General features: G+C 23.1%; 49 protein-coding genes and 3 pseudogenes. 23 read left to right on the forward strand and 29 right to left on the reverse strand.

Going from position 1 to position 57671, the window contains the following annotated elements:
- Positions 1 to 115 precede the first annotated feature (115 nt).
- On the reverse strand, positions 116 to 1243 hold a 1128-nt coding region (locus tag SPIRDC1_RS03720), incomplete at its 5' end, for a terminase large subunit domain-containing protein (RefSeq protein ID WP_233214975.1).
- A gap of 385 nt (positions 1244 to 1628) precedes the next feature.
- Positions 1629 to 2597, reverse strand: a complete 969-nt coding sequence (locus SPIRDC1_RS03725; RefSeq protein WP_174480609.1) for an NUDIX domain-containing protein — start codon at positions 2595 to 2597, stop codon at positions 1629 to 1631.
- A gap of 301 nt (positions 2598 to 2898) precedes the next feature.
- Between SPIRDC1_RS03725 and SPIRDC1_RS03730 the strand changes: the two genes are divergently transcribed.
- Complete coding sequence (locus SPIRDC1_RS03730; RefSeq protein WP_174480610.1) at positions 2899 to 4029, forward strand: Mbov_0401 family ICE element transposase-like protein; 1131 nt, start codon at positions 2899 to 2901, stop codon at positions 4027 to 4029.
- Between the two features lie 400 nt (positions 4030 to 4429).
- On the opposite strand, the gene era is transcribed toward SPIRDC1_RS03730, so the two are convergent.
- From era to SPIRDC1_RS03780, 10 genes are all read right to left on the reverse strand, one after another.
- The gene (gene era / locus SPIRDC1_RS03735) at positions 4430 to 5326 is read right to left on the reverse strand and encodes a GTPase Era (protein WP_174480611.1); all 897 of its coding nucleotides are present in this window, start codon (positions 5324 to 5326) and stop codon (positions 4430 to 4432) included.
- A 3-nt stretch (positions 5327 to 5329) separates the two neighbouring features.
- On the reverse strand, positions 5330 to 5764 hold the full coding sequence (gene cdd / locus SPIRDC1_RS03740; RefSeq protein WP_174480612.1) for a cytidine deaminase: 435 nt from the start codon (positions 5762 to 5764) through the stop codon (positions 5330 to 5332).
- Between the two features lie 11 nt (positions 5765 to 5775).
- Positions 5776 to 6246, reverse strand: a complete 471-nt coding sequence (gene ybeY / locus SPIRDC1_RS03745) for an rRNA maturation RNase YbeY (RefSeq protein ID WP_174480613.1) — start codon at positions 6244 to 6246, stop codon at positions 5776 to 5778.
- A gap of 46 nt (positions 6247 to 6292) precedes the next feature.
- Positions 6293 to 6703, reverse strand: a complete 411-nt coding sequence (locus SPIRDC1_RS03750; protein ID WP_174480614.1) for a hypothetical protein — start codon at positions 6701 to 6703, stop codon at positions 6293 to 6295.
- A complete protein-coding gene (locus SPIRDC1_RS03755; RefSeq protein WP_174480615.1) occupies positions 6696 to 6860 on the reverse strand; it encodes a hypothetical protein in 165 nt (54 codons plus the stop codon). Before SPIRDC1_RS03755 ends, SPIRDC1_RS03750 begins: the two co-directional genes overlap by 8 nt.
- Positions 6853 to 7473: an ATP-binding cassette domain-containing protein gene (locus tag SPIRDC1_RS10000; RefSeq protein ID WP_174480840.1), complete on the reverse strand. Its 621-nt coding sequence runs from the start codon at positions 7471 to 7473 to the stop codon at positions 6853 to 6855. The genes SPIRDC1_RS03755 and SPIRDC1_RS10000 overlap by 8 nt, the downstream gene beginning before the upstream one ends.
- Before the next feature lie 433 nt (positions 7474 to 7906).
- On the reverse strand, positions 7907 to 8434 hold the full coding sequence (locus SPIRDC1_RS03765; RefSeq protein ID WP_174480616.1) for a hypothetical protein: 528 nt from the start codon (positions 8432 to 8434) through the stop codon (positions 7907 to 7909).
- Between the two features lie 7 nt (positions 8435 to 8441).
- On the reverse strand, positions 8442 to 8756 hold the full coding sequence (locus SPIRDC1_RS03770; RefSeq protein WP_174480617.1) for a cysteine peptidase family C39 domain-containing protein: 315 nt from the start codon (positions 8754 to 8756) through the stop codon (positions 8442 to 8444).
- 54 nt (positions 8757 to 8810) lie between these two features.
- Positions 8811 to 9026 carry a hypothetical protein gene (locus tag SPIRDC1_RS03775; protein WP_174480618.1) on the reverse strand — a complete coding sequence of 72 codons (216 nt, stop codon included), beginning with the start codon at positions 9024 to 9026 and terminating at the stop codon, positions 8811 to 8813.
- Between the two features lie 221 nt (positions 9027 to 9247).
- The gene (locus SPIRDC1_RS03780) at positions 9248 to 10351 is read right to left on the reverse strand and encodes a MupG family TIM beta-alpha barrel fold protein (protein ID WP_174480619.1); all 1104 of its coding nucleotides are present in this window, start codon (positions 10349 to 10351) and stop codon (positions 9248 to 9250) included.
- A 387-nt stretch (positions 10352 to 10738) separates the two neighbouring features.
- On the opposite strand from SPIRDC1_RS03780, the gene SPIRDC1_RS03785 reads away from it, so the two are divergent.
- The gene (locus SPIRDC1_RS03785; RefSeq protein WP_174480620.1) at positions 10739 to 11260 is read left to right on the forward strand and encodes a hypothetical protein; all 522 of its coding nucleotides are present in this window, start codon (positions 10739 to 10741) and stop codon (positions 11258 to 11260) included.
- Positions 11261 to 11294: 34 nt separating this feature from the next.
- Here SPIRDC1_RS03785 and SPIRDC1_RS03790 read toward each other — a convergent pair whose 3' ends face one another.
- Positions 11295 to 12290: an IS3 family transposase gene (locus tag SPIRDC1_RS03790; protein WP_174480621.1), complete on the reverse strand. Its 996-nt coding sequence runs from the start codon at positions 12288 to 12290 to the stop codon at positions 11295 to 11297.
- A gap of 480 nt (positions 12291 to 12770) precedes the next feature.
- Between SPIRDC1_RS03790 and SPIRDC1_RS03795 the strand changes: the two genes are divergently transcribed.
- The 5 genes from SPIRDC1_RS03795 (at position 12771) to SPIRDC1_RS03815 (ending at position 19012) form a co-directional block, all read left to right on the forward strand.
- Positions 12771 to 13166: a terminase small subunit gene (locus tag SPIRDC1_RS03795; RefSeq protein ID WP_174480622.1), complete on the forward strand. Its 396-nt coding sequence runs from the start codon at positions 12771 to 12773 to the stop codon at positions 13164 to 13166.
- A complete protein-coding gene (locus SPIRDC1_RS03800) occupies positions 13160 to 14512 on the forward strand; it encodes a phage terminase large subunit (protein WP_174480623.1) in 1353 nt (450 codons plus the stop codon). Before SPIRDC1_RS03795 ends, SPIRDC1_RS03800 begins: the two co-directional genes overlap by 7 nt.
- A 3-nt stretch (positions 14513 to 14515) precedes the next feature.
- Positions 14516 to 15811 carry a hypothetical protein gene (locus tag SPIRDC1_RS03805; RefSeq protein ID WP_174480624.1) on the forward strand — a complete coding sequence of 432 codons (1296 nt, stop codon included), beginning with the start codon at positions 14516 to 14518 and terminating at the stop codon, positions 15809 to 15811.
- Complete coding sequence (locus SPIRDC1_RS03810) at positions 15780 to 17945, forward strand: hypothetical protein (protein ID WP_174480625.1); 2166 nt, start codon at positions 15780 to 15782, stop codon at positions 17943 to 17945. Before SPIRDC1_RS03805 ends, SPIRDC1_RS03810 begins: the two co-directional genes overlap by 32 nt.
- 71 nt (positions 17946 to 18016) lie before the next feature.
- Positions 18017 to 19012 carry an IS3 family transposase gene (locus tag SPIRDC1_RS03815; RefSeq protein WP_174479968.1) on the forward strand — a complete coding sequence of 332 codons (996 nt, stop codon included), beginning with the start codon at positions 18017 to 18019 and terminating at the stop codon, positions 19010 to 19012.
- Here the strand turns inward: SPIRDC1_RS03815 and SPIRDC1_RS10235 are convergent.
- A complete protein-coding gene (locus tag SPIRDC1_RS10235) occupies positions 19009 to 19140 on the reverse strand; it encodes a hypothetical protein (protein ID WP_255495908.1) in 132 nt (43 codons plus the stop codon). The genes SPIRDC1_RS03815 and SPIRDC1_RS10235 overlap by 4 nt on opposite strands.
- A gap of 102 nt (positions 19141 to 19242) precedes the next feature.
- On the opposite strand from SPIRDC1_RS10235, the gene SPIRDC1_RS03820 reads away from it, so the two are divergent.
- Entirely contained in the window at positions 19243 to 20481 is a 1239-nt protein-coding gene (locus SPIRDC1_RS03820) for an IS256 family transposase (protein ID WP_174480626.1), read from the forward strand.
- Here the strand turns inward: SPIRDC1_RS03820 and SPIRDC1_RS03825 are convergent.
- The 5 genes from SPIRDC1_RS03825 to SPIRDC1_RS03845 all read right to left on the reverse strand — a co-directional run bounded on the left by SPIRDC1_RS03825 (position 20374) and on the right by SPIRDC1_RS03845 (position 23662).
- Complete coding sequence (locus tag SPIRDC1_RS03825; RefSeq protein ID WP_174480627.1) at positions 20374 to 21609, reverse strand: phage portal protein; 1236 nt, start codon at positions 21607 to 21609, stop codon at positions 20374 to 20376. The two genes, SPIRDC1_RS03820 and SPIRDC1_RS03825, sit on opposite strands and share 108 nt — an antisense overlap.
- Before the next feature lie 3 nt (positions 21610 to 21612).
- Complete coding sequence (locus SPIRDC1_RS03830; RefSeq protein ID WP_174480628.1) at positions 21613 to 21819, reverse strand: hypothetical protein; 207 nt, start codon at positions 21817 to 21819, stop codon at positions 21613 to 21615.
- A gap of 847 nt (positions 21820 to 22666) precedes the next feature.
- Entirely contained in the window at positions 22667 to 22975 is a 309-nt protein-coding gene (locus SPIRDC1_RS03835; RefSeq protein ID WP_174480629.1) for a hypothetical protein, read from the reverse strand.
- Entirely contained in the window at positions 22969 to 23352 is a 384-nt protein-coding gene (locus SPIRDC1_RS03840; RefSeq protein WP_174480630.1) for a terminase small subunit, read from the reverse strand. The genes SPIRDC1_RS03835 and SPIRDC1_RS03840 overlap by 7 nt, the downstream gene beginning before the upstream one ends.
- A gap of 166 nt (positions 23353 to 23518) precedes the next feature.
- Complete coding sequence (locus tag SPIRDC1_RS03845; protein ID WP_174480631.1) at positions 23519 to 23662, reverse strand: hypothetical protein; 144 nt, start codon at positions 23660 to 23662, stop codon at positions 23519 to 23521.
- A gap of 331 nt (positions 23663 to 23993) precedes the next feature.
- Here SPIRDC1_RS03845 and SPIRDC1_RS03850 point away from each other — a divergent pair, with 331 nt between their 5' ends.
- Positions 23994 to 24776, forward strand: a complete 783-nt coding sequence (locus tag SPIRDC1_RS03850) for a UPF0236 family transposase-like protein (RefSeq protein WP_174480632.1) — start codon at positions 23994 to 23996, stop codon at positions 24774 to 24776.
- Entirely contained in the window at positions 24777 to 25181 is a 405-nt protein-coding gene (locus tag SPIRDC1_RS03855; RefSeq protein ID WP_174480633.1) for a hypothetical protein, read from the forward strand.
- A gap of 225 nt (positions 25182 to 25406) precedes the next feature.
- Here the strand turns inward: SPIRDC1_RS03855 and SPIRDC1_RS03860 are convergent, their stop codons facing one another.
- The 4 genes from SPIRDC1_RS03860 to polA all read right to left on the reverse strand — a co-directional run bounded on the left by SPIRDC1_RS03860 (position 25407) and on the right by polA (position 31195).
- Positions 25407 to 26336, reverse strand: coding sequence for an ATP-binding protein (locus SPIRDC1_RS03860; RefSeq protein WP_174480634.1), 930 nt, complete (start codon positions 26334 to 26336; stop codon positions 25407 to 25409).
- 45 nt (positions 26337 to 26381) lie between these two features.
- On the reverse strand, positions 26382 to 27506 hold the full coding sequence (locus tag SPIRDC1_RS03865; RefSeq protein ID WP_233214976.1) for a DnaD domain protein: 1125 nt from the start codon (positions 27504 to 27506) through the stop codon (positions 26382 to 26384).
- A 166-nt stretch (positions 27507 to 27672) separates the two neighbouring features.
- Positions 27673 to 28503 (reverse strand): DNA-formamidopyrimidine glycosylase, encoded by an 831-nt coding sequence (gene mutM, locus SPIRDC1_RS03870; RefSeq protein ID WP_174480636.1) that lies wholly within the window; start codon positions 28501 to 28503, stop codon positions 27673 to 27675.
- A gap of 67 nt (positions 28504 to 28570) precedes the next feature.
- Positions 28571 to 31195 (reverse strand): DNA polymerase I, encoded by a 2625-nt coding sequence (polA, locus tag SPIRDC1_RS03875; RefSeq protein ID WP_174480637.1) that lies wholly within the window; start codon positions 31193 to 31195, stop codon positions 28571 to 28573.
- Positions 31196 to 32159: 964 nt separating this feature from the next.
- On the opposite strand from polA, the gene SPIRDC1_RS03880 reads away from it, so the two are divergent.
- The 5 genes and pseudogenes from SPIRDC1_RS03880 to SPIRDC1_RS10575 all read left to right on the forward strand — a co-directional run bounded on the left by SPIRDC1_RS03880 (position 32160) and on the right by SPIRDC1_RS10575 (position 35174).
- Entirely contained in the window at positions 32160 to 32327 is a 168-nt protein-coding gene (locus tag SPIRDC1_RS03880; protein WP_174480638.1) for a hypothetical protein, read from the forward strand.
- Positions 32328 to 32456: 129 nt separating this feature from the next.
- Entirely contained in the window at positions 32457 to 32927 is a 471-nt protein-coding gene (locus SPIRDC1_RS03885) for a hypothetical protein (RefSeq protein ID WP_174480639.1), read from the forward strand.
- A 141-nt stretch (positions 32928 to 33068) separates the two neighbouring features.
- Positions 33069 to 33230 (forward strand): hypothetical protein, encoded by a 162-nt coding sequence (locus SPIRDC1_RS03890; RefSeq protein WP_174480640.1) that lies wholly within the window; start codon positions 33069 to 33071, stop codon positions 33228 to 33230.
- Positions 33224 to 33502: a hypothetical protein gene (locus tag SPIRDC1_RS03895; protein ID WP_174480641.1), complete on the forward strand. Its 279-nt coding sequence runs from the start codon at positions 33224 to 33226 to the stop codon at positions 33500 to 33502. Before SPIRDC1_RS03890 ends, SPIRDC1_RS03895 begins: the two co-directional genes overlap by 7 nt.
- Positions 33503 to 33637: 135 nt before the next feature.
- Positions 33638 to 35174, forward strand: a pseudogene (locus SPIRDC1_RS10575) (ABC-F family ATP-binding cassette domain-containing protein).
- Between the two features lie 104 nt (positions 35175 to 35278).
- Here the strand turns inward: SPIRDC1_RS10575 and SPIRDC1_RS03905 are convergent.
- Together SPIRDC1_RS03905 and SPIRDC1_RS03910 are read right to left on the reverse strand one after the other, a co-directional pair.
- Positions 35279 to 35551: a hypothetical protein gene (locus SPIRDC1_RS03905; protein ID WP_174480642.1), complete on the reverse strand. Its 273-nt coding sequence runs from the start codon at positions 35549 to 35551 to the stop codon at positions 35279 to 35281.
- Between the two features lie 211 nt (positions 35552 to 35762).
- A complete protein-coding gene (locus SPIRDC1_RS03910) occupies positions 35763 to 37898 on the reverse strand; it encodes a hypothetical protein (protein ID WP_174480643.1) in 2136 nt (711 codons plus the stop codon).
- Between the two features lie 324 nt (positions 37899 to 38222).
- On the opposite strand from SPIRDC1_RS03910, the gene SPIRDC1_RS03915 reads away from it, so the two are divergent.
- The 3 genes from SPIRDC1_RS03915 (at position 38223) to SPIRDC1_RS03925 (ending at position 45516) form a co-directional block, all read left to right on the forward strand.
- Complete coding sequence (locus SPIRDC1_RS03915; protein WP_174480644.1) at positions 38223 to 42950, forward strand: ABC transporter permease; 4728 nt, start codon at positions 38223 to 38225, stop codon at positions 42948 to 42950.
- A 162-nt stretch (positions 42951 to 43112) separates the two neighbouring features.
- Entirely contained in the window at positions 43113 to 44090 is a 978-nt protein-coding gene (locus SPIRDC1_RS03920; protein WP_174480645.1) for a J domain-containing protein, read from the forward strand.
- Positions 44091 to 44520: 430 nt separating this feature from the next.
- Positions 44521 to 45516: an IS3 family transposase gene (locus SPIRDC1_RS03925; protein ID WP_174479968.1), complete on the forward strand. Its 996-nt coding sequence runs from the start codon at positions 44521 to 44523 to the stop codon at positions 45514 to 45516.
- Between the two features lie 46 nt (positions 45517 to 45562).
- On the opposite strand, the pseudogene SPIRDC1_RS10470 reads toward SPIRDC1_RS03925, so the two are convergent.
- A pseudogene (locus SPIRDC1_RS10470) lies at positions 45563 to 46672 on the reverse strand (IS256 family transposase); the annotation flags it as partial.
- A 58-nt stretch (positions 46673 to 46730) separates the two neighbouring features.
- On the reverse strand, positions 46731 to 46853 hold the full coding sequence (locus SPIRDC1_RS10240) for a hypothetical protein (RefSeq protein WP_255495909.1): 123 nt from the start codon (positions 46851 to 46853) through the stop codon (positions 46731 to 46733).
- Between the two features lie 397 nt (positions 46854 to 47250).
- Between SPIRDC1_RS10240 and SPIRDC1_RS03935 the strand changes: the two genes are divergently transcribed.
- Positions 47251 to 49587, forward strand: coding sequence for a hypothetical protein (locus SPIRDC1_RS03935; RefSeq protein WP_174480647.1), 2337 nt, complete (start codon positions 47251 to 47253; stop codon positions 49585 to 49587).
- Between the two features lie 4 nt (positions 49588 to 49591).
- Complete coding sequence (locus SPIRDC1_RS03940) at positions 49592 to 51115, forward strand: hypothetical protein (RefSeq protein ID WP_174480419.1); 1524 nt, start codon at positions 49592 to 49594, stop codon at positions 51113 to 51115.
- A 346-nt stretch (positions 51116 to 51461) separates the two neighbouring features.
- Here SPIRDC1_RS03940 and SPIRDC1_RS10475 read toward each other — a convergent pair.
- Positions 51462 to 51634: pseudogene (locus tag SPIRDC1_RS10475) on the reverse strand (transposase); the annotation flags it as partial.
- A gap of 42 nt (positions 51635 to 51676) precedes the next feature.
- Positions 51677 to 52672: an IS3 family transposase gene (locus SPIRDC1_RS03950; protein ID WP_174479968.1), complete on the reverse strand. Its 996-nt coding sequence runs from the start codon at positions 52670 to 52672 to the stop codon at positions 51677 to 51679.
- Between the two features lie 213 nt (positions 52673 to 52885).
- Here SPIRDC1_RS03950 and SPIRDC1_RS10480 point away from each other — a divergent pair, with 213 nt between their 5' ends.
- The 3 genes from SPIRDC1_RS10480 (at position 52886) to SPIRDC1_RS03965 (ending at position 57184) form a co-directional block, all read left to right on the forward strand.
- Entirely contained in the window at positions 52886 to 53926 is a 1041-nt protein-coding gene (locus SPIRDC1_RS10480) for an Mbov_0401 family ICE element transposase-like protein (protein ID WP_368668555.1), read from the forward strand.
- 499 nt (positions 53927 to 54425) lie between these two features.
- Positions 54426 to 55733 carry a hypothetical protein gene (locus SPIRDC1_RS03960; RefSeq protein WP_174480649.1) on the forward strand — a complete coding sequence of 436 codons (1308 nt, stop codon included), beginning with the start codon at positions 54426 to 54428 and terminating at the stop codon, positions 55731 to 55733.
- A 455-nt stretch (positions 55734 to 56188) separates the two neighbouring features.
- Entirely contained in the window at positions 56189 to 57184 is a 996-nt protein-coding gene (locus SPIRDC1_RS03965; protein ID WP_174479968.1) for an IS3 family transposase, read from the forward strand.
- Positions 57185 to 57671 lie beyond the last annotated feature (487 nt).

The following is a 57671-nucleotide window of genomic DNA, read 5'->3' on the forward strand; positions in this document are numbered from 1 at the left end:
AACCAATATATTATGTTTTATAATTACGAAAGAATACATTCTAAATTTCTAAAACCACCAATTTCACAAATAAAAATTTAAAACTGTCTATCCAAAAGTGGTCCAGTATTTAGGGCTAACCACCATCATCTTTATTTGCATAAAAGTTTCCATAACTCATAATATTTCTCATTCAAACTACTCTATTAGTTAATCCGGCTTCTTGATTTAAATTTGAAGCATGTTTAATAGCAGTTTGTGTTATTAAAATAGTATTGTGTTCATCTATTAATTTTTGATTTAATCAATCCATTGCTGTTCTTGCTTTATCATCATAAAAATAAATTGTTTGTTCAAAATTTTCAAAATTATCTATTAATCCTAAAATTTCATTTACATAAGCATTAATTTTTTCATTTTCATTTATAAAATCATTTGGAGTAACTACTAATTCACAAATAATATAAGCATCATAATAACCAGTATTATTATATTCTTTAAAACCAACTATCATAAATACAGTATGGTCTTTATGTCCAGTTGCTCAATCAACACCAACTGAATAAAAATCAAACTTATACATATCTTTTTCTTGATTATAAAATTGTTTTAAATCGTATAATTGTCAATATTTTACAGTTTTTTGAAATGGAAAAATTGTTGCATCACTATCTAAAAATTCAAAACCATAAAAAACAGTATTAAATTCATCGGGATTACTTTTTTTCATTTCTAATAATGTTCTTTTTTGAATGTCTGGTAATTTATTTCAAAATGGTTGAATAGTAAATCTTAATATAAATAAACCTAAACCACTAAACATTTCTTTATTTTCATAATAAACTTTACCAACTTTTTTAAGATTTTCCATAATTTTATCATTTAATGGTAAAAATGGCGTGCAATACTTTAAATAAAATGGATGGTATTTATCATATGGATTACATGTAAAAGTAATGAAAAAACTTTTATAAAAATAACGAGTAATCTTTTGTCCAAAAGTAGTACTATATATATTTTTATCAATAAATGTTCAACTTCACTTTTTAATAGGTTCATTTGATACTTTAATACGATTACTTCTAAACATAGAGTTTTGTAAACGTTCATATCGATATGTTAATTGCTTTTCAGTTAATGTTTCTTTTTCTTCTGCCATAATAATTTCATCTGTTCTTGAACCTAAAAAACTTGAACCACCTGCTTCTTTTCCAAAAATCTTATTACCATTAGCATAACCAATAAACTCAATTTGTTGATTACTNCAAGCACTAGTTGAAAATATTGGTTGCTTTACTGAAACTAATATTAAACAAATTTTAAAAAAATGATTGGTGATAGAACCTATAACATTGATATGTATACAAAAATGGTTAATTTTAAATGCTATCAAATAAATACTGCCATCCAGTTATTATAAATTAAAATTAAAATTTTAAAAAAAATTAAAAATAAAACAAAAGTTATTAAAGTAAACTTTAATAAGAGTTTTTGTGTTATAAAAGTAAGTATTATTGTTGACTAATATTTTTCAAGTGTTAAGATTAACATACAATTGCATATTGAAGTCAAAATTATTCTCGTCTAACTTTATAATTTTAAGACAAATTTGAATATTATTGACAACATCGGTATGCTCCCAATTTTAATTATAAACGATATGTTCCTTTACTTATTGATGGTTGATTTCTTAAGTCTGTACTTATTCATTGATTATTAATTTGTTCTATGTTATCTTGAATTGATAGTTTATTTTGATTTTCATTTTTAAATATTTTTTGACAAATAGCTAAACAAAATAAATCACGACACTTAGATTCCATTTCCTCATAATTAAAAAATTTAGCAAAAGTATTTTTTTCTATTTCTGTACCATCACCACTACCTTTATAAGTTATATTTAAATCTAAATTCATATCTGTTAAATCTATATAAAAAATATTTCATTTTTTTGTACTTGATTTATTTCCATAATATGTATTACAATAATTAATTTTATCTTTTTTATCTATAATATCAATACCAGTTTCTTCTCACATTTCATTAATAACAGTTTGGATAAGTTCATATTTTTCTAAACCACCTGTAATAGTAGCCCAAGTAGGCTCTTCACTATATAATGTATTTAATTCTTTAACCAATAAAAAATAATATTTATTTTCTTTAATAACATAAGGCAATATAGCAACTCCTTGATTATTACATCAAGGCTCTTCAACACCATACATAAAACCAACTTTAATAAGTTTAATAAACTCTTCTTTTTTTTCTTCTCTTCTTTCTTTTTGAAATTTTTTTGAAATTTGATATTCATGTTGTTCAGCAACAAAATTTGCTAGTTCAGAATAGTTTCTTAATTCATATTTAATAAATAAATTATCGATACTTATATCTAATGCTTTTTCATTATTAAAAGTTTTTAAGCAATTATCATTTTTTAAATTATTAAAATATTTTTTGAAAATTTCATTTTGTTCTTTCATTCAATTAACTTTATTAATATTAAGTATAATTTTTTCTAATTTTTCTTTTTTGTTTTTAATAATTTGTTGTTTCTTAGATATTTTTAATTTTGATTGAATTAGTGATTGTTTTCGAAATATTTTTTTTGAATTCATGATATTAAACTCCTCTTTTTCTATAATTTTACTTCTAAATTGTACTGATTTTTTATTATTTTTACAAGTATGCTTTTAAATAGAAAATAACCCCTAAATTAAAGGCGTTTATTTTGTAATACCTATACTATTAATTATATTGAAATTGTTTATTATATTTTAAATATGAAAGTTGTTTTTTAAATATTTTTTATTTTATTTAAAATTACACTTATATATGTATATAATAAACAAGTAAATTAATATTTTTAAAATATTTACAATAAATTTAGATTTTTTAAAAAATAGTTAGGAGAATAATATGGATTTTAATTATAAATGAACTTATAAAGAACAATATCCTAAAATTGATAATTTAATTTTAGAACATATAACAAAGAAATGAGAAAAATGAGATTGAAGAATAAAAAATACAAGAGATAAAAAGAAATATAAAATTGTTGACTATCAATATCGAACAAGAAAAACATTATATGGAATGGTAACATATAAAAGAAGAATTTATGAATATTTTAATGAAGAATTACAAGAATGAATTCGTGTTTGTTTAGTTGATGAAATACTACAATTACCTAAATATAAAAGAATTGGTGAAGATATTGAAGATACTATTATTGAAAATTTTGCAGATGGAAAAAGATATCGTGATATTTGTGTTATTTGTAAAAAAGCAGGCATTAGTGTTAGTAGTGTTCATAGAGTTTTTAAAAATTTTGAAATAGTTGAAGCAAATCCAGTAAAAGTAAAATTAGAAAAAAATCAACCTATTTTTGTAGCAATTGATGATGGTCATCGAAAATTTTGAAATTTTAAACGTAAAGGTACAAAACATTCTATGCGATTAATAGTAACATATACAGATAATATTAATCACAAAGTACAAAATAAAAGAGTAAAAGCAATTATTAGACCAACAAAAACAAAAATTGGAGTTAAAAAAACTGCTGAATTTGTTAAAGAACATTGTCAAAAATTTTACGAAAACATTGAACAAGCAAAAATTATTATTTGTGGTGATAGTGCAGGATGAATTAAAGAAGTTGCTGATTATTTAAGTACACAGTTTGTTTTAGATAAATTCCATTTAATTAGAACATTATATCTTGGTATAATGGCTGGAAATAAAGGAAAATATTTAAAAGAATATAATTATTGCAAAAATTTAATTAATAATGGTCAATATGAAAAATTAATTGAATATTTATATAAAGAATTAGATAATCATAAAAAATTAAAGAAAAAATATTTTAAAAATAATAAACAAGGTATTGAAAATCAAAGTGCAAAGTGAAATATTGGTTGTTATACTGAAACAAATATTTGACATGTTTTAAAAGAAATGCTTGGTAATAGAACATATAATATTTTAATTTATATTAAAATGGTTATTTTTAAATGTAATAAGATAAATACAGAAATACAATTATTATAGATTAAAATTGAATTTTTTTTTAAAATCAAAATAAAATAAAATTTATTAAATGTGTTTTAATAAGAATTTTTGTTGTGTATAAATATTAAATTTATTTTTTAATTTTTTAGTAATTTTTAAAAATAAGTATTTTAGTTGCATTTAAGTTAAAAAAATTATATTATTTAAATACAATTTCATAAAAATCCAAATTATTTCTTGTCTGAAATATAATAAGACTACATGAATTAATTTATTCCGGATTTTTGACAATCTCCCGACTATATTTATTTAAATTGATTTTTATTTCTGGTAAAGAAACTATTTTAACACCATAATTTGATGTTAAAATGGTAACATTATTTATTGATTTAATGTAATTAATGTTTAAAATCAAACCAGTATCAATATTAAACATATTTTAACTATAACCTAACTCTTTTAATTTTCTAGGATTATTTCTTCAATCAGGTATTACTTTTACAAAAGTTTTCAATATAATATGAGAATCAAAAATACTTTCTAAATCTGTTCTAGCTCTTATTCCAATTTCTTTAATCATACTACCTCCTTTACCAATAATAATTCCTTTTTGTGAGTCTCGTTCAACAACAATAACAGCATTAATATCAGTAATATTAGTATTTGGATTATAATTAATACTTTCAATTAATACTGCTACACTATAAGGAATTTCTTCTTCTGTTAAATTTAAAATTTTTTCACGAATAATTTCCTTAATTAAATTATTATCTAAAACATCATCATTATTTTCAATTAAATAATTCTTTTCACCAATTGGTAAATACTCATATAGTTTTTTCAATAATATATCTAAGTTCATTTCTTTTATAGCAGAAATTGGAATTATTTCTTTAAATGGTAATAAATCTTTTCACTCATTAATTTTATCCATTAATTTTTCTTTTGTTACTAAATCAACCTTAGTTAATAAAAGTAGAATAGTTGTATTTACCCTTTCTGATAATAATTTAATAATATGTTTATCGCTATTTCCAATGTATTCATTACATGGCGCTAATAAACAAATAATGTTAGTTTCTTTAGTGGCACGGTTAGCATCGCGATTCATCATTCGTCCAAGTTGGTTATTATGTTTATGAATGCCGGGAGTATCAAAAAATATGATTTGCATATCATCACTATTATAAATACCTTGAATTTGATTTCTAGTTGTTTGTGGTTTATTAGACACAATTGCCTTTTTTTCTTGAAGAATGGTATTTAATAAAGTTGATTTTCCAACATTACTTCTACCAATAAAACTAACAAAACCTGATTTAAAATTATTAGTCATAAATTAATTCCCTTTCAATGAACTTGGTTTAAACGCTAAAGGTAATAAGTCTTTTACTAATATTTTACAAATTGTTTTAGTATTATTATTTTCATTTTTATTACTAATATAAACAGGGCATGTTTCTGGCATAATTTCAATCATAAATTGACGACACATACCACAAGGAGAACCAACCGTTTCACTATCAGTAATTAAAAATAGACTAGTAATATCTTCTTTTTTATAACCTTGAGCAATAACTTGTGACAAAGCTGCTCTTTCTGCACAAATACCTACTGAGTATGCAGCATTTTCAACATTTACTCCTAACACTTCTTTACTATTTTTCAAAATTACTATTGCAGCAACTCTAAATAAAGAATAAGGCGCATAAGCATTTTTTTGTATTACTTTTGCTTTTTTCAATAATACTAATAAATCTATATCTTGTTCCATTATACCACTCCTTATTTTCTAGTAATACCAAGAATATTTAAAATTTCATCTTGTAAATCAAACATAACCTTTTCTTCTACACTATTTTGATGATCATATCCTAATGTATGAAGTAATCCATGAATAAAAAGAAATGATAATTCTCTAATTAAACTATGACCATATTCTTGTGCTTGCGCTACTGCCTTTGAATAACAAATATAAACATCGCCTAAATCTCTAATATCAATATTAATATTTGGAAAATCATCATCATTATTTCCAAATGATAAAACATCAGGAACATAATCTTTATGACGATACATTTTATTTAATTCAATACTAGTCTGTTCGTCATTAAAAATAACAGCAATACACCATGTAATTTTCTGTTTTAACTTAATAGCTACTGCATTTAAAATATTTTCTGATAAAATATTAAAATTTTTAATGTCATAGTTATGATCATTGTAAATATTTACAATATTAATTTTGGCTGGCATTTATCTACCTAACTTCTTTTTGATTAAATTATATCAATATTTACATTTATGTTGTAATATTATTTCAAATAAATGTTAACAAACTTTCTTTACCAATAATTATTAATACCATTTGATTTAAATATGTATTAGAATTAATGTTTTCTTCAATTAAAAGTTGATTATTATCATTTCACTTTGGAAAAAAAATTGTTAAGTAACATTTATTAATAGAGAAAAAAATAGTAATTTGATTAAAACTATTAAACTTTAAACATTCTTCTCTTTTAAAATCTAATAAATAAGCAAAGTGTCCCTTATTTTCATATCTTGTCTCACTTATAAAAATAGTTTGACCATTAACAGCATAAACATGAGGAATATTAATAATTTTTAAACCTAATAAGAGTCCTAAAAAAAGAAAAATTGAACTACTTCCTAATAAATAAGTACTTTTTCTAAAAAAATCATTATTCATTACCATCTATACTTTTATAATTATTTAAATCAATTACATTTTTAAATAATTTTACTAGTGTTAAATCATGACCTGCATAAATAATAATTATTTTTTTATAATGATTTAATAATAAAGTTAATAACTTTATTATTAAATCATTATTGATGTTACTCAAAATTTCATCTAATAAAATTACTTTTCAATCATAAAAAAAATAAACTTAAGAAAATAATTATTTGTTTTTGACCTTGACTAAGATTAGCCCCATATTCTTGACAATAATAAAATGTTGTTAAACCTAAACTGCCCAAGAGATCATTAAATCCTAATTTTTGAAAATTTATTAATTTTTCTTTTGTAATATTAAATGATAAAATATTTTCTAAAACTGTACCGTTATGAATAATAGAATTTGAATGTAAATAAATACATTTTTTTTGTCAAAATTCATATGAAATATTATCTAATCCAATTTCATTATTAATTAAAATCTTACCTTTAAAAGGCACATATTTCTGAATTAATAATGATAGTAAGGTTGTTTTACCAATGCCAGAAGGACCAATAATAATATTACTTTGTTTTAATATTAAATTTAAATTACTAAAAACTACTTTATTTCTTAGATTAAAATAGCAATCTTTTAATACTATTTTATTAATTGATATTGAAAAAAATTTTTTGTTATTCTTATATTGTAATCTACAATTAATAAAAACCGGAAAGAAAATAAGACTATTACCAATATTTTGAAAAAAAGAATTAATATAAATACTAATACTAGTAATCTAGTAATAAATATTAATTGACATAGATTAATTTTACCATCAAAAATTAATATTAATGATAAATATATAGTAATAAAACTAATAATATTTTTAATAAAACTTGTTAACGAACTATTATTAATAACTAAATTATTTAATTGTCAATAATTATTAATATGTGTATTATACTTTTTAACTAATATACTTTTAATATGCAGTTGCAAATTACGAAAATAGGCATCTTCAAAACTTTTTTGACTTAAAATTATTTGTTGCTGCAAATCTAATTTGGTAACTAGTTCTTTTTTTACTAATGGTTTTTTTCATAACATTATTATAAAATTAATTAATACTGTTATAAAACCATTTAATAAATTTACTAATCAAATCATAAAATGAATCTTAATCAAAACTATGCTAACAATAACACTAGTAATAAAATTAATAATTATCTCTAAACTATTATGACAAAACATAGTTGATATGTTATTAATATCTTGATATATTTGTAAAAATCACTACCATTATATTTTTGTATTTCTATTGGTTTACTTTTAAATCATTTATTATGAAATAAATCTACTAAAAAGTTATTGAAATAAAAATAAAATTTTTGACATATTTTATTTAAAATATATTCAATTAAAATTTTTATTAAATTAATAAAAAAGAAACTTAATAATAAAATCATTGCTAACTGTAAACTATTATTTAAAATAATTTGATTAATAAAATGCTTATAAAATACTTGTGATATAAAAAAGGTAGTAACTAAAAATAAATTATTAATTATAATAATTAATGAATAATATAAATAATTTGGAATCAAAAATGGTGAAAAATTTTTAATTTTATTCATCTTTTTTTTATTACTAATAAAAAATTTATTTATTATATTAGTTGAAATAACAACATTCGTAAAAATTTTTGTAAAATCTTCAATATTTTTTCAACTAAGTTCAATATCTTCTGGATTTGCCACCAGTCATTTATTTTTTTTTCTTTTTGTAAATAACTACAAAATGAAATCCGACATTAGCATTATATATTTGAATAATTAATGGTTTAACAATTATTAGTGATTTTAATTTATCAAAATTAATATTATAAGCTTTTAATAATAAATTATAATTACTAGCCAATTGTTTTAATTCTAAAAGATTAATTCCCAATTTTGTTAAAAATATATCTTTTTTTATGTCATTAATTAATAACTTCTTCTTAAAATAAAACCTATATATCATTGCAAGACATTCCAAACCACAATCATTTTCTGTTTCTTGTTGAACAAAAGGATATTTCATATAAAAAATCACCGCCAATAATAATTAACAGTGATTACCATTTTTTCCTTTTTATTACTTACGATGTTTTTTCTTTTTAGCAGCAGCGCTTTGTTTTTCGCGTTTTTCATCACGCGCAGAAAGAAAATGTTTATGTCTTTTTTCTGCTCTTTTAGTTTCTTGGGCCTTTTTACTAAATCCTTTTAAAAGACGTTGAAACTCTTGTTCACTACTTGTTCGTTCTTCGTTTTCTTTGTTGTCTGATGATGGTGATTTTTTCACTGAATGCATTCATGTCAGCTCCTATTTTTTATTTTACTTTAACAATTATATTAGTAAATTAAAAAATTATCAATATTTTTATACAATATTAAACTTTTTATTTTAAAAAAAAATTAAAAGTAAGATTATCTTTTAAAATTTCACACTTACTAACTATTATTTAATAATACTTAATAATTTTATCATATTTTAAATGTTTATTTTTTTAATAAATAAAACAAAAAAATTATTTATAAAATAAATCTAAATGAACGATTTGATACTAAAAATGGAATAAAATTTAAATCTTCTTTAGAAAGTTTGCCAACAACGTTACGAATAGCATCATTTTTAATTTTATTTGTAATAATATGTAATTCACCACGATAATTTTGTGCTTTATTATTAAGAATAACAACATCACCTTTTTCTAATCATTGATTAGTATTGTTAGCAGGGATATCTAATTCTTGATATATAACTCGAGAAATAACACTACGAATTATATCACGTGCTAAATCAGATCTAACTTTATGAATATTTTTGTCAAAAAGAATCTGTTGTTCACTATCAGTAATATTAGAATTTAACTCAATTTTTAACGATAAATTTTTATAATCAATTTCATTTATCATTTTCAAATCATATTCTGTTAAAAACTGGTTAGCAATAATTATCATATCAATGCATAAAGCAATATAATGACGAATTTGTGTTACCAATGGTCAATCACGATGCAGTTCTAATGTTGGTAAATTATCATTATATTTTCAAGGTCCAATTTTATCTTTTCCTAATAATGTAACAAAGCTGGCAAATGGAATTTTATTAACAACGCTTTCAGATTGATTTAAACAAAAAAAGTCAATATCAGCACCGGTATATCTTTGTGGATAAAAATTATAACAACTAATAAGGTTATTAACATTAGCTTTATAAAATAATATTAAGTAGTTGATATCATTAACAACATATGAACCATTAATAAATATTTTAAAATTTAAACGATTTTGACTTAATTTTGCTTGATGCTTAATATCAATTCCTTCGTTGCAACGAATACCCGATAAACCATACATTTTAAAAAACTTTATGAAATCAAGTCGTTTATTAAGATTCAGATTAAATTCATTAATAAATTCAATATTAATATCTGCAAAAACATGCATATTATACTTTTTAGCAATTTGTGTTAATACTACTAATTTTTTTAAATTTTCATAATCTGTTTTTTTAAAACTAATTAAAGTTGTAAAAATAGTTTTAATATTATTCTTGGCTAATAATTCGGTATAATTTTTAATTTCTTCTAAATTTGCTAAATGTAAATAAACTGCAGCACCAATTTTTTTCATTTACTTCCTCCTTTACTTTTTATATATTAATTTTATCATTTTGTAACTTAATAATTTTTAATTTTTACAATAAATAATGTAAAGGATTCCTAGTTTGATAAAATAACTACTTCTACATAAAATAAGAAAATTGACTACGCTAATCTTAATTTTAATACAACTTATACATTAATAAATCTATTACTTATATTTATTCGTGTTAAATATTAACTTTATAAATATAATTATTTTTTATGCTAATATTTATTTATAATTTAATAAAAGTTGATTCCTAATATAGAAATTTATCTATATTAGGTTTTTTATTAAATTAAAATTAAAGAAAGGAAAAAGATTAAAAGATATGCCTTTAACTTATATAGAAAAAGAAAAACTATTTCAAAATGAATGAGAAAAAAGAAAAAAGAAGCATTAAAAAATATTAACAAAAAAATACCAGATGAATATTTATTAAAAATATTTGAAACTATTATAATCTTAGATAATGATACAAAAGTTAATGAGGAAAATCCTCAACAATCTCAAGAATTCGAAACGTTGGAAGAAAAACCATTACAAGATAATGATAATAAACAAGAATCAAAAAACTGAACACAATTTAAAATAGAATATCCAAATATTGCACAAATAATAAAAAATAGCAAAAATACTGGTATTAAGGTATTAATATCTTTAATTAAATTTTTTGAAATTAATAATGACCCACTTGGAATTACAGAATACATACTAATTTTAAATGAAGAACGTAAAAAAGAAAAAATGAACATTAAAGAAATTGAAGAAAAAATAAAAAATATTTGAAAAGAAATCCAAAAATTAAAAAAAGAACTATTTGTAGATGAACCATCATCATTATGATCTTGTTCTTCTGAATCAAAAGAAGAAAAAAATACTAGAGACGGTGGTTAGCCCTAAATACTGGACCACTTTTGGATAGACAGTTTTAAATTTTTATTTGTGAAATTGGTGGTTTTAGAAATTTAGAATGTATTCTTTCGTAATTATAAAACATAATATATTGGTTTACATCATTTATAGCTTCATTGAGAGAAAAATATTGATTTGAACCTTTAGGTAGTCATTCTTGAGATAAATGAGAAAATCAGTTTTCAGATATTACATTGCCACCAATATCATAAGGTTGTTTTTTGCTTAAAATTATTTGCTTATCAGCAGCTCAATTTGTGATGTCTTGACAATAAAATTCGTTGGCGTTATCTGAGTGTAAAATAACGTTTTTTACTTGGTTTCAAGAGAATTGTTGATTTATTTTTTCAAGTGCAGGAAGGATTAAATCTTGATAGGATTTGTTTGAACATGTATTATAGCTTACAATATTATTTGAATAAAAATCAATAATTACAAAAAGATATAATCAACCTTCTTTAGTATTTATTTGTTTAGTGTCCATTGATCAAATTTGATTTGAAGAGGTTGTACTTTTATAATCTTTGTTTACTTTATCCATTGTAGGTATTCACTTATTTGGATTTTTTTTGTTTTTAGGATAGTTATTTTTAGTTTGTTTTAATCCTTGAAGATTGTGATCTTTCATAATTTTTCGCATTTGTTTTGTTGATAATTCTAGATTTAAAATAATATGTTTGTATTGTTTTAATCATTCTTTAAATGCTGAAAAAATTCGTAAATAGCCATAAATTTGTCCTTTTCTTGTAAAATGAAATTCAAGTAAAAGTTGGCATAATTCTTGATATTTATGTGTACAATTACTAATTTGATTTTTTTCTTTTTTAATAGGGTTTTGTTTGTTTTTTACAAAATAATATGTTGATCGGTTTAGTTGAAGATGTTGGCAAAGATATCTAATTGAATATTGGTTTTTGCTATCATCAATAATTTGAATTTTTTGTTTGATATTTAACTTGTTAATTACTAATGCTATTTGTTTAATTTTATCCATTATTAAAATTCCTTTCATGTCAAAATTAGTGTTAATTGTATAACACAATTGTTTTTCGAATACATTCAAGTTTTTTTTAAATTAATGGTCTAGTAAAAAGGGCTAAGTAGCAAGTAGCCATTAAACATATTTGGTTTAGTTTTAGGATGGGCTATTTTATGAAATAATAAAAATTTTAGTAATAAAAAAGAAGAAGAAAAAATAAAAGAATTAGGAATTTTTAATATTTTAAATGATGAACAGAAAAAAAGTTTGTGGAATTTGTTTTAAAGTTAAAGATAATCCTGAAACTATATGTACTAATTGTTTAAAAAAATTTGAAAAATAGGACTATAAATGCTATTTTTTGTTATAATTATATTATAAAAATTAAATAAAAATATATATGAAGTAATTAATAAAGTTAATAAGTTATTTTTTCAGCAATTCTAACTTAAAGATTATATTAATTATATCATAACTTTTCGTTTTTTAAAACATATGAAAGGAGATTTTTATGTGCAAGAAGAAAAAATAAAAATAAGAACAATTTTTAATGATGCTACAAAATTAAGAGAAGCATTAGAAAATTATTTTATTCATTGTAAAGAGTTTGATGAAATACCTACTAAAGTTGGAATTTTAATTTATTTAGATATTACAGAAAATACTCTTTATAGTTGAAAACAAAAGAAAAGAAATACTTTTTTACAACAAATTAATTGAGCATATTTACAAATACGCCATATTAATACACAAAGATATTTAAAAGTAAATGCAAATAATACTGCATGATATTTAGAAAGAGCATTTGTGAAAGAATATCATTTATCTACAAAAATTGATATAAAAAGTAATGATAATACAGCCCTTATACAAGTTAATCTCGAAAATAAAGGTAAGAATAAATGTTAAGTAATTTTGGTTATTTATTAGATATTGCTAAAAGAATGTATTTAAAACAACCTTTAAATATTACTAAAATTAAACAATTAGGTAGTCGTAAATCTGGTAAAACATTTAGTGATATTGAATTTCTTGGTATTTTATTAATGTTAGATAATATTAATATTCATGCTTATTTAATTCGTAATATGTCAAAACAATTAAATGATAGTTGACAAGAATTAAAACAAATTATTAAAGCAACATATCCTAGTATTAATTTTATTATTAGTGAAACTAAAAAAACTATTGAATTTAATGGTAGTAAAATAACTTGTAAATATTTACATTCACAAGATAATAGTAATGTTAAATTAACTGGATTAGCAAGTAATTATTTATATGATTATGTAATTATATGAAGTGATGAAAGATATGAAATTACTGAAAATGATTATCAAGATTTAAAAGATGCTATTCGTGGTGCAAATCAATTATTAGAAATTGAAAGTTGTAATCCTTGAAGTATTTTAAATGAATTTATTAAAAAAACTATAAATGCTTGTCCACAAAACGAAAAACAAATTATTAATGAATATGAACAATTTACTATTATTGATAATACTATTTATCATTATCAAAATTGAAAATTAAATACTGATTTAAAAGATAGTGATAAACAACAATTATTAGAAATAGAAAAATTAGAGCCAATATCTGCAAGAGTAAGAAGTCATGGTTTAGTAGGTTATGAATCTGGTGGTATATATTCACATTTAATTCATAAGATATCACGTTTATTACAACCAAGTTATAGATTTAGTGCTGGATTAGATTATGGGTTTAAAGATGATGCTTTAGCATGTTTATTAATAGGTTTTGATTATAATTTTAAATTTGTTAATGTTATTGATTGTTTAAAAATAGAAAATAAATTAATTCGTTATGATAATAAACAATTAGCAAGATTAGTAGTTGAGTTTTATATTAAATTAGCAAAAGAAAATAATTTGTTATATGAATATGGTTTAACTGTATATTGTGATTTTAGTAATTATACATTTATAGAAATGTTAAATGATACAGCAATTAAATATAACGTTAATTCATGGCTCTATTTTAAAGATTGTGTGAAATTAAGACTTGAGTTTAGAATAGGTAAGAATGTGGCTTTAATGGCTTCAGAACGCTTAAATATTAGTATGAATGCACAAGAATTATTAGATGAATTTAGATTAGCAATATGAGATGAAAAAAGTATTAAACAAATACCTTTGCCGGGTAACGACCATTTACGAGATGCATTTGATTATGCTATAGAACCATATATTAGAAATTTAAGTGCAAATATAAATCCTTATTTTGAAAGGAAGTAACATATGAATAATCATAATACTGAAATATTAACTCCTAATTGATGTATGATAAATCTTCAAGAAATAATAGCAAATCATGCAAGTAAATTATTATGAGGTAATGGTTATACTTTAACAAGTGAACATCCAGAATATAAAAATGCTATTGAAAAATTAAAAGAATGAAATAATTTTGATAGTTTATTTTATCAAGATTGTCATATTAAATCTGGTTATGGTTATAGTATTGTTCAAATTGATAGAAGTAAAACTGGAAGAATAGCATTAAATTTTGCTCAATCATATGCTCAATCAAGAGTAGCTAGAGTATTAGAAACTGAATATAGTGCATCAACATGGTCAAGAGTACAATATGATGACCAAAGTATTTATGTTAAAACAACATATACTCCAAATCAAATAATTAGATATTTTACTAGTGATACAGTTACATTAGATGGTTTACAAGAAAAAATAAGTAAAGATTTACAATTACCATTAATTGAAAATCATAATTTAGGTATTATTCCAGTTAAATTTATGCAAAATTTACCTAAAAAGAATTTCTTTGGTGGAGTTATTGGTGATTATTATCCAGATATGACTCCAATTAAAAATTTACAAAAATTATTAAATAAAACATTTGAATCAATTGAACATGAACTTGAATGTAATATAACTCGTGTATTTTTAGATATTACTGAACAAGAAATAAATCAATCTAAAACTGCTTTTGATTTAAAAAAATTAATAGGTAAATTTATTTTACAAGCAAATTTAAGAAGTATGGGAACTACTAGTGGAACACCACCAATTGCAATATTACAAGGTAGTCCAATATTAGATAAATATGATGAATTTATACAATTTATTATTGATAAAGCATTTGAAGGTAGTGGCTATAGTCCAGTAAATGATACTACTAGTCAAAAAACTGAAGCAGAAGTATTAATTACTAATTCAAGAGATATGGAAACTACAAGAATTAAAAGAACTTTAAATCAAAGTGATTGAAATGAAATATTTCAAAGATGTTTTATATTAATGGGATTAGATGGTGATAAATCTAAATGAACATTTGAAATTAAAGAAAATACTATTACAGATAGATTAAAATCACTTGAAATTGATGAAGCAGAATTAAGATTAGGAATTACTAATATTAAAAGAATTATTGTTAAAAGATATGGTGTTAGTGAAGAAGAAGCACAACAAATTATTGATGAAAATAGAAAATATCAAAAAGAAGAAATTGAATTTAATAATACTTTTTTAGGAGAAACTAAAAATGATACCGAAAATAAATCATCAATTAATTAAAACTGTATGAAAAAGTACAGGTGAAATTGAAAAAGATTTTACACAAAATAAAGATTTACAATTTCGTGTATGTCCTTTTACCGTTATTTTAGGTGCTATAAATTCAACAGAAACAGGTTATAAACCACCAACTAGTATTCCTAATGATTATACTTCATTTAGTAAAATCTTTACTGATAGAGAAGCCATACAAGCAGTATGAGACCACTCTTATTTTCCTATTCAAAATAAAGATAATCCAGATGAAGCATATAAACAATTACAAATTGGTGATGTATTTTATGGAAATATTGTAAGTGACCAGTTAGGTATTACTTATTCAGCAACTCCTGCAAATAATGCTTTTATTCAAGAACAAGCAATTAAAAATGTAGTTATTAATATTCCAAATGAAAAAAAGAATTTTGATTTTATTAATAATATTGTTTCAAATTTATATAAGTTATATATGATTCCAGAAATTAATAAAGTTATAAATACTGATAAATCAATTAAAGTTGATAGACAATGATATATTCTTGAAGTTGCTAGTAAAACTTATAATAATGAAAATAAAGAATTGGCTTATACTCAATGTACTTTTAGTTCATTAAATGATAAATTAGCACATAGTGGATTAGCAATTAATCAATATGTGCAATTAGGTGCGCCCGGTGACCCATTTGCATTACCAGCATTAGATGAAAATAATAATATTGTTTTGGATGGTAATTATTTAACACCATTACCAGTTACTCATTGTCAAATATCTTTTTATGGTTCAGTAAAACCTATTTCAATAGCATTATGAGGTAGAGATATTGATAATAATCCTGAAAATACTAAAAAACATAAATATCGACAATATCCAAGTAAATTATTATTTCCATGACAATATCAATGTTCAACTTATGACCCAGTAAGTTTTCAAGCATTACCAGAAACTAACTATGTTTTAACTGTTCAAGGACAATCAACTATGGATGGTTATACAGAATGAAGAAAAGAAGTACTACCATTATATGATGATGGTGCAACTCAACATTATGAAGGTCATTTACTTACTAATTTAGAAAAAACTAAAAATACTAATAAAGTTGATGTATCAAATAGATTAGTAAATTATTGAGATAATAATTTTTTAAATGGTGCAGAAATTGAAGATTATAATTATGCAACTGCTGGTAATCCATATTTTCAATATTATAATAAAAATAATAAAAAATTTATTGGTAATACTCATTATAATATGAATAATAATAAATTTAAGCAGTTAAATACTATAAATGCTTTACATTATTTTATTTATAATCCTATTAGTGAAATACCTTTAACAATAAGAGAAACTATTAAAATTAATCTTAATACTATACCTATATTTGGTTCATTTATGAATGCTTTTGTTGGTGGATTAGATATTGGAGCAAAGTTAAGTAGTAATTTGTTAATTCCACAATTTAATTACATAAATGGTTTAATATCTGCTGAATTATATACTTTTTATACAAAATTATTATATTCAACACCACCTAGTGGTAATCCTATACCACTTGATATGTTTCGAAATGATACACCAGATTCAATTCAAGCAGGGTTAGGTTCAGCAAGTCATATGACATCATTTACATTTAATTTAACTGATAAATTATCAATGGCAAGGTTTGATATTAATAATCAATCATTTAATGATAATAATGTACAAGAAACAGTAAATTTAGGCCAGTTAGCTATTAAAAATAAAGATTTAGTTAATTTATTAGCAAAAGATGATATTGATACATCATTATTACAAGCACCAGATTTTACTAATACTAATATAGTAAAATGAGCAATTGATATGATTGATATTAAAGTTGTAGGTAAAAGTAATTTTAAAATAACATTTTATTCAATGCCAGATAATAGAAGTGGTGCTGTTAATGATAATTTTAGTATTTGAAGTGGTACTTATCAAACAGTTGGTAAAGCAAGTAATAATAGCAGATTAATTCAAAATACATTTATTTTAGCAAATAATACTTTTAAATTTGACCAACCATTTAATTATCCTCAAGCAATACAACCACCTCCAATAATAGAGAGAGCGCATCCTATATTTATTGATTTAAGCAATCAAAGTCAATATGGAATTAAGCTACTTAGCCCTTTTTACTAGACCATTAATTTAAAAAAAACTTGAATGTATTCGAAAAACAATTGTGTTATACAATTAACACTAATTTTGACATGAAAGGATTTTTAATAATGGATAAAATTAAACAAATAGCATTAGTAATTAACAAGTTAAATATCAAACAAAAAATTCAAATTATTGATGATAGCAAAAACCAATATTCAATTAGATATCTTTGCCAACATCTTCAACTAAACCGATCAACATATTATTTTGTAAAAAACAAACAAAACCCTATTAAAAAAGAAAAAAATCAAATTAGTAATTGTACACATAAATATCAAGAATTATGCCAACTTTTACTTGAATTTCATTTTACAAGAAAAGGACAAATTTATGGCTATTTACGAATTTTTTCAGCATTTAAAGAATGATTAAAACAATACAAACATATTATTTTAAATCTAGAATTATCAACAAAACAAATGCGAAAAATTATGAAAGATCACAATCTTCAAGGATTAAAACAAACTAAAAATAACTATCCTAAAAACAAAAAAAATCCAAATAAGTGAATACCTACAATGGATAAAGTAAACAAAGATTATAAAAGTACAACCTCTTCAAATCAAATTTGATCAATGGACACTAAACAAATAAATACTAAAGAAGGTTGATTATATCTTTTTGTAATTATTGATTTTTATTCAAATAATATTGTAAGCTATAATACATGTTCAAACAAATCCTATCAAGATTTAATCCTTCCTGCACTTGAAAAAATAAATCAACAATTCTCTTGAAACCAAGTAAAAAACGTTATTTTACACTCAGATAACGCCAACGAATTTTATTGTCAAGACATCACAAATTGAGCTGCTGATAAGCAAATAATTTTAAGCAAAAAACAACCTTATGATATTGGTGGCAATGTAATATCTGAAAACTGATTTTCTCATTTATCTCAAGAATGACTACCTAAAGGTTCAAATCAATATTTTTCTCTCAATGAAGCTATAAATGATGTAAACCAATATATTATGTTTTATAATTACGAAAGAATACATTCTAAATTTCTAAAACCACCAATTTCACAAATAAAAATTTAAAACTGTCTATCCAAAAGTGGTCCAGTATTTAGGGCTAACCACCGGTCAAAACTAGTATTTCAAGGACTATCTTCACGCTTAGTTTTACTAAATTTTTTTCTTCATTCTTGACATTCTTCAACTGTCATTCCTTTAGGGAATGTTTAGTAATCTGTGTGACTTACAAAAATAACTATGTTTAATTAATTCTAGTAAATATAATTTATATATCTAGAAAGAGTGAGTTACAGATGGCTAAAAAAGATAATCTTAATAACAATGATCCAATATCAAAAGCAGTAGATTTATTATTAGAAAATACTGAGGATTTAACAACAGTTTTTAAAGAGGGATGCTTATATAAAGAATTAACTAAACGATTGGTAGAAAAAATGTTGAATTCTGAGATGCAAAATTATTTAGGACACGAAAGAAATCAACGCAGTAATAATGACAATGTTCGTAATGGTACAACATCAAAAAAATTAATAACTCAACAAGGTAAAATTGAAATTGATGTACCAAGAGATCGCAATAGTAATTTTGAACCAGTAATAATCACAAAAAGACAGAGAAGATTTGATGGTTTTGATCAACAAGTTCTTTCACTATATGCAAAAGGTATGACTTTATCAGATATTAGAATGCAGTTGCAAGAGTTATATCATGGCGCAGATATTAGCGAAAGCGTAATTAGTCAAATTACTGATGATGTCATTGATGATGTCAAAGCATGGCAAAATCGTCCATTAGATAGTGTTTATCCAATCATTTATTTTGATTGTATCGTAGTTAAAGTACGTCAGGATAAACGTATTATTAACAAATCAGTTTATATAGCTTTAGGAGTTGATTTAGAAGGTAAAAAAGATGTTTTAGGTTTATGAATTAGTGAAAATGAAGGTGCTAAATTCTGATTAAATAATTTTACAGAAATGAAAAATCGAGGCTTAAATGATATTCTTATTGCTTGTAGTGATAATTTAACAGGCATGTCAGAGGCAATACAATCAGTTTATCCTAAAACTGAACATCAATTATGCATAGTTCATCAAATTAGAAATAGCTTAAAATATGTTTCATACAAACATCGAAAGTCTCTAGTTATCGATTTAAAGCCAATTTATACAGCATGTAGTGAAGAACAAGCAATGCAAGCTTTAGAATCATTTGAAAGTAAATGAAATAAACAATATCCACAAATTGCTAAATCTTGATATAAAAATTGAGAAAATTTAATGGTTTTTATTAGTTATCCAGCAGAAATTAAAAGGGTAATTTATACTACAAATGCTATTGAATCTGTTAATAGCCAATTACGAAAAGTTATTAGAAATAAAAAAGTTTTTCCTAATGATATGGCAGTTTTTAAAATTTTTTACTTAGCAATTGAAAATATCACAAAAAAATGAACATTGCCTATTCAAAATTGAAATACAGCAATTGCTCATTTTATGATAAAATTTGAAGACAGAATTAATCTGAACTAGTACTTTGTAAAACAAAGAAACACAGATTACTAAAAAGCCTCTTTCAAATGTTCATTTAGATTTATCACCATCTAATCCCATTAATATAAAACATCTTTGAAATATTTCATTTCAATCACTTTGATTTAAAGTTCTTTTAATTCTTGTAGTTTCCATATCTCTTGAATTAGTAATTAATACTTCTGCTTCTGTTTTTTGACTTGTAGTATCATTTACTGGACTATATCCAGCACCTTCAAATGCTTTATCAATAATAAATTGCATAAAATCTGCATATTTATCTAATATTGGATTACCTTGTAATATTGCAATTGGTGGTGTTCCACTAGTACTTCCTAAACTTCTTAAATGTGCTTGTAAAATAAATTTACCTACAAATTTTTTAAGTTCATAAGCAGAAGTTGGAGTATTAGCATCTTCTTTTTTACCTATTTGATTAATTTCTTGAGCAGTAATATCTAAAAATACACGAGTAACATTATATTCAAGTTCATGTTCAATTGATTCAAATGTTTTATTTAATAATTCTTGTAATTTTTTAATTGGTGTCATATCTGGATAATAATCACCAATAACTCCACCAAAGAAATTCTTTTTAGGTAAATTTTGCATAAATTTAACTGGAATAATACCTAAATTATGATTTTCTATTAATGGTAATTTTAAATCATCACTTATTTGTTTTTGTAAACCATCTAAAATAACAAAATCACTAGTAAAATATCTAATTATTTGATTTGGAGTATATGTTGTTTTAACATAAATACTTTGGTCATCATATTGTACTCTTGACCATGTACTAGCACTATATTCAGTTTCTAATACTCTTGCTACTCTTGATTGAGCATATGGTTGAGCAAAATTTAATGCTATTCTACCAGTTTTACTTTTATCAATTTGAACAATACTATAACCATAACCAGATTTAATATGACAATCTTGATAAAATAATGAATCAAAATTATTTCATTCTTTTAATTTTTCAATTGCCTTTTTATATTCTTCATCTTCACTTGTTAAAGTATAACCATTACCTCATAGTAATTTTGAAGCATGATTTGCTATTATTTCTTGAAGATTTATCATACATCATTTAGGAGTTAATATTTCAGTATTATGATTATTCATATCTTACTTCCTTTCAAAATAAGGATTTATATTTGCACTTAAATTTCTAATATACGGTTCTATAGCATAATCAAATGCATCTCTTAAATGGTCATTACCTGGTAATGGTATTTGTTTAATACTTTTAGGGTCTCATACAGCCAATCTAAATTCATCTAATAATAACTGAGGATTATTTTTTATGTTTATATTTAAGCGTTCTGATGCCATTAAAGCCACATTCTTACCTATTCTAAACTCAAAAGTCTTAATTTCACACAATCTTTAAAATATAGCGATGAACTGACCCTATATTTAATTGCTGTATCATTAAGCATTTCAATAAATGTATAATTACTAAAATCACAATATACAGTTAACCCATATTCATCTAAATAAACATTTTCTTTTGCTAATTTAATATAAAATTCAACTACTAATTTTGCTAATTGTTTATTATCATAACGTACTAATTTATTTTCTATTTTTAAACAATCAATAACATTAACAAAATTAAAATCATAATCAAAACCTATTAATAAACATGCTAATGCATCATCTTTAAACCCATAATCTAATCCAGCACTAAATCTATAACTTTTTTGTATTACTCTACTAATCTTAGGAAGTAAATGTGAATATATTCCACCAGATTCATAACCTACTAAACCATGACTTCTTACTCTTGCAGATATTGGGTCAAGAGTTTCTATTTCTAATAATTGTTGTTGTTTATCACTATCTTTTAAATGAGTATTTAATTTTCAATTTTGATAATGATAAATAGTATTATCTATAATAGTAAATTGTTCATATTCATTAATAATTTGTTTTTCATTTTGTGGACAAGCATTTATAGTTTTTTTAATAAATTCATTTAAAATACTTCAAGGATTACAACTTTCAATTTCTAATAATTGATTTGCACCACGAATAGCATCTTTTAAATCTTGATAATCATTTTCAGTAATTTCATATCTTTCATCACTTCATATAATTACATAATCATATAAATAATTACTTGCTAATCCAGTTAATTTAACATTACTATTATCTTGTGAATGTAAATATTTACAAGTTATTTTACTTCCATTAAATTCAATAGTTTTTTAGTTTCACTAATAATAAAATTAATACTAGGATATGTTGCTCTAATAATTTGCTTTAATTCTTGTCAACTATCATTTAATTGTTTTGACATATTACGAATTAAATAAGCATGAATATTAATATTATCTAACATTAATAAAATACCTAAGAATTCAATATCACTAAATGTTTTACCAGATTTACGACTACCTAATTGTTTAATTTTAGTAATATTTAAAGGTTGTTTTAAATACATTCTTTTAGCAATATCTAATAAATAACCAAAATTACTTAACATTTATTCTTATTCTTATTTTCAAGTTGAATTACTATAGGGTGTGTGTTATCAGTATTAATATCTATTTTTGTAGATAAATTATAGTCTTTTACATATGCTCTTTCTAAATATCAAGCAGAAGAATTAGGACTTGCTTTTAAAAATCTTTGAAGATTTAAATGTTTAATTTTTGCATATGCTCAATTAATTTGTTGTAAAAAAGTATCTTTTTGTTTCTTTTTTCACTCATTTATAGTATTTTGAGTAATATTTAAAAACATTTGCATACCTTCTTTTGTTGGTATTTCTTCATTATTAGTACAATATTCAAAATATTTTTTTATTTCTTCTTTTAAAGATTTAATATTGTACCTAATTCTTATTTTTTCTTCTTGCACATAAAAATCTCCTTTCATATGCTTTAAAAAACGAAAAATTATGATATAATTAATATAATCTTTAAGTTAAACTACCAAAAATAACTTATTAACTTTATTAATTACTTCATATACTTTTTTATTTAATTTTTATAATATAATTATAACAAAAAATAGCATTATACTGCTATTTTTTTATTTTTTCTTCTAGTTGTTTATCTAAATAATCAATTAATTTTCATCTTAATATTTCATTATTGTTATTTTTAATATTTCATAAAATGGCTCATCCAATAACTAATCCTAAAATATTTAAAGAAATAAATAACATTACCATTCCTATGGCATTATTTTTATTACAATATTTAATCCCATACTTTATTAACAAAATTCAAATAATTGCTCCTATTATTCCTAATAATATTCATAATGCTATCATTTAATATTTTTTCCTTTTCTATTTATATTTTTCTTTATTGTACATTATTTTATTAAAAAAGAAAAGATAACTAATAAAAGTTATCTTTTAAACGTAAATAGAATTTGCAGTTTATTTTATCGTTTTTTAATATTATACTCTAAAACCAAACATTTTTCAACAATATTTTAATAAATTTGTTACAATTGTTGGGACCAAAAAATAAATAGAAAGGTGTTAAAAAATGTTTAGTTTTAAAGAATTTCTAAAATTAGAAATCACAGATATTTTAGCAAAATATTTTCAAAAAATCCATGATTTTGATGAATATTTTTTTCTAAATAGAGATAAAAATCAATATAAAGTTGCTTGAACATGTAATAGAACAGTAAATACTCCCATTGGAATAGGAACTTTTAGACAAAGAGTTTATTGAGATAAAATAAATAAAAAATATTATTATCCAATTTATGAAGAATTTGGTATTAAAAAAAGAGCAAGAATTACTAATGATTTATATTTTGATATATTAGATAATTTAATTGAAAATTTAATAAGTAAAAAAGGTTATTTTAATATTCAATCAGAATTTAAATATACTTCTTTTTCTAAAAATCTTATTTCAAGAATTTTTAAAAATGCAAAAATTGAAAAATGAATACCAGAAGAAAAATTTAAAGTATTAGATAATCAAAAATTAAATATATGTGCAGATGATGCTTATATAACTTGTTGAGATGAAAATGGTTTAAAACAACAATATTGTTGTAGACTTTTAACTTATAATTTAGGAAGAAAAGAAATTTATTCATATAGAAATAAATTAGACAAGAAAATAACTTCATTTATGTTATTTAAAACTAATAATGCACCAAAACAAGAAGAATTACATAATTTTACAATGCAAACTATTAATAATCATTATGATATTAAATTAAATATATTTGCTATTAATTGAGAATATAATAATTATAATTTAGTAGTTGCTGGTGATGGTGCATTATGAATTAAAGCAATGGCAAGTTAATTGGGATGTTATTATATTTTAGATAAGTTTCATGCTTTAAATTATTTATGAAAATCTTTTGTTAATGTTCGTGGTAAACATCAAAAGAAAGCACTTGATTGAACAAAGTATTTAGATGTAACAACTACTTTTTCAAATGGTAATTATAATGGATTAATTACTATTTTAGAAAATAACTTTAATAAAGTTACTAAAAAAACTTATAATTATTTTAAAAATAATGAACAAGGAATTATTAATCAAAATGCTAGTTGAAATATTGGTTGTAGTGCAGAAAGTGATGTTTATCATTTTTTAAAATCTTTAACTAATGGAGCAAAAATATATCATCATCAAACATTAAATAATATGTTAATAGCAAAAGCAAATTATTTAAATAGTAGAAGTTATCTTAATAGTGGTTAATAATTTGGAATTTCATATTTTTAAAATCTAATTTTAAGATTAAAATTTTTGTGTTATTTAAATGTAATTTTATAATTATATTTTTTAATTTTTTTAAAATTTATGGTATAATTTAAATTAACAAATCATAGAATTTGCAGTTATATTGTTAATGTTACTTCATAAATCTAAGGCTTAATCTAATACGTCCAATTAATATTTTCATTATTTTATTTTTTATGAAATTTATATTGGTATATATTCTATTTCATTATTAATGTTGTCAATATTATTATTTTCAATGGTAGTTTGTGATTCTTCAATAGTTAATTCAATTGGTATAGTTAAAGTTTGAATACGTTCTAATAAACGTTTAACTTTAATTTCTTCTGATTTACTATTTTTTAAATAATAATGTTGATATAGTTCACTAATACTATAGTTAGAATTAATAAATGTAGTTTTTAATGGTAAAATTCGTGCATTAAGAATACTAAATAATAATTCATCACGCTCTCAAGCGCTAACAGTTTCACCACCTAAATCATCAATAAATAATAAGTCACATGATTTTAATTGTTCAATTTGCTGATTAGTATCAGTATCATTTTTAAAACTTTTTTTAATGTCCATAACAAATTCAGGTCATACAATAAAACAAACAGTTTGATTTTTTTGAATTAAAATATTTGCAAATAAGATAAAAATAAAAGTTTTTCCACTACCTGTGTCACCATATAAGTATAAACCTTGATAACTTTTGTATTTTAAAGATTGATGTAAATACTGGATGATTTCTTTTCTTGCATTAGTTGAGGCATTAAAATTTTTACTTCATGAAAGTGATAAAAGTTTATCATCATAGTATTTAATTAAAAAATTATTATGTACTTGTTGTTGGACAGATCTATTAATAGAATGAAGACAATCCGTTAGTACTAAACTTATTTTTTGATTAGGTAACATTACTAGTTTATAACGATATCCTTTAACATTTTGTAGACATTTGCTAAGATTCTCTCGTTTTTTACATAAATTGTAGCTATCAATATAAGTTTTTAATAAATCAACATATGGTTCTAGTTTGCTGTTAGTTAAGTTGTTTTTTTTAATAAAGTCATGAAGTTCAGCATTGTTAATGTTTTCTTTTAAGATAGTTGTCGCTTTAAGTTTCATGATAATCATTTCCTTACTTAATAATAGTGTCTTTTAATAATTAAATTAATGGGCATCAAATTCCTTTAAAATATTGTTTATTTCTTCTTGAGTTAATTTTATATCTTTTTTAATATTATCAACCTTATATTTTTTAATTAATTTTTTATTGAAATTATTTGCTGTTGATTGTTCTGTAGTAGATCATAATGATTCTTGTTGAAATTGTTGGTGTGGATTTTTTTTGCTACGAGCATAAGCAAGTTTTAAATGAGATAAAGCATCATCAATACTATTAATTTGATTTTCTTGAAAGGTTTCAGCAATTTTAATAATATAGTTTGGTTCTAAACGTTTATTATTTTTAAATCAAACATATTCAATTAAGCAGTTAATTACAGCATTATTTAATTGAAAGTTATTAGTTAATATTTCTAATGTTGTTTTTAATTTATCAGTTGGTATTTTACCAGTTAAATTTTTTAAATATTCTTCAGGTAATTTTTGTTGCATTAAATTTAATGTGGTATTAATAACATCAGAATTATCTTTAGATATAATTGTATTAGAATTAGAATTTAAATTAACTTTCATAGTATTAATTTTATTTTTATTTTGAAATCAATAAATTGGTCTAGAAATTGATGTTTGCTCTTGTTTAGCATAAATATTATTAAGTGCTGTTTTTAATTTTAAAGATTGAGGGATAGTATTTTCCTGTTGAGTAATATTAACATAATTTTCTGTAATTTCAATATCATTTTTCAAAAAATAAAATTTTTGTCTTTCGTAATTTAAAGTTCCTAATTGTTTAAGTAGTTCTGAGTTTAAATGGGTATTAGCAAAAAAATCATCAGCAGATAAGGGAGAACACAATTGATAAATGTAAGTAGATTTTAAAGAATAGTAGTAAGTATTAATAAGGTTAACAGATTCAAGTTGTTGGAAAGCAACAAGTAATTGAGTGGAAGTTATTTTTAATAAAGATTTAATTCGTCCATGATTGAAATCAAGATTAATACGTTTTGTTAATAACTTTTCTTGAACTAAAGTTAAATATAAATTTATTGATTCAATACCAATTATTGGTTGATATAACATAAATAAAATTTGGTAATCTTCGTTACTAATATATTCTGATTGGTTCAACTTAAAAATATCAATATCATTTATTGTTCTGTTCATATTCATTCCCTAACTTTCTTTTTACTATCCATTTCTTTCATGGTATGATAATTATATGCACATAAAGAATATAAATAAAGTGAAATGATTAAAACACATACTTATCCACATTTATTCCACTTTTTTTATTAAAAATATTCTTTATTAATATATACTTTTGAGTTTTCCACAGTTAATATTTAGTTTGACAGTGATTACAAAAGTAAGTTCCACGAAGGTTTATTTTTATTTTTTTAATAATAGTATGGCATTTAAAACAAGGCATTTTTGCTCTAGTATGAACTTGTAATTCTTGTTGATAGTAACCTGTTACACCAAGCCTTGAAGTATAACTACTAATTGTTGATCCACCAAGTTTTATTGATTTATCAAGCACAAATCTTGCTTTATTAATGATTTCTTGTAATTGTTTAAGTGTTAAATTTTTAGTAATACTTTGCGGATGAATACTAGCATAAAATAATACTTCATCTGCATAAATATTTCCTAAACCACTCATAACATTTTGTTCTAATAATGTTGCTTTAATACTTTGACTTTTATTTTTTCATTTATTTTTTAAATATTCAGCAGTAACATTTTTATTAAAAGGTTCTGGACCAATATTAATATAAGGTTTTATGTTTTGATATTCATTTTTAGTTTGCAAATGAAAGGTTCCAAACTGTCTTGTGTCATGATATCTTAATTCGTATTTATTGTCTAATTCTAATATTAATAAGACATGTTTTCAATTTATTGATTGATTATTTTGTTGAAAATAATATTTTCCTTCCATTCGTAAATGACTTAATAATACATAATCATCTAATATAAATATTAATAATTTACCAACTCTTTGAACATCATTTATTGTTTGTCCAATAATTTGTTTTGTGAATTGTTCAATACTTGGTGTTTTGATAATTTTATTTAAAAGAATTCTAACACCAATAATTTTATGATTAGTTAAAAGTGGTTGTAAAGTTTTGCGAACAGTTTCAACTTCGGGTAATTCTGGCATTTTTATTTTCCTTCCAATAAAATATAATAAACTAATTTATTTTAAATATTAATAAATTTTTAAAAATTTATTTTAATTCAAATCAGTTATCCCCAATACTAGTATTAATTAATAAGGGAACTTTTAATTTAGTAACATTAGACATAATTTTAGTAATTTTAGTAATAACATCATTAACTTTATTATCTTCAACTTCAAAAATTAATTCATCATGAATTTGTGCAATTAATATTGCATCAATATTTTGTTTTTTTATTTCTTCATAAATTTTATTCATTGCTAATTTTAAAATATCAGCAGCACTACCTTGAATTGGCATGTTCATTGCTATTCGTTTACCAAAATTTTGAATCACTTTATTTTTATTTGTAATTTCCATTACTTCTCTTCTACGATTAAAAATTGTTTGAACATATCCATTTTTTTCACAAAAATCAATTATATTATTAATATAACTTTTAATTTTTGGAAAAACCGAAAAATATTTATTGATAAATATTTTAGCATCTTCAACTTTAATTCCTATTTGTTGTGATAAACCAAAACTAGAAATGCCATAAACAATGCCAAAATTAATAGCTTTTGCATTTTGTCTTTGTTCGTTAGTAACTTCTGCTAAAGGGATATTTAATATTTTACTTGCAGTTTCGCGATGAATATCATGCTTTTGTTGAAAAGCTTTAATTAAATTTTCATCTTCACTAATATGAGCTAATATTCTTAATTCAATTTGCGAATAATCACAGGATAGTATTTTAGTATGTGGTTTGCTTGGAATAAAGATTTTGCGAACTTCTCTTTGTTCTTTATCGCGAATACTAATATTTTGCATATTAGGATCTAATGAAGATAACCTGCCAGTACTGGTTTGTACTTGATTATAAATGCTATGAATTTTACCATCATCAAAAATATATTTTTGTAAACCAAGTAAGTAAGTGGAATATAATTTTTGTAATTTACGATATTCTAAAAGAATATCGATGATTGGATGTTGATTTTTTAAACTAATTAAAACTTCAAAAGCAGTACTACCTTTTTTATAATTAGGTAATTTTAATTCTTTAAATAAGTATTCACTAATTTGTTTTGGTGAATTTGGATTTAAATTACTATTACTTTCTTTTTTAATTTGTAATTCTAAATCTTGGATTTTTAGTAAAGTTTTATCAGTTAGTAGTTTTAATTTTTTTTGATCAATGTTAACACCATTACACTCCATATTTACTAATACAAAAGTAGCAGGTAGTTCAATCTCTTGATATAAATTTCAGTTATTAGTATCTTTTAATTTTTTTATAAGAATGAGATGAGAATCTGTTAAAAAATTTAATTTTTTTTCTAAAAAAATAGCTATTTCTTTTTCATCATTGGGAATATTTTTTTTAATACCTTTGCCATAGAAATCATCAGCGCTTAAATTATCTTTAACATTGACATTGAGCATAACAGCAATGTTTTCTGGTAATATTTTTTCATTAGCATAAAGAAGGTAAGCAGCTAACATATGGTCAAAAATAATATTATTTATTATCAATTTTAAACGTAGTCCTGCGATAATAACCTTTTTTAAATCTCAAGTTATTTTTTGTAGTTTTTTATTTTGTAAGAAATGTTGAAAATTAGGACAATTAATTGCATTAATTTTATTAATATAAAATGTTCCTTTTTCATTTTTAATACCAAAACCAATAATATTATCACGATTATAATTATCACCAAAAATTTCTAATCATAAGTAATTTGAATCACAATTTCATTCTTGATTTCATTTATTTATAATTTGAACGTGAGATGTACTATTTTTATTAGTTTTAGGATTAGTGTCTTGTGTTAATAAAGAGTTCATATTATATTGTTTGTAAAAGTCTTGTAACTTTTCATTATTTAAATTTTCAACATTATAATTAAACGTTTCTAAATTACCAGTAATTGGTGTATTTAAATTAAGTTGTGCTAGTTGTTTACAAATAATACCATTATTAAAGTTAAGTTTAATTAGCTTACTAACATTTGGTTTTAATTGTTCTACATTTTCAATAATGTTTTCTAATGTGTCATACTCTTTTAATAAACTAATAGCAGTTTTTTGACCAATTCCTTTAATGCCAGGTAAATTATCAGAACTATCACCCATTAATCCCTTTAAATCGGTAACTTGATAAGGTAATAATTCATATTCTGATTGAAATGTAGAAATAGTAATAACCTTTAAATCACTCATCCCTTTTTGTGGATTAAGAATTTTAATATTGTTATCTAATAGTTGTAATAAATCTTTATCACTACTCATAATATCAATTTGATAATTACTAGCAACTTTATTTTTAACAATGCTGCCAATAATATCATCAGCTTCATAATTATTTATTTGTCCCCAAGGAATTTGTGCTAAGTCTAAAAATATTTTAACTAAATTAAATTGTTCAATTAGCTCAACCGGAGTTTCACTTCTTTTTCCTTTATATGTTGCTAAAGTTTCATGACGAAATGTTTTACGACCAGCATCAAATGCAACAAAAACACTAGCATAGTTGTTAGATTTTAAGTACTTAGTCAACATTCTAATAAAAGCATAGACGGCATTAGTTGGAATACCCTGTAGCGAATGTAGATTAACTCCTTGGTATGCAGTAGCATAATATGCTTTAAATAATAAATTGTTACCATCAATAATTAATGCTTTTTTCATTTATTCACCTAATTTCATAAAACTATTATAACAATAAGTAAGTATAACTTCATATAAAATTAAAAAATTAGCATATAAAAAAAACAAGATTTTTTTCTTGCTATCGAACAATAATTAAGTTACAGATTTAATTGTGTAGAAAACATTATAAATATAAGGTTTTAGGGTTAATTTTAAGAGAATCATTATATTTATAGTGATTAGAGTTCTGTAACTTAATTATTTAAATATTAAGGATATTTATAAATAGATCCTTAACTTTTATTATAACATTCAATTTTTAATTTTTAAATTCATTTTTTCTTTTTTATATATAAAAAACAAGAGCTTTTCAGCTCTTGTCTACACAAGAATTATTGCTAAAGTAATATGGTCATTTATAAAAAAAAGGGGGGGTTATTGGGGTTATAGAGTTTAAATTAGGGGTTTTAGATTAATTTTAAATTTTTTACATTTAAAAATATTATAATTGAATAATGTTTTGACATATTACCTTAATTTTAAAGGACCTAGGCTATCTAAATCCTTATAAGAATAATAACAAATAATATTTAAATTGCAAGGAAATTTGTTATTATTTTTAGAAATAATTTATATTTTCATTTTTTTTAAAAAAATATATTCATACTCTATATAAGTTTTTTATTTTTTTTTTGATAAATATTTTTGGAAAAATTGCAATAATTTTACCCTACTTATCTTAGTTTTATAAAAAATATTAGTGCATTAATGGAGTGTTTATTTTTAGTAAAAATTTTTACATATTATGAAATTTTTAAGCACTAATAAAAGTAATAAAACAAAAATATGTAGTTAAACTTATAGTCTTATAGTTTTAATTTTAGTTATAAAAATTTGTAAAAAATTATTTAAAAAAAATAAAAAAGATATATAATGATGTCGAATATTTAATATTTAAAATTGAGAAAAAATATTCAAATTGAAGTAAGGAGAAAATTAAAAAATGCCAAACCCATGAAAAACAGAAGCTAATGGCCCAACAGATTTAAGCAAAGTTGCTAAATGGGAAATTAATGATGTGAATGAAACTAGAGAAAGATGAAAAAGAGAAAAAGAAGACGAAAAAAAACAACAAAAACAAAACAAAGCGGGATCTAGTTTGAAAAAATAAATTTGTTTTAAAAATTATATAAAATATAACAAGATATTTGCTCTGTATATGAGTTTTTATTTAAACCTATTACTTTATTATTTTAAAGTAAATAGCTTTTTTATTTTTTAATCAAATAAAGAGAAAAAAATGAAACCGATATTATCAAAAGCCCTAAGTAATATTGTAAAACAAGGTGCATGAATTACTAGAGATGAACCTTTACATCAAAATAAAGAGAAAATACAGAGAGAATTAATAACATATAAACTAAAATCAGAAAATGTTTTTGTATATAAAACAGAAATTAATAAGGATATTATAATTTATGAATATTTTTTTGAGAAAATAAAAGATAAAGATAATGGTTCTTGCATTGTGACTAGAATTTATTTTAGTAATGATGAGATATGAGAAAAGATAGTATATATTAATAATAAAGAAACTGATGTTGAACAAAAAATAATAGAACAATATAGAGTTTATTTTTGTAAAAAAGAACTTTTAGAAGAAAGTCAATTCATAAAAAATGAAAATGATAAGCAAGTAGTTATTAGAAAAAAATCTATTTTAGATTTTAAAAATAAAGAAAATATTAATGGTGTCAATAATAATGATTAAAAGATTAAAGAAAGTAAAAATACTTTAGGTAAACGATTAGGTAGGTGAGTTGGAAAATTTTTTATTTTTGGCTTTGAAACTTATATTTTTGGTGTTGTTTCAGGAATTATTTCTGTTCTTGCACTTAAAATTTCTTTTGCAATGGCGCTTTGCTGATGAACTCCTGCGGCTTTAGGAATAGCAACACTTACTGCATTGCCTATAAGTTGATGTATAGTTTTAGCAATTGTAGCAGTATTAGGTGTTCAGATACTAAAAGAATATGGAATTAAACCTTTATTAAAAAAATGTGAAACTTGGTAGAATCAAAAAAAGCAAAAAAACTAGAAATAGAGGACTTAAAAGAAATAGATTTTCATAATATCAATTCTAGAGTTTTAAAAAACTATTTAAGTTCTCAAAAAAACATACCTTTTGATGAAATTAGACCAAGTTTTGAACAAAATATTAATATAATTAAAAATAGAAAATTGTCTCATCAAACTCAAGAAAAATTTGATGCAAAGAGTATTAATAATATTCCAATTTCAGCTAATACTTGAAATAAAGTAAAATGTTTATTTCAACATAATTAATAAGTTAACAATTTTGTTGATAATAATAAAATTTTAATCTATAAAATTAATACTATTTTCTCTTTTCTCTTATTTTATGGCTAATATTCATGTTATTATTACTAAGTAATTAAAAAAATATTAATGAGGTATAAGATGAGTATTGTCACAATTGAGAATTTAACACATGCTAATGGTGGAAAAGTTTTATATAAAAACGCCACTTTACAAATTAATAAAGGTGAACATGTGGCATTAATTGGTATGAATGGTGTTGGTAAAACAACATTATTAAATATTATTAATGGAACAGTATCTGCAGATCATATTAATTTAAATATTCATCCTAAAATTAAAATTGGGTATTTGGATCAACATCAAAAGGTTAATTTAGAATTAACAGTTTTACAATATTTGCGTGAAAGTTATCAAAAAACTTTTTGAACGTGAACAACAAATGGAAAACTTATATGCAGAAATGGCTAATAATTAAGTGAAGAGTTATTAACGAAAGCAATGAAAATTCAAGATGAATTGACACACCAAGGATTTGATACTATTAGTAAAAAAAATTGGTCGTTTAGTTGATGGATTGGGTATTAATTTACAACTTTTAGAACAAACTTTAGGTAGTTTAAGTGGTGGTCAAAGAGCAAAAGTGTTATTAGTAAAATTATTATTAAATTAAGATGATTTTTTATTACTTGATGAACCAACTAATTTTTTGGATATTGAACAAATTAATTGATTGGCTAAGTTTTTACAAAATTACCCTAGTGCATTTTTATTGGTGTCACATGATCGTAATTTTATTAATACAACATGTAATATTATTTTCGATATTGATAATTATATGATTACTCGTTATGTTGGTAATTTTGAAAGTTTTTTAGAACAAAAAAGTTTACATCATCGTCAATATGAATCAGCATATTCAAATCAAAAGAAATTAATTGAAAAATTAGAAACTTATATTAGTAAAAATGCAGCGCGTGCTTCAACTGCTAAAAGTGCTGAATCAAGAAGAAAACAATTATCTAAAATTAATGTTTTAGAAAAACAGCAAATCCAGTCTCCTTCAAAGTTTTATTTTAAGTATTATAAAACAACAAGTTCAATTGCTGTGCAAGCTAAAAACCTTGAAATAGGTTATCATAAACCATTAATTAAGCCACTTACTTTTGTTATTAAGACTGGTAGTAAGTGAGTTGTTAAAGGGTATAATGGAATTGGTAAAACTACTTTCTTGCAAACGTTAGCTGGTAATATTCCATCACTTGCTGGAAATATTAATTTAGATGATCGAATGCAAGTAGCATATTTTCATCAGACTGAAGTAATGACTAGTACTACTCCATTTAATTATTTAAAAGAGTTAGATATTAAATTAAATGATGTTGAGATTAGAAGAATTTTAGCAAGTTTTGGCTTGCGTAGTAATTTAGTAATGAAACCAATGAACTTACTTTCTGGTGGTGAACAAACTAAGGTTAGATTAGCAGCATTGGCATTAAAACCTTACAACTTATTAATTTTAGATGAACCAACTAATCATATTGATGTTTTAGCTAAAGAGTCTTTATTAAAAGCATTGCAAGAATTTGAAGGCACTGTATTATTGACAACTCATGATACTAATTTTAATAATAGTTGAGTTAATGGTGTTTTAGATTTTGAAAAATTAACAAATTAGTGAAATTAAAATAGTTATTTTTAATATTTAATTTCATTATACATTTAAACAAATAAAAAAACTTATAACTAAATCTTAGTTATAAGTTTTTTTATTTGTTTAAATTATCCTTTACGATTACGGTCGTCACGGTCTCGTCTGCTAAATCCACCACTGTTTCCTCAACTAGAATCACCACGGTCAGAACGTGGTCTAAAGTTTCCACGATCAGAAGAATTTCTGTCCCCTTGTGTTCTTGCTCCACGTTCAGCAAAACGTTTTTCACGTTCTTCTGTGATTTTTACAAGTGTTGTTAAACTTGCATTAATAGTAATTACTGTTTCTTTTAAAACTTTAATTTCTTCTAATAATGCTTCTATTGTTTGATTGTTTTCCATTAACAATGCCTCTTCTTTCTGGCGCCTAATTGATAAATCTGATAATAATATCTGATATAATGAGATTAATAAGCACTTAATTAAGTATAGCATTAAAATTAAAATTGTATAGTATATAGTCATATATTTTATAGTTAAAAATAATTATTATTATGATAACTATTATTTTTTTATTAAATATCTAATAAATAATATTATTAAAATTAGTTTTTTATTTTACTAGAGTAATACTTTTAAATTTAAAAGTACGTATACCTTGAAAATCAATTAAATTTTCAATATCAATAGCAGTGATAATAAAATGATATGTAGTGTTTTTAATTTTATATGTAAAATCATATTTTAAATTAATTGTTTCAATGTTATTGATGGTAGTTTTAGTCATAGTAATATTAGAAGTATTACCTATTTTTTTATTAATGTCGGTTGTGTTATCAGCATCAAAATAAACTTCATAGTTATCTTTAATTCATTGATTATTATTAGCAGTAATAATATTTTTAATTCCTAATTTATGACTTTCATCAGTAGTACCAAGTAATAAATTTAAGATATTATTTAGTTGACTGTGTGGTTCAATCATAGTTTTTTGTAAAATATCAAGTATTGAACCTTGAGTAAAAGTTGGATATTCTGGATCATCTTTATTAATGTGTCCACCTAATGATTTATATAATTCTTCGACATCGGTTGCTGTTACATCACTTTTATTAATTATGTTTTTTAGAGTAACAATAGTATCATTTTTAAAAATTATTAAGAGACCAGTAGTATTATTAAATAAAAAATTCTCTAAATCTTGTAAATCAATATTAATACCTTCATTACTTGGGTATTGTTCTGAAATTTTGGTAATTAGATCAGTAATGCTATCAATAATATTTTTAACACTATCTGTATTAATTTTTTCGAGAAGAGTAGTAATTAATGGAGTGGGATCATATTTACCATCACCAATAACTCCTCCTAAATCTAGTGCTAATGGTATTGCATCGAATTTTGTATTTAATTTGAGATCATAAAGAAATGTATCAAAACCACGAGTTTCTGCTGTAGTTTTACCAAATATGTTTAGAAGTATTTGTTTTAATTTTTCTGGTTGGTTAATTAAAGATTTTATAGTATTGATAATATCAAGTAAATTATAGCTACCAGCACTTGGCTTTGATGGATAACCATTACCAATTGTTAAGTTTTTAACACCTTCAGTAATATCTGGCATATCTAATATTCATTTTTTAATAACCGGAATAATTGCTTCAATAATTGTTAAGATATAAAGTGGGTTAGTTAAAAGATAGGGAAGGTATCTTTCTATATCACTAAAAAAACCCTTATCATCAAAATCAACTTTTGGATCAGTAACTGAACCACTGATATTTATATAATCTGCAATGATATCACCTAAATAACGTATACTTTTACCATCTTTACCAAAAATTTTATTGTCTTCACTCATTTTTCAAAACAAGTAATTAATTAAAGTTCCACCATGATATAAATCATAATCTTGTTTTCATTTTCAATCACTTACTTTGTGACCAGGATAAAGTTTTCATGGTAGAGGTCCAATTGAAGCATGTGGATCTATTTTTCATTTTCCATTATCATTTCAAGCGCTATAAGGTTGACTACTATCATCTTTTCAATTATTCATAAATTTAATTATTGTTTCTTCATCAGTGGGTGTAGAAGTTTGTTGATCAGACCAACTACCATTAACTAAATTACCAAATATTCTAGTTAGCGAACTTAAAAAATTAGGACCATAGTTATTAATTAAATTAGCAATTAATTGTAATCCAGCTGGTAAAGTGCTTAAGTCACCTTGTAATGATTTTAAAAAACTAGAAATGGGGTCCATACCAGCACCTACAACTATATTTTCTAATTGTGGGTTAGCCATAATTGATATAGTTCTAATATAATCAAGTGATGAAAAAATATCATTAACTTGTTTTTTACTATTGATGGTTTTAGTTAATTCACCTGTTCCAGAAGCTTTAAAAAAATTATCAGGATTAAAATTATTTACATCAATTTTTCCATTTTCCCCTCAACGTGTTTGTAAATCACCTCAATTATCTAAACTAGTATTTTTAGTTAAATTATTAATACTACTATTTTTAATTTTTCCCATAATATCATCATTAGTACTACTAGTATCAGCAGTTAACTCTTTTGACATAACCATACTTTTAATTAAAGCAGAAGTTTGGTCAGCAAAACTTTTAGCGATACTATTAGTTACACGGTTAACATAAAAATTAAAGGTACAAGCTGATAGAGGTAAAATAGTGGCACTTGCTATTAAGATAATTCCTAACTTGGTAAATACTTTTTTCATAGCAGTTCTCCTTAAATAAAGTGTTATTTTTGTCAATTTTATTTTACTAAAATTTAATACATTTAACTCTGAAAATAATTAAATTCATTTCTTACAAATTGTATCATTACTTATTTTAATTTTAAAATTTATTTAAATAAACAATTTAAATATGGTAATATATAAAACAGAGAAAAATTAAACATTATAAAAACTATCTATTATTTATTTTAAAATTATCCTATATATTAATTTTGTATAAGTGTGATATTATTAATCCATATGTGAACTTAATAATTAAAATTAAATGCAAAATTTTAATTTCAGGAATTAGGGAGAACTGTAATGGCAAGGTTAAATAAACGCGAAAAAGCGAATAATAAAAAAATGGTGTCTAATAATAAAAAAACAAAAAAAAGTTTATTTAAGAATGCGTTGCTATTAAAGCAGACTTTAGTTGCTACATGAAAAAGTAAATTACAATTAGTTATTTTATTATTACTTAATGCTTTTGCAACTTCGTTGGTTACTGGAAGTTGAATTTCGTACGTTAGAATGATTGAAGGAAGCAATCAATTAGGATTAAATGATCTTAAGTTTGATGCTGTTTTACCTTATTCACCAGTGTCGCAAGGTATTAAACAAATTGCTAATCAAGCTTTTAGTTTAAAGTTAGGTCGATTTTATGTTCAAAATGGAACTGATAGTAAAAGCACTAAAGCGCTTTATTTTGATGATACAAAAATAGGGACAGATCAAGAAATCCTACCAATCACTAAAGATAACTTAACTATTGATTATACTCGTGATAATGGTAATATTACTGGGTTTAATGATATAAGATGAACAAACCCAGATAATCCTTTAATTTTTAATTTGAATAATAATAATGTTAAAGCAAGCATCTATGGTCAATTATTATTAAAATCAAAAAATGCTGCTAATGAAAATTTAAAAAACCATTTTAAAACAGCAGCAGATGATTTATATCGCGATGTTTTCTTAAAAAAAACAGCACCCAATATTCTTCAATCTATTAATACTTTTATTAAGGAATGGATTACAAAACATTCAACAGATCCGATATTAAAGGAAAATGATAATGATAAAGTTACCACTTGAATTTTAGAAAATAAAATAAATTTTAGATCTTCTTCTAATAATGCTACTATTCCTGATAGCGTTAATTTGCAAAATCAAACAGAAAGAAATGAACTTTTTATTAAAGTAGTTAAGGAAACTGAAATTGATCCAAGATTAGATAATGAGTTTGGTACGAATGGTCAATGAATGAGAATTTATCGTAATTTTTCTGCAACAGAATCAGATAGTAACATTTATACTAATTTTACTAATACTTCTATTGGTTATCATTCACCTTTTAACTATAATATGATTAGTGATGGCACTGAAAGAGACGCTTTTTCTACATATTTAATTCGTGCGGTTGCAGCATTACAAATGCGTGATTTATATGTTCGTAATCAATTTATTGCCAGTGTTGGAGTAATTAATAATACTCAAATTAATACTAAAATTATTGATATTGGTTTACCTAATGCTTTAAATCATACTAATCTAAAAATATTTGAAGGTGTTGCACCAACAAGTAAAAATGAAATAGTTATTACGCCACAATATGCAAGAAAAAATAAAAGTAATAAAGCGTATAAACCAGGCGATCATATTAATATTAATGGTACTGACTTTATTGTTAGTGGTATTGGTGGTGATGTTTATGATATTTATCCAACAATTAGTGACTTAGATCCAATTCCCAATACAAGAACTGAATTTATTGCTTATGTTACACCTTCAGCATGAAATGATGGAGATTGATATAAGACAGCAGATAAAACTGATAATACTTTAATGTATTTTACAAAATGAAATAATGTTCCTAAAAATAGTATTCATGAATTTGATATTGATTTATTTAATGATTTTTTTCAAAAAACAATATTTAGTGATAATGGTGTTAATGATTTAAATCAATATGATTATAATAAGTATTTAGTTGAGAAATATGGTAATACAGATCCAACACCACAATCATCTTCTACATACCTTATTAATCCAAATCCTGTAGTTACAAGTAGTAATAGTCAGTTTTCACTTTATAATAGTAAAGAAAAGATATTTAATTCAGCAATAATTGCATTTTTATTTGCAGCAATAGCAGGAGTATTATTTTTACTAACGGTTGTTATTTTTATTACCACTTTAATTGTTAAAAAAGCAATCCAACATGGACAAGTTTCAATGGGTATTTTAAAATCAATAGGTTATAAAACATGACAAATTACGATTTCTTATTTGGCATATCCATTATTAACACTATTAATTGCAATTCCAATTGGCTGAATTGTTGGTCTTGTAATTCAGGTATATTTAACTGAGATTTTTAATACTTTATTTGTTTTACCATATAATGTTTTTAGCTTTGATGTTGTTCCGTTATTTATTTCAATTGTTTTAATTATTGGTTTTATTACAATTGTTACTTTATTAACTGCCTTTCGTCTTTTAAAACGTGATCCTTTATTTTTAATTAAAAAAGATAGTGATTTAGTTTTATGTGTTCCTAAAAGTAGAACTAGCAAGTTTTTACAAAATAATTTTCGTCTTCGTTTTTTATTATCATTATCAAAAACTAGTTGAAAAAAAATTTTAGTTACTTCGGGAGTTATTACTTTAGCTTCATTTTCAATTGTAGCAACAACACTAGTTCCTGCCACTATTAATAGTTTAAAAGTTAATTATTTCAAAACTCAAAAATATAAAAATTATTATGAGTATCAAACACCAATGCCGAATATGCCAATGAGTAAATATGGATTATATTCATGAGATTTTTTTAATCGACCAAGCGGTGAGAAATATTATCCAACTTATGGTGCTATGCCTTGACCTGAAGATAAAATTGTTTATGATGAGAAAAAGGCACGAGTTGGGTGATATAATCCATTATTGTTTAAAAAAGAAAAATTAACTAATAATTTTGCTGATATTTTTACTTTTGATTCATCTTTTCCTGAATCTGAAAGAGCAGAGTTTATAAAAAAAATGTCCTTTTATTATCAAGAACAATCAACAGGGACATTAGATCTTAATGATTTAGTTTGATCATATAGTTGATTAGGTGGCAAAGCCTTTAGTAATCAGTTAATAACTGATTTAAGTAAAGAAGATAATACACCATCAAAAATATTTTCATATAATATTGTTAATTTTGCAAGTGGCCAATTACCTAATATTTTGCAAGTTCCCAATCCTGGAGTGCCACCCGGTCCAGAGGCAATTAAAGAAATTTTAAAGCAAGTATTACCGGGTTTTATTCGTCAGAGTATTGATAGTTTACCAAGAAGACCTAATATTAAAGAAGATCCCTATGATTATTTTAGTATTGGTCATAATACTATTGCTTTTAATCCAAAAACTACTAATAATGGTGATGTTAATGGACCAGATGAAGAATTAGTAACACAGTTTAAAGTTGGTGTTGATGAAAGTACAAAAATTGCTAAAAAAGAACTAATGGATGTTATTGGTATTAATCCCAATACTGCGATGTTGGTATTAAAAAATGATGAAGTTAAAGCTTTAAAATATAATGCTAATGCTAATGCTATTCCAATGGTTATCAATCGTGCTTTTCAATCTAAATTTGGATTAGATGTTGGTTCACAATTTAGTGGTGTACCACAAGTTAATACTCTATGTTATAAAAATATTGATGGTAAAAGTATTCCTTTACCAAAAGAAAATTGATATTACGGTGAAACACCACCAAAAGATTCTTATACTACAAATGGTGGCATTTGATCAAAAAGTGGAACAAAATGAAATTATCGTGGTGATCAAAAAATAAAATTATCTGATAATAGTAAAGAATATAGTGATATCCACGGCACTAGGTATAATGGTATGTATGATGAAAAAGGACAACCAATTATAAATAATGAACCTAGTACTTGAAATAATGTTAATGATATTTGATTAAAATTGCCTTCTGATATTAGTGATAGTGCTAAAAGTGGTAAAATTCCAACAGCTGATAATGCTAAAACTATTGATTTTGATTTATCACGTATTTCCGATTCAACAGGTGAATGAATTAGACCTTTTTCATATGATTTGGTAAAGCCATATAATGGATTTGATCCTAAAGATCCATTAAGTATTTTATTAAACCGCCCAGCAGAATGATTTATGGGAATGGTTAATAATAATATTTTAACTAAAGAAAATAATATTAATGCTGATAGTTTACAAGCAGATATTAAAAATAACATGCCAACATGATGAAAAAATATTACGGGTAATGATAATCCACTTCATACATATCAAGTTGTGGGAATTCAAGATTCTTATGATACTCCTAAAGCCTATGTTGATCAAAAATGAGCTAATGAAATTATGGGTTATAGTTATATTGATGATAATCCTTATTATTCAGGAACGGATGTATTTCAATGATTTAATGGTAAGTTAAGTGCTAATGCTAATGTTTTTGATTTAATTGGAAGAATGAGTTTTAAATCAAATTTAGATGATTATACTATTTATGCAACCACTAGTTTAAGTGGTAATCAAAATATACCAATGGTCAAAAAAAATTATTTATTATCAAGACAACAAGCAATGCTTACTAAAATGTCAGATATTGCTTTCAGTGCTAGTGCTTTATTTATTGTGACAACGATTATTTGTTCAATATTGATTGTTATTATGATTACTGATTTATTTACCGATCAATTTCGTCGTTTTATGGCTCATATGAAAGCAGAAGGATATACTAATTGAGAAATTAATTCTTTTACTTTAGGTATTTTTACACCTTGAGCATTACTTGGTTATATTGTAGGGTTTGCCCTAGGTTACCTTGCTATTTATGGTTTAATTAATATTCTTATTAGTTTTATTGGTGTGGCTTTACCATTTACAATAACATGATGAATATTACCAGTAAGTTTTACCATAATTGGTGGTATATATATATCAATATTTATTATCAATAATCATGAATTAAATAAAATGAATTTAATTGAATTATTAAAATCTGATGAATAAAATAAAGTTCACTAAAGAGTGTTTGGTAAATTTAAATATTTAAATTTACCAAATTAATAGTCAAATATGTATACTTTATTTAAAAACTAAATATAGTTTTTAACTCATTACTTTATTTTAAAGTAAATGGGTTTTTTATTTTGAAAGGAGAAAAAAAGAATTTTGAAAGATGAATCATTAATTTCTAATTATTATGATATATTAAATGTATTACCAACAGCATCAGTAGCAGAAATTAAAAAAAAATTCAAACAGACTGCTCTAAAAACTCACCCAGATAAAAATAATAATCCTCAATCAAAACTTAAAATGCAAGAATTGAATGAAGCAAAAAGAATATTAACAGATGAAAACTTAAGAAAAGTTTTTGATCAAAAACTTTTTATTTACTTTTTACAAAATGGTAATAATAAGGAAGTTATTTATTTTCTTACTAATAAAATAAATAATTTAAATATAAATGAAAAAGATAATTCTGGTAATACTCCTTTACATTATGCATGTTTTCATAATTTTTTAGAAACTGCAGATCTATTAATTAAATATGGCGCTAATATAAATGCCAAAAATAATAGAGATAGTACTCCTTTACATTATGCTATAATGGGTAATGCTGATTTAAAATTTATTAATTTATTAATTGATAAAGGTGCTAATTTTATTGAGAAAGATAAAATGGGTAATGATAGTTTATCTTTTGCCAAAGATTTTTCAAAAGATAAGAAAGTTTCTAAATTTTTTTTTAAAAAAATGAAAAAATTAAGAATAAAACAAAATCAACAAATCTTATTAAATATAACTAAAAGAATTACTAATATTGAAAGAGAAATTACCAATATTGAAAGAGATATTGCACATTTTGAAGAGAAAAAAATAAATTCAGTATTAAATTATATTATTATTATTTTTACTTTTGGTTGTGTTAATAAGAACAAAGATATAAATAAGGATATTTTAATTAAGACTGATCAACTTAAAAATTTATTATTAGAAAAAGAAATTGCTAATAATGAGAAACATGTATTTGAAGAAAAAATAAACCGATTAAGTTTTAATAAAACTAAAAAAATAAATGCAATGGATTTACAAAATCAACCTTCAACAAGTGGATATAACCCATCAAATTCATCATGTATTTAATAAAACAAGTTAAAAGATTGCAAAAGCAATCTTTTATTTTTAGCTAAAATCAAGAAAATTGGACGTATGAGATTAACCCTTAGAATTATTAGTAACATTAACAATATAACTGCAAATTCTATGATTTGTTAATTAATTAAATTATAACATATATTGGGAGCGTGGCGAAGATGTCGGTAACTAAAAAGTTTTAAAAATAGCTCCTTTCTTTTTTAAACCCTTAAATTAAAAATAAATGACAAAAGACGAGAATAAAAATCTTGTCTTTTTTTTGTAATTGTAAAATTTTAAAATTTTTAATAACTTTCTTTAATACTATTATCAACACGTATTAAGGGCTACTTAGCCCTTTTTACTAGACCATTAATTTAAAAAAAACTTGAATGTATTCGAAAAACAATTGTGTTATACAATTAACACTAATTTTGACATGAAAGGATTTTTAATAATGGATAAAATTAAACAAATAGCATTAGTAATTAACAAGTTAAATATCAAACAAAAAATTCAAATTATTGATGATAGCAAAAACCAATATTCAATTAGATATCTTTGCCAACATCTTCAACTAAACCGATCAACATATTATTTTGTAAAAAACAAACAAAACCCTATTAAAAAAGAAAAAAATCAAATTAGTAATTGTACACATAAATATCAAGAATTATGCCAACTTTTACTTGAATTTCATTTTACAAGAAAAGGACAAATTTATGGCTATTTACGAATTTTTTCAGCATTTAAAGAATGATTAAAACAATACAAACATATTATTTTAAATCTAGAATTATCAACAAAACAAATGCGAAAAATTATGAAAGATCACAATCTTCAAGGATTAAAACAAACTAAAAATAACTATCCTAAAAACAAAAAAAATCCAAATAAGTGAATACCTACAATGGATAAAGTAAACAAAGATTATAAAAGTACAACCTCTTCAAATCAAATTTGATCAATGGACACTAAACAAATAAATACTAAAGAAGGTTGATTATATCTTTTTGTAATTATTGATTTTTATTCAAATAATATTGTAAGCTATAATACATGTTCAAACAAATCCTATCAAGATTTAATCCTTCCTGCACTTGAAAAAATAAATCAACAATTCTCTTGAAACCAAGTAAAAAACGTTATTTTACACTCAGATAACGCCAACGAATTTTATTGTCAAGACATCACAAATTGAGCTGCTGATAAGCAAATAATTTTAAGCAAAAAACAACCTTATGATATTGGTGGCAATGTAATATCTGAAAACTGATTTTCTCATTTATCTCAAGAATGACTACCTAAAGGTTCAAATCAATATTTTTCTCTCAATGAAGCTATAAATGATGTAAACCAATATATTATGTTTTATAATTACGAAAGAATACATTCTAAATTTCTAAAACCACCAATTTCACAAATAAAAATTTAAAACTGTCTATCCAAAAGTGGTCCAGTATTTAGGGCTAACCACCATNCATATCATTAGGAAAAACTTTTTTATTTCTAATAACTTTTCGTAATTGGCTATTAACAGATTCAATAGCATTTGTAGTATAAATTACCCTTTTAATTTCTGCTGGATAACTAATAAAAACCATTAAATTTTCTCAATTTTTATATCAAGATTTAGCAATTTGTGGATATTGTTTATTTCATTTACTTTCAAATGATTCTAAAGCTTGCATTGCTTGTTCTTCACTACATGCTGTATAAATTGGCTTTAAATCGATAACTAGAGACTTTCGATGTTTGTATGAAACATATTTTAAGCTATTTCTAATTTGATGAACTATGCATAATTGATGTTCAGTTTTAGGATAAACTGATTGTATTGCCTCTGACATGCCTGTTAAATTATCACTACAAGCAATAAGAATATCATTTAAGCCTCGATTTTTCATTTCTGTAAAATTATTTAATCAGAATTTAGCACCTTCATTTTCACTAATTCATAAACCTAAAACATCTTTTTTACCTTCTAAATCAACTCCTAAAGCTATATAAACTGATTTGTTAATAATACGTTTATCCTGACGTACTTTAACTACGATACAATCAAAATAAATGATTGGATAAACACTATCTAATGGACGATTTTGCCATGCTTTGACATCATCAATGACATCATCAGTAATTTGACTAATTACGCTTTCGCTAATATCTGCGCCATCATATAACTCTTGCAACTGCATTCTAATATCTGATAAAGTCATACCTTTTGCATATAGTGAAAGAACTTGTTGATCAAAACCATCAAATCTTCTCTGTCTTTTTGTGATTATTACTGGTTCAAAATTACTATTACGATCTCTTGGTACATCAATTTCAATTTTACCTTGTTGAGTTATTAATTTTTTTGATGTTGTACCATTACGAACATTGTCATTATTACTGCGTTGATTTCTTTCGTGTCCTAAATAATTTTGCATCTCAGAATTCAACATTTTTTCTACCAATCGTTTAGTTAATTCTTTATATAAGCCTCCCTCTTTAAAAACTGTTGTTAAATCCTCAGTATTTTCTAATAATAAATCTACTGCTTTTGATATTGGATCATTGTTATTAAGATTATCTTTTTTAGCCATCTGTAACTCACTCTTTCTAGATATATAAATTATATTTACTAGAATTAATTAAACATAGTTATTTTTGTAAGTCACACAGATTACTAAACATTCCCAAACCAATTACAGTTGTTGATAGTATTCTTAAAGCAGAAACTTTTGTTACTCAAGTACATCCATTTCACTGATATCGTTGATACATTGGTTATGGTGTTAATCGTAATAAATGATTAAAAGCAATAGCATTTGCTCCACCAGTTTTACAACAAGTAATTAGAGATAGTTTTAAAGTATATAGAGAAATATTTAGAATAATAAGAACTTATCATAAAGTAGTAAATGTTATTAATAATCCTATTGAAAATATTAACAAATCATTTAAAAATGTTGGTTTAAAGTTTTCAGTTAATACTTTATTTGGTACAGGATTATTACATCATTTAGAAAAGTTTGCATATAGTCAAGTTGTAACAAAAAGTAAGAAAAAATTAAAAAAAGGTAAAAATAAAATACAAAAAGAAATTGAGCATATAACACATAAAAAAACAAAAAAACATACTCATCATTATAAACAAGCATTTTTTAAGGAATGATAAATTATGATTAATAAACTTTGAACTGATGTCAGTCTTGAAAATTATAATAACTGATATCCATTAACTGGAAAAATTACAGAAACGCCACAGCAATATATACAAACATGACCAATTGTTAATGATTGATTTAAAACTTTTGCTATTCGTGCTCAAAATGATATTAATGCTTATCTTGATTTTATTTTATCTAAATTTCCTTTTGATAGTTTTAAAGATGAATTAATTAAAGAAACATTAAGAGATATGGTTTATGTTATGGTTGAACATTGAGTATTTAATCGTACACCAATTGAATTTAATGTTGATGCAACTATTCAATTTAATAATGGTAATCAATTTAGTGCAAGTAGTATTCCTACAATTAATGTTTGAGATTTAGCACCCACTAGAATGAAAATATGAGCAAGATTAACAGAATTAAAACAAATATTTTCAAGTTATAATGATGATGAAATAGATGTTGAAAAAATTGATTTAAAAGCATTTTATACTAGAAATGAAATTGATGAATTAATTAAAGAACAAAAAGAATTTACATTATTAAAACAAATTAAATTATATGATGATTTAGTTGGTGATAATGAAAATGAAATATATAGAGGTCCTGTTACAAAATTTATAAATAAAGGTTATGTTGCAACAGATTACGATAAAGAAACTGAAACAATGATTTTAGATTGACCTGATGAAATTGGAACATTACCACCAGAAGCATTACAAAATAATCCACAAATTGGTGATTATACGCATGCTGCAACGTGTGATTTTTCTGCTAAACAACAAAAACGAATTACTACTAATGAAAATGAAATTACCAAATTAAATACTGAATTAATTAAAGCAAATGAAAATATTAATGATGTTAAAAATAATTGATTTAATATTGAAACTAGTCCTTTATGAAAAAAAGTTGAAAATAATAATATAGAAATATTTAAATGATATTTTATTAAAATCAGTTATCAATATTCAACAGAAAATAACTTTATGAAATTTTATAAAGTAATTAAAATTTATTTAAATAATGTTTTTAATGAATTTGAATTGCTAAATGTTGATTCCATGACGTATAATGAACAAATCCAAAATAAAAGAATTTTAAATACCGGAACGATTTACTATAACAATAAAAAGAAAGAATTTAGTGGTGGTGGTAATTCTTATCCTGAACGTGGAAAAATTAATTTAATTGGTGATATAAAAGAAATATATCAATATCAAGGAATAGATACGCCAACTGAATTTATAGCAGAAGAAAGTACTGAACGTGATTATTATACAAAAATAGAAACTAATAATTTATTAGATAAAAAACAAAATAAATTAATTGCTGGTGAAAATATTACTATTGATAAAGAAACTAATACTATTAGTACTACTGGTGGTAGTAGTGAATCATTATGAGAAGTAGACCCTAATAGTCCAAATATTATTCAACCTAAAGAAAAAAGAATTATTACTTCAAATAATACTAGAATTGTTGATATAGGTGAACCAGAACAAGAAAAAGATGCAACTACAAAACAATATGTTGATAATTTATTAGATAAAAAGCAAGATAAAGAAAAGTGATTAATAGTTGCTACAAGTGTTATAAATGGAGTTAATCAAACTATTACATATGATTGTAAAGAAAATAAAAGATATCGTATATGATTTAATTATGGTATTAGAAGACAAACATTAATATTATCTGATATTTATATTTATGAAGAATTTATTTATTCAAAAGGAAGTAATACTGAATTAACATTTGATATAAATCATTCTCAACCTTATTTAATTTGTAATAGAACAAATACTCCAATATTTACTTGATTAGCTGGAAATACAAGAAACGGTAATTTATGAAAATTAGAAGAATTAGAAGAAAATAATGAAAATATTTATAAAATTACTAGTAATACATTAAATATTATTTCACCAAATAAAATTAATATGAATAAACCAATAAAAATTATTTCTAATAATTTAGAAACAAATGAAATTGAAGAAAATTGTTGAGATATTGAATTAAAAAATAATCCAATTCCAAGTATTCCAAAATGAAAAGAAGTAGGAACAAAAATTAATATAAATCATATTAAATATACTTTTAAATCAAATACTAAATATAAAATTTATTATAATTTTGAAAGCCAAACAAGTAGTAAAAAATTTGCTTTTATGTGTAAAGAATTTTTATATGGTGAATTAAATAAAGAGGTTCAAACTTTGGATTGAGATAATATTAATGGTAGAATAATGCTTTCTTTACAAATGCAGAATGATACAATTGCTATTGTTAGTGACCCTACAAGATTTGGTCAACTTTTAAAATTAGAAGAATTGCAAGAATAATATTATGAATAAAGAATTTACATTTATATATGAAATAGTTTATTGATTATTAGGTAAATCTGATTTTACACATGATGAATATAATTTTAGTGGTTCTAGATATAGTGGAAAAACATTTACTGTTGCAATGATATTACCAGTATTATTTGCAGTAGCAATTAAATTAAATAAAAAAGTTGCTATTTATGGTTTTAGAAAACTTAATAAAGATATTAATGATATGGTTAAAGAAATATATGAAGCATTTATATCTGCTGGATTTCAAGATTATAAAGATTTTACTTTAAAATATCCAAATAAACAAGCAGATTTTCGTTTTAAAGGTAGTAAATCATTTATTAGAGTTATGGGTGTGTATAGTAATAGTAATGATAGAATACCATTAAAAGGCCTTTCTCGTAGTGAAATAAAAGGATTTGATTTATCAATAGAATGAGAAGAAGAAGCAAATGAATTTACACAACAAGAATTTCAAGCAATTACATTTGCTATTGGTAATGCTAAAAAAAGAATTAAAATAACAACTTGTAATCCAGATAATATATATCAATATCATATTAATTATATGAATGAACGTGTACCTTATAATTTAGAAATAATGAAAGTAAAAAATGAACAAATAAAATCTATTATTGATAATAATAAATTTAAATTATTTCATTATAGTAATTGAAAATTAAATAAACATAATTTATCACAAGATATAATTAATGATTTAGAAGAATTAAAAGTATTAGACTCTATAAAAGCACAAAGTTGATATTATGGAGTTCCTAGTGTTTTACAAGGTGCTATATTTGCAAGATATTTAGATAAAGTAAATACTAAATTAGATTTTCAAGTACAAAGATTAAGTGGTGGTTTAGATATAGGTATGGCAACAAGTAGTAGTGGTCATCCTACTGCTGCTTCATTATGATTTATTGGTGAAAATTATAATGGAAGAAGAGCGCATAAAGTAAGTGAATTTTATCATAGTAATGCTAATATTAATGGTCAACCAGCAATGTATTTTAAAAATACTTATGAATTAGCAAATAGTATTATTGATTATTATTTAATTGAAGCACAAAAATATTTTGCTATGTTTAAAGGTTTTACTTGTTATGTTGATTATGGTAATGGTGGACAAGCATTTATTGATGTTTTAAATGTAGAAAAAAATAAAAGAAATATGAATTGATTAAATTTTGAACCAGTAGATAAATCAGTAATGTATTTAAAAGATAGAATTGATTTTACTACTACTGGATTAATTAAAAATATATTAAGTTATGATTGAAATAATTGTCCAGAAACTAAAAGACAATATAGTTTAATTCAATGATTATCTAAATCTAAAATAGATAATGCTAATAATGAACCACAAATGTTAGATTTACATGATGATACTTGAGATAGTGATTGTTATGCATTAATGAATGATATGAAATGATTAATTGAACAAATAAATAATGAATTATTAATTAATAAAACTAAATTTGAATTTGGTAAACAATATAGTTTTATTAATAATAAGGAGTGATAATATGAATTATAATCCAACAGAATATTTTAGTATACATGAAGATATTTGAGAATTAGATATACCTAGAATTATTGCAAATAAAAGTACAATGTTATGATTAGGTAAAGGTTTATTATTTAAAAGTGAAAATAAAGAATTATTAAATTTTTTAAATAAATTAAAAGATAAAGATAAATGAAATGAAAAATTATATCAATTTGGTATTCAAAATTCATTATTAGGTAAATGTTTTTTAATATGAATGTTAACTAAAAATGGTGAATTAAGTTTAACTTTACCAAGTCCAAGTTTTATGTCACGTGTTGCTAAATTTAATGAACAAGAACAATCAGCAGAATTATTTTTNCGATCTCTTGGTACATCAATTTCAATTTTACCTTGTTGAGTTATTAATTTTTTTGATGTTGTACCATTACGAACATTGTCATTATTACTGCGTTGATTTCTTTCGTGTCCTAAATAATTTTGCATCTCAGAATTCAACATTTTTTCTACCAATCGTTTAGTTAATTCTTTATGGTGGTTAGCCCTAAATACTGGACCACTTTTGGATAGACAGTTTTAAATTTTTATTTGTGAAATTGGTGGTTTTAGAAATTTAGAATGTATTCTTTCGTAATTATAAAACATAATATATTGGTTTACATCATTTATAGCTTCATTGAGAGAAAAATATTGATTTGAACCTTTAGGTAGTCATTCTTGAGATAAATGAGAAAATCAGTTTTCAGATATTACATTGCCACCAATATCATAAGGTTGTTTTTTGCTTAAAATTATTTGCTTATCAGCAGCTCAATTTGTGATGTCTTGACAATAAAATTCGTTGGCGTTATCTGAGTGTAAAATAACGTTTTTTACTTGGTTTCAAGAGAATTGTTGATTTATTTTTTCAAGTGCAGGAAGGATTAAATCTTGATAGGATTTGTTTGAACATGTATTATAGCTTACAATATTATTTGAATAAAAATCAATAATTACAAAAAGATATAATCAACCTTCTTTAGTATTTATTTGTTTAGTGTCCATTGATCAAATTTGATTTGAAGAGGTTGTACTTTTATAATCTTTGTTTACTTTATCCATTGTAGGTATTCACTTATTTGGATTTTTTTTGTTTTTAGGATAGTTATTTTTAGTTTGTTTTAATCCTTGAAGATTGTGATCTTTCATAATTTTTCGCATTTGTTTTGTTGATAATTCTAGATTTAAAATAATATGTTTGTATTGTTTTAATCATTCTTTAAATGCTGAAAAAATTCGTAAATAGCCATAAATTTGTCCTTTTCTTGTAAAATGAAATTCAAGTAAAAGTTGGCATAATTCTTGATATTTATGTGTACAATTACTAATTTGATTTTTTTCTTTTTTAATAGGGTTTTGTTTGTTTTTTACAAAATAATATGTTGATCGGTTTAGTTGAAGATGTTGGCAAAGATATCTAATTGAATATTGGTTTTTGCTATCATCAATAATTTGAATTTTTTGTTTGATATTTAACTTGTTAATTACTAATGCTATTTGTTTAATTTTATCCATTATTAAAAATCCTTTCATGTCAAAATTAGTGTTAATTGTATAACACAATTGTTTTTCGAATACATTCAAGTTTTTTTTAAATTAATGGTCTAGTAAAAAGGGCTAAGTAGCAAGTAGCTATTACCATTCGCAAATCATTTTGATTGAGACAAACACCATTTTAATCAAGATGAATTAAGTTTAAAAGAAACAGAGGAATTATTTTCAAAAATAGATGATTATTTATGAAGTATATGTGATAAATCTGTATATAAATCATATAGATTTAGAAAACGAAAATTAAAAGCAAAAAAAGGTTTATTAAATTATAAACGACGTATTTGTATTTATTATAACATTGAAAAACAAAAAACTGAATACATATCCTTATTAGATAACTATCTTGGTGTTAAAAAATATAGTAAACTTGCACCAAATGTTATTAAACAAATTTTAAAATATTTTGCTGATGATAAAAAGTATCGTGATGTTTGTGATACTTTTATTGAAGATTTAATAAGTAATAGTACAGTTTGTAGAACATATCAAAAATTTGAATTACCAAAAGTTAATATTCCTAAAATTGTATTACAACCAAATCAAACATTATATATAAATATTGATGATGGACATAGAAAATTTAAATTTAATGAAAAACACAATACTAAAAATTGTAAAAAATGTTCTATGAGATTAATAGTATTTTGTACTGGTAAAAAGAAAAATGGAAAATTAATTAATAAAAGAGCTGCATGTCAAATAAGAGTATCAAAAACAGAAATTGGTGCTGAAAAAACTGCAAAATTAATTGAAAAATATGGTAATTTATTTTTTGAAAATTTTGACCAAGCAAATTTAATAGTTTGTGGAGATAGTGCAAAATGAATTAGAAAAACTGCTACAATTTTAAATGCAAAATTTATTTTAGATAAATTTCATGCTTTTCATGTTTTATTTCTTGGTATAATGGCTGGAAGAAGAAAAAATCAAATTGCTAAATTACACTATCAAAATGCAATAAATTTATTTGAAAAAGGTGAATATTATGAATTAATTGATTTTTTACAATCATTAACTTTAAAATATAAAAAATTAAAAGTTGGTTATTTTATTAATGCCAAAGATGGTGTATTAAACCAAGCATTAGTTGAAAATATTGGTTGTTTTACTGAAACTAATATTAAACAAATTTTAAAGCATATGATTGGTGATAGAACTTATAACATTGATATGTATACAAAAATGGTTAATTTTAAATGCTATCAAATAAATACAGCCATCCAGTTATTATAAGTTAAAACTTAAATTCAAAAAAACTAAAAATAAAAACAAAACTTATTAAAGATGCTTTAATAAGAATTTTTGATTTATAAAAGTAAGTATTATTGTTGACTAATATTTTTCAAGTGTTAAGATTAACATACAATTGCATATTAAAGTCAAAATTATTCTCGTCTAACTTTATAATTTTAAGACAAATTTGAATATTATTGACAACATCGATACGCTCCCTTATTTTTTTATGTAATAATTTAATTTCTTCTTCTTTTCATAATTCTAAATTAGATTTATTTTTAAATTCATGATGTTTAATAATTAGAAGATATTTTTACAACATAATCTATCAAAATAAAAACTTTATCATCCTTTAAAATTAATTGTAGAATTTCCCTAAAAGTACTATAATATAAATAACGATAGTTTAATATCGTTATAATTTTAATGATGATATATGATAATATAAACTTTATATCTTTATTAAAATTATATATTAACTTTAAAGGTATAAAATATGAGAAAAACAATAAATATTTTAACAGTTGGTATTTTTTCACTAGCAACAAGTACCACTATTTTAACTAGTGTGAATCACTTTAATAGTAGCAAAAATGATTTACAAAAAGCAAACGCCACTACTAATCAAACATCATTATTTAATAATCAATATCAATATTTAAATAATAGTGACTGAATTACTAACCGATCAACAACCGATCATAAATTTTATAGTTATGATACTTCAGCATTAAAAAGTTATACTTTTACCAATTCTAGAAACGTCTTCTTAGTAGATACAACAGGTAACCTAGTTTATAATACCAAAGTTACTATTCCTAATAAAGATAAATCAGATATTGAAAATACAAAACAAGAAATGATTACCAAGAAGAAAGTAACATTACTTAAAAGCAATCCTAATTATTCTGATGCTTACAATTTTAGTGAATATCAACAAAATTATTTTGTTGGTGATAATAATTGAACATATTTACAATTTGGTGGTCTTGAACAAAATATTGATATTTCTAACATTGCTGGTGCTTCTAAAATTGAAAATAATAACAATCTTAGTGAGAACTTAGGATTATATTACATTGCTGATGCTGCTATTAATAATAAAATTTCTTTAGCAATATCTTATAATATTAGCCAACAATTCATTAATAAAAGCAGTTTAAACAAACTAATTAGTAACCAATTAACAAATAATATTATTAACTTAATTGTTGAAAATACTAACATATTTAACTTTATTAAAAATTCACCCCTTTTCCTAAATATAAAAGATTATTCATTAAACTTTATTTTTGATAATGATAATAACTTAGTAGCAATTTATTATACAAAATGAAATATCCAAAATATAAATCAAAATATTAGCTATCATTATAAAGAAGACTTTAGCAATATTAATAAAAATGATTGAGCAAAAAATAGTGATCAACAAATCATTTTAAATTGAACTAAATATGCAAAAAATTGAGAACAATTTTCGCAACTTTATCCTAAATTTAATTTTAATAATTCTAAACTATCAATTAATAATATGGGTACATATAAAGAAAATAATAATCTTACTGGTGATACTAATAATATTACTACTAATAAAAATATTAAATATGAACTACAAAATCCTTATAATGTTGTAATAATTTCTGATCTTATTATTCAACTTCCAATTATTGATCTTTATGTATACCATGATGATAATAATATTTATTATCAATGAAATGCACGTGTTACTTCATCACCAAATTTAATTGCTGGTTGTAGTTTAGCAATTGATTTAGATAATATTAGTTTTCAATTTAAAAAATAATTAAATTTAATATATAAAAAATAATGCCTTAATTAAGGCATTATTTTTACAATGAATGTTGTCTTGCAGGACTTTGATTAGATGCTGATGATTGGTTTTCTGCCATTTGATTAGAATTATTAATTAAATATTCTTCGCGAATTTCTAAACACTCAACTTTAAGGTTTTCAATTCTTTTTAAAAATTCAGGATTATTAGATGTTTGATATTTTCTAGCATTACGTCAATTATACTCTTGACCTGTGACATCTATTTTTTCTTTTATTTCATATTAAGTTCTGACATAATTGACATTAATTGTTTAATATTAGGATTTGTTTTTGACTTCTCCTCGTTTAATTGTTGTTTGCTACTTGCTACTTGCTACTTAGCCCTTTTTACTAGACCATTAATTTAAAAAAAACTTGAATGTATTCGAAAAACAATTGTGTTATACAATTAACACTAATTTTGACATGAAAGGATTTTTAATAATGGATAAAATTAAACAAATAGCATTAGTAATTAACAAGTTAAATATCAAACAAAAAATTCAAATTATTGATGATAGCAAAAACCAATATTCAATTAGATATCTTTGCCAACATCTTCAACTAAACCGATCAACATATTATTTTGTAAAAAACAAACAAAACCCTATTAAAAAAGAAAAAAATCAAATTAGTAATTGTACACATAAATATCAAGAATTATGCCAACTTTTACTTGAATTTCATTTTACAAGAAAAGGACAAATTTATGGCTATTTACGAATTTTTTCAGCATTTAAAGAATGATTAAAACAATACAAACATATTATTTTAAATCTAGAATTATCAACAAAACAAATGCGAAAAATTATGAAAGATCACAATCTTCAAGGATTAAAACAAACTAAAAATAACTATCCTAAAAACAAAAAAAATCCAAATAAGTGAATACCTACAATGGATAAAGTAAACAAAGATTATAAAAGTACAACCTCTTCAAATCAAATTTGATCAATGGACACTAAACAAATAAATACTAAAGAAGGTTGATTATATCTTTTTGTAATTATTGATTTTTATTCAAATAATATTGTAAGCTATAATACATGTTCAAACAAATCCTATCAAGATTTAATCCTTCCTGCACTTGAAAAAATAAATCAACAATTCTCTTGAAACCAAGTAAAAAACGTTATTTTACACTCAGATAACGCCAACGAATTTTATTGTCAAGACATCACAAATTGAGCTGCTGATAAGCAAATAATTTTAAGCAAAAAACAACCTTATGATATTGGTGGCAATGTAATATCTGAAAACTGATTTTCTCATTTATCTCAAGAATGACTACCTAAAGGTTCAAATCAATATTTTTCTCTCAATGAAGCTATAAATGATGTAAACCAATATATTATGTTTTATAATTACGAAAGAATACATTCTAAATTTCTAAAACCACCAATTTCACAAATAAAAATTTAAAACTGTCTATCCAAAAGTGGTCCAGTATTTAGGGCTAACCACCATNTCTCTTTCTTTTTCATCAATTTTTTTAGGATTAGTTTTGATAGTTTCATGTTTTAAGATTAATGCTTTGGCTAGAGCAATGCCATTACTAGCACCAATACCTTTCATTTTTAACATTATATATATTTCACTCCTTATAAAATATGTTTATTAATAGTCTACTAAATTATAATAAAAAAAAATGAAATATTGTATAAAATATTTATTATAATTTAAACTTTTTGTAAATAAAAATGATTTTAATATTTTTAAATATTTTTCATATATGTTAATTCCTACTTTTAATTTCATTAAAAGTAGGAATCTTTTCACTATATTAATATAATTAGATAGTTACGCATTGGATAAGAGAACGATCATGATTACGATTATTATTAGGAATAAGATATTCTCTATCTGAGTTATTTATATCTTGCACATCATTTTCATCTCATTCATTAAT

This window comes from Spiroplasma endosymbiont of Danaus chrysippus, assembly GCF_902809815.1.
In the GTDB taxonomy this organism is placed as follows: domain Bacteria; phylum Bacillota_I; class Bacilli_A; order Mycoplasmatales; family VBWQ01; genus Spiroplasma_E.